We start from the raw sequence: 55533 nt of genomic DNA, 5'->3' as shown, positions 1-55533 counted from the left end.
AAATACCGTGTCGTACACGGCACGTTCGTCGGTCAGGCACAGGAACACGCCGTCGCAGCCATGCGCCGCTTCGGCCGGTGTTGCCGCCAGTTCGGCGCCGTCGGCCACCAGGGCCTGGGCCTTTGCGGGGCTGCGGTTCCATACCCGTACGCGATGTCCCGCCGCAAGCAGGCGGCGCACCATGGGCGCACCCATCAGTCCGATACCGCAAAAAGCCAGGGTGATGCTCATTCTGTCTCCGGAGTTTCATAAGGCCATTGCACATTGCCGGAATGGGTTACCGCGCCTTCGTGCGCCGGCCGTACCAGCAAGGCATACTTCTCGAGCGCGCCGGCTAATTGCGGCCGTACGGGCGGCATGTAGTCGGCACGTCGGGCTGCCAGTTCGGTATCGCTCAGATCCACATTCAGCGTGTTGGCCCGGGCATCGATATGAATCATGTCGCCATCGCGTATCAGTCCTATGGGTCCGCCTGACGCAGCTTCGGGCCCGGCATAGCCGATGCACAGACCGCGCGTGGCGCCCGAAAAACGGCCATCGGTCAGCAGCGCCACTTTTTCGCCCATACCTTGCCCATATAACGCCGCCGTTACGCTAAGCATTTCCCGCATGCCCGGCCCGCCCTTGGGGCCTTCGTTGCGTATGACCAGCACTTCGCCCTGCCGATAGGTGCGCTGCGACACCGCGCGCATGCAGTCTTCTTCATTCTCGAACACCCGCGCCGGGCCGGAAAATTGCAGCGACTTCAGGCCGGCAATTTTCAGCAGCGCCCCTTGGGGGCTGAGATTACCCTTGAGCACCGCAACACCTCCCGAAGGATGAATGGCTTGTGTGCAGGGCCGCACAACCTGGCCGTCCGGTTCCGGGGCATCGGCCAGCGCCTGTTCCAGGCTGCGGCCGTCCAGGGTAAGCACATTGCCATCCAGGTAGCCGCTCGCCAGCAATGCCTTTAGCACGGCCGGCACGCCGCCGACTTCGTGCAGATCGCGGGCCAGAAAGCGCCCGCCGGGCTGCAGGTCGGCAATCAAGGGCGTGCGGCGGAATACGTCGGCCACGTCGTCCAGCGTGTAGCGTATGCCGGCTTCGTGCGCGATAGCGGGAATATGCAGCGCGGCGTTGGTGGACCCGCCCGTTGCGGCGACGGCGGCACAGGCGTTGTCAAGGCTGGCGCGGGTGACGAGGTCACGCGGCAGTGGGCCGCCATCGGCCAGTATGCGCATGACCCGCTGACCCGCCTGCTGAGCAATGGCCAGGCGTTCGCTGTAAACCGCCGGCATCATCGCGGAACCCAGCGGCGACAGGCCTAAAGCTTCGCCCACCATGGCCATCGTGTTGGCGGTGAACTGGCCCGGACACGAACCCGCGGACGGCGTGCACGTGCGTTCCATGGCTTTCAGTTCGACGGCCGTCATCGTGCCGTGCTGGACGCGACCCACGGCTTCAATGGTATCTAGGATGGTGGCCTGGCCGCCCAGGGCATGGCCCGGCAGCGTGGCGCCGCCATACAGAAACACGCCCGGCACATTCAGCCGCACCATGGCCATCATCATGGCCGGCAAGGTTTTGTCGCAGCCGGCGAACGCAACCAACCCGTCATAGGCGTGGCCGCGCACGACCAGTTCGACGCTGTCGGCAATGGTTTCGCGCGACAGCAAGCTCATGCGCATGCCAGCATGATTCATCGAGGTACCGTCCGATACCGAGATGGTCGAGAAACTCACCGGCACGCCGCCGCCGGCGGCTACTCCCAGGCGAGCCCGGTCGGCCTGGGGCGCCAGGCCCATCGAACAGGGGGTGTTCTCGCCCTGGGTGCTGACGATGCCGACTACCGATTTTTTCAGGGCGTCATCGTCGAAACCAGTGGCGCGCAAGAAAGCGCGATGCGGTGCCCGGGTCAAGCCATCGGTGACCATGCGGGAACGATGTTTGTGCAAAGACATGTCAGATCCTGTTAAAGCGTGGGCAGGCGTCAGGCGCCGGCCAGCATGCTGCGGTGTGCCGTCAATTTATCGAAAGCCCAGCAGATATCGCGTTCCATCGCTGCCCTGGCTTTGTTGGCGTCGCGTTGGGCAATCGCTCGCACGATGGCGGCATGGAATTCGGCGCTTGGCCGTTCATCAGAATGCATCAGTTCACGGGTGGCGCGCAGATAGGGGCCCGATTGCAGCCAAAGGCTTTCAATGGTGGCCATCATCGAGTCCGAACGCGCCGCACGGTAAATCGTGAAATGAAAAAGCTGGTTGTTTTCCAGACCGTCGGCCACCGAGCTGCGGTCGGTCAGTGACTGGCCGATATGCGCCGCTAGGTCGCGCAGCGCTTGAAGTTCCTCGCTGGTGATGTGTTCAACCGCCCAGGCCGTGACCGAGCCTTCGATCAGCAAGCGGGCGCGTCGGATGTCTTCCAGTCGGGTGCGCGAAATAACCGGCACGCGCATGGAACGGCTTTTCATGGGTTCCAGGGCGCGCTGCGCGGCCAGCCGGCGCAAGGCCTCGCGTACCGGCATGGCACTGGTGCCAAACGCGTCGGCCAACTCCTGTATGCCCAGCACCTCGCCGGCGGCATAGTCGCCGCGCATCAGGTGGTCGCGCAACCGGCGATACACCGCTTCGTTGACCGACGTGTGAACCAGGGGTGCCAGGTCAGGGTGAGTAGACATTCAGATCTTTGATCAAAAATCAAAGATGCGAATTTGCCCAAAAAATCCCGGCTCGCCTATCCAGGTTTCCCCTTATCGGTGGACCGGGGTAATCGTATCGAAACGGACGTGCCTCGGGGTTAGCACGTGAGCGTGCCAGTGAGCAGCGATAACTGCTGTCGGTGTTGATTTGCACGCAAATCTGACCCACTGGCCGCATGGCAATTTGCCACCAATCGTCGATCTCTTATTGAAACAAAATATTGTTACCACCACTTTCCCGACGGTCCTGCACGCTCCCTCGTTGACAGATGAGGATCAGTTCGCGCGCACCATCCGATTTTGTCCTATCCAGCTCAGCGGTTCGTTTATTTTTTTCTTGTGGTTACATATAGAATTATATATGTCCATTTGAAAACAAATTTAGGGAATGCGCCTGCCGCGGTTCCTTTAGTATGCCAGGTCGCTAACGCTTCATGACTACACAGTTCAGAATGGTGTATCGCTCATCCACGCGGGGTGAGATGCCCTCGATTGCAGACCTATCAAACATGCTGAATACGGACCGAATGATCCGGGTTTCGGTCGGTGCCGAGCCCTCCGGATTTCTGTTCGACACCATGCAAGGCACGGACGGCCTGTCTACCTTGTCCGAATACCGGGTGCGCCTGCTGCACCGTTCGATGCAGGTCGACGTCGGAAGCCTGCTGGGGCAACCCCTTACCCTGACGATAGAAGCCACGGCCACGCCTAGGTATCTCGGCGGCGTGATCGCCAGCTTTGCACTGCTGGGCCAGGCCGACGACACGGATCGCTATTTCGCCTACGAGGCCGTGGCGGTACCCTGGCTGTGGCTAGCCACGCACAAGCGGGAATTCCGCATCTATCAGAACCAGACCGTGCCGGACACTATCAAGCAGGTGCTGGCGCCTTACGGTTACGCGTTCGAATTCGAGCTGGCCGAAAACTACGAGCCGCGCGTCTATTGCGTGCAGTACGACGAAAGCGATTTCCAGTTCGTCAGCCGGCTGCTGGAAGCCGAAGGCATCCATTACTACTTTCGACACGCCCAGGACAAGCACACCCTGGTGATGAGCGACGAGGTGCAGAGCCACAAGACCGTGGCTGGCTATGAACAGGTCCGGTATTTCCCCGAAGACAAGCTGACGCTGCCGCAACAGGACTACATGACCCGGATGGCGGTGTATGAGGGCCTGCGGCCCGGCCGGTACACGACCAACGACTACAACTTCGTCACACCCAATGCCGACCTGAAGGCCCGCCAGCAAATCCAGCTACCCCATGAGCACAGCCAGGCCGAGGTATACGACTGGCCCGGTAACTACGGCGACACGCCACTGGGCGAGCGCTACGCACGCCAGCGCATGGAGGAACAACATCACGTACGCAACACCCGTACATTGCGCAGCACGGCCCGGGGCGTGGCCACCGGATCGCTGTTCAATCTGACCGGCTGCCCGCGCACGGAAGAGAACCGCGAGTATCTAGTGCTGGCCACGCGCTACGACCTGAAGGAAAACAACTACAGCTCCGTGGGCAACGATGCCTCGCAGGGCCACAGGTGCCTGTTCAACCTGACGGTGCAGGATACGAAGCTGCCGTTCCGGCCGCCCCGCATCACCGAAAAGCCGCGTTCCAGGGGCCCGCAAACCGCGGTGGTAGTGGGGCCGCAGGGCAAGGAGATCTGGACCGACGAGTACGGCCGGGTCAAGGTGCATTTCCACTGGGACCGCTACGACAAGCGCGACGAGAACAGCTCCTGCTGGATCCGTGTATCCACCAGTTGGGCCAGCGGCAATTTCGGCGCGATCCAGGTGCCACGTATTGGCGACGAGGTAATCGTGGATTTTCTTAACGGAGATCCGGATTACCCGATCATCACGGGACGGGTGTACAACGCGGCGAAGATGCCGCCCTGGAAGCTGCCTGACAACGAAACTCAGATGGGCATCTATACGCGCTCTAGCCCTGGCGGCAACTATCACACGGCCAATGCCCTGAGATTCGAGGACAAGACCGGCCAGGAAGAAATCTACGTTCTAGCTCAGAAGGACCGCAACGAGAAGACCAAGAACAACCATACCGAGCGGATCGACAATAACTGGGTGCAGTCCGTGGGGAACCACAAGGCCATCGAGGTCGATGGCAATCACAGTGAGTCGGTGCACGGCAACATGATGCTGCACGTGGGTCCCAGCGGCGTGGGACGCGTGTTGTCCGATTCGTTCCGCAAGTTGGTGGCGGGTATTGCTGACGTGGCCAAGGCGTTGCCGATCCCAGGCATCAACCAGCTGGGGCGCGGCGTTTATTCCCTGTTCGCGGACCAGGCCATCAACGAGGCCACCGCCGGCGTCAAGACCCAGTTCGTGGGCCTGACCAAGACCGTGACAGTGGGCGGCACGATCGTCGAAAGCGCCGGTCATTCGATACAGCTGACGTCGGGTTCCCACATCTCGGTGGACGCTGCGAACACGGTTTCCATGACCTCGAATGGCGAGTTCCATGTTCAGGTCGGAAAATCGGAGCTGCGCTTGACTGCCGATGGGTTCATTCGTTTGAGCGGAGACACGCTCTTTCTGAATTTCGAGAACGGCATCGAAATGCAAGCCACGAACGAGATTGCGCTTTCTTCCAAGAAAATCAATCTGAATTGATCGCCCTCATATCAGGATTCACTCAATCGCATCAGGCACATCAATCATCATGATTCACAACAAGCGACAGTTTTTTATCTCGGGCGTGACATTGTTGCTCGTGATCGCCGGTGTATTAATTGCATCGCATTTTTTTGGTGAGAAAGGCCAACCGCCACTGGCCTCGACACAAGGACAACTTTCTTGTGGCAGCGAGCAGTATGCCGAATACAACAAGAACATGGTGCTGGCCGGAGAAATGACTATCGGCAGGCAGCCGCCGTCGGGTACACGCCAGCAGCAGCAAGCCATGGTCGACGCTTTCGGGGCACTCACCCTGCCAACGGACAAGACCATCATTTCCGCTGGTCACCTGAAAACGGGGAAGGTGTATACAAAGGTATGTCAAAACGAAAAATGCACCATGAACGAGATGGCGGAGCCCGAGCAGGCCTGCTTGACCGAGAATTGGAGTGGTTGTCGATATCTGGCAATGCAATTCAGAGAAAAACAGTACTGCTTCCTGACGCCCTCGGATCAGTGACATGAGCGACACAGAATTTCCATTTGGCAATGACCTGATGAAACCCGACGATTGGGTGGGCACCATGGGCGCGAAATCCACGCGTTGGCTCATTTCCTATGAGGGCAGCCTGGCCGTCGTATGCGGCTACCACAGCTTCATTTTTCTTGGCCTGGACAGCATGGCCATCAGCGTGGTGAACATCCTGAACTGCGGCTTCACCCTGAGCGTCCCCGTCGGCAAGTTACTCAAAGCCGGAACCAGCTCCGTCAGGGAGGCCTTGGCTTTCGAGAAAGCCAACGATCTCGTCGGGAACGCCAAGAAAGTCGACGATGCCATCAACATGGAGCGGGAACAAAGCGAAGCCAACAGCGGCATAGCGCTGTACGAGCGCATGCAGAAGGGGATCCCTCAATTGATCTACGCGAGCAAGCCCTTTTCGTTCAACGACCTCGCGGGCATGCTAGGCGGCATCGCCGGCGCCGAGATCGAGGCTGGCGGTGCCGCGGCCATATACCGAATCGAAGGCTACGACGGTATAACGGGAGGTTTGACGAGCGATTTTTTCTTCCGGGCCACGATCGCCAACGCTGGGACCGGATTAGTATCAGGTGGCGTGGGAATATCCGCGGGCATCTGGAGCGTCGAAGGCCCCCGCAATCTCTATTGGGAGCTGGCAGCGCGCGCACGCGCGCGCTGTGTCGTGGAAAACAGCGCACCGAGCTACGACCAGCCCTATCGGCAGATTCGCAACCTTCATCCGTATCTGCAGGGCCTGCCTCCGGCAGGCTGCTCAATCGCAGAAACCAACTTCAATCCTGCCCGGCTCATGCAGCAACGGATCCCGTAACCCAATGAATACGCAAAGCGCAATCGAATCCAGCAAGCCGGCATTGGCTGGCGCCATACTGTCCAAAGGTGGCCAGAGCTTGCCGGATCTGTGGCGCATTCAACACTCGAACGCCAACGTGTTCCTCCGCTTTGTCAAAACGGGGCAGCCTCAACGAGCGGCAAGCATCTCGGCGATGATTGGCGAAGGAGAGCGCGCCATCCGTCGGGAATTGCAATCCATTCCCGCAGCTTCCTGGTTAAGCCTGTGCGCGGCGGCCGGCTGGACGCATGTCGGTGCAGCATCGCTGTCCTGGTGCGACGGTGCCAGCGAGGCACAGGTATGGCAGGCGTGGACCGAGGCCACGCCATCGGTGGCGTCCCCCGGGGATGCCTTCTTTATCGCAGCCGGGTCGATGAACCCCGCGTTCCTGTTCGAAGACCAGACCCTGTCGTCTTTCGTGCCCCATCTGTTGGCGGACAAGATGAAGGTGTGTGTATCGCTGGCAGCACGTTGCGAGCAGGTGTCGTTGGATTGCTCGCCGGCGGCGCTGCATGCCCTGCCCAAGGACTTTCAGCAGTTCCTGTCCCATCGAGAAATCAAGCTCGCCCAGACGGACGCCAGGCGCTGAACGCCGCGCCTATCCGTATGACCCACCCTGTTTCGGGATATAGACACGACCATGCCAGCCGCAGCCAGACTCAACGATCAGGCCTCTGACCATGACGGTGCGCCGCCGACACCGTGTACCGGTGCCTCGGCCGATGTCAGCATCGACGGCCGCGCCGCCGTACGTGAAGGAGACCCCTTCGCGTCGCACGCCCGCCCGGACGAGTCCGACCATACGCGCAGCCTGGCGGCAGGCTCGAGCTCGGTGTTCATCAACGGCAAGCCTGCCGGCAGGATAGGCGATCCGATTTCATGCGGCGGCGAGATCGCGGAAGGCTCAGAGACCGTATTCATCGGCGGCTGAGCACGGCTTGTACCCACATCAAGAAATCGACAGGATCCAGCGCAGGCGTCTCGCGGTCTTGCTGCCGTAACCTCGCATGCGCCCGCCGAATCACACGTTCGCCCCACGAGTCTGGCGCAGTGTCCTCCAGCGCGCGAAAGAAAACCTCCTGAGAAGCTCGAGCAGACAGGCCCTACACCGCAATGGCCTGGGCCAGCTTCTGGATGGACAACGGCGCGCAGCCCTCGGCATCATTACTGACCGTCACGTAGGCCGGCTGGCCCGCGCCCGTGATCCCGCGGATCGTACGCGCCAGCACCATGCGGGTAGGGAGATCCTCGCTAAGAATGGCATTGAACGGATCGTGCTTTTTCTGCGCGTCGGCATAACCATACGCGCCGAAAATGCGGTTCAGGTTCCACCGGCAGACCAGCGGCCCCGGCCATAGCGCGCGCAGCATCGGCAGTTGCTCTTCGATCGGCGGCATCTTGCCATGCAGACCCAGGCAGAAAGTGGCCCCATGCGCCTTGAGCGTATCAACTAGCGCCTGCCCCAGCAGTTCTGGGTCCCGCACTTCCACCGCAACGATCACAGCGCCATGCTCGGACAAAGTCTCCCGGACAGTCGCCAGCATGCAGCCCAGCTTCTCAAACAGCGTTGCGGAGTGACTCAGCCACCCCCAAGGCAGAGGACTCAGCTGAAACACCAGAACGCCGAGCTTGACGCCCAGACCTTCGAGCGCCGGCCGCACGAATTCCTGGATGGCCAGCGACGGATCGAGGAAAACCGGGTTGACCTCGCGCGTCCTGCCTTCTTCGCCACGCACCTGGGCGTCGGTAATGCTGGCCGGACATTTGACGACGAAACGGAAGTCGTCATCGACCTGCCCCGCATAAGCGGCATACTGGCTCGCCGTCAACGGGCGCCAGAACGTGCGGTCCACACAAACCGTGCGCAAAAGCGGATGCTGGTGGTAGGCGCCAAGACCATGCTTGGACAGCGTGCTCGAATCGTATTCGTCATCCCAGACCAGCCCTTCCCAGCCCGGGTATGACCAGGTAGAGACGCCAAAGCGCAACTGCGCCGGAAGCTGCCGCGCGAGCGCGCTCCACTCCTGCGCCGCAGGAGCGGGAAGCACCTTGGCCATGTCCCGGAGGGTGGAAACCTCCGGATTCGCACGAGAGGCCGCAGAGTTCGAGGAGTTGCTCGAAGGCTGGAGAAGCGCATCGCCGAAAAGATCGTCTTGCATACTTGTGACTGGCACGGAGGTAGGCTAAAAGCGGTTGGGCCGAGCTTACCGCATGCTCAGGAAAATGCTGGCTCGAGGCGATCACCGAATAATCAGGCGAACGACTGCTCCGACCCGTTGCCGTCATCGGGTTCGGCTTGAAGGAATTGCCAGGCGCGATGCTACTTGTCATATGGATTGGCTGTGCGAGGTGCATTGGGCAGTTGCTCGTCAAGTGACTGCCGATACCGGATGCAGCCACGCATGAATTGAGGCCACTCGGGCACGACTGGTTGCGGATCGGTTCGCTCCGGCAACAATGCCCAGAGGTCTGGGTGATGCCAACATAATTCGTGGCCACTGCTGTCACGGTGGCTGCGAATGCCTTGACGCAGCTTGATGATTTCAGCCACCAACTGCTCGCGCGACATTCCTTGAAGATCACTGTCCATGGTTTTTCCTCGACGTGGTCGTAACCCGGATCGTATCTAACCTTGTTTTGGACTACCTGCGTAGCATACGGCATGCTGCTGGTGGATGTCCGGCTTGGCGAATTCCTCGGCGCGATCATGGTCGTGTTCCTCGGCACCGCGATGGCCGGCGTACCGACTGTGGCGGAAGCCGGCTTCCCGGGCTATGAGGCCATGACCTGGATTGCGTTGTTTGCACCGAAAGGCATGAATTCCGAGAACCTGAACAAGCTCAGCGAAAGAGTCAATTCGATACTCGCCGAAGATTCGTTCAAGAAGAGCGTGGCCGCAAAGGGTTTGGAGGCGGTGGGATCGCCCCCCAAGGCGTTGCAACATTTCCTGGAGGCGGAGTCCCGGAAGTGGCGGGCCGTCATCCAGCTTGCGAACATCAAGCTCGACTGATCCGTTCGATCGCTGCGTAGACTCACTCAGTACCAGCAGAATTCGCCCGCAGCCAAGGCACCCGGAGCCCCGAGGCTGATGGGGGGGTGCCGCAGCCGCGCGAGCCAGCGCTCGTCAGTACAGTGCCGGCGTGGTGGATCCGCGCATTGTCCGTTGTCGGACTAGGCGAGATGATTAAAGGGGGGTTGGATAGTAATCAAACGCCTCAACGTAAAGCATCATATATGAACATTTATACTTGAATTTCGTTCATATTTGCTATTTCGGGGGACATCGTGGCGACTGACGACACTGAGCAACGTAAAATGTCAGGCCTCCAGCCTCCACATGCTTGCCTTATGAACCTTGAACGACTGCGTCGCGAATTTCCCGACTTCGACATAACAACCCTGCCGACCATACCCGAAGGGTATTTCGACGCGTCGAGCTACATCGATGCAGCGCCTTCATTCGAGAACACGGAGCGCGGTTTGAAAGTGTATGTCGACTACGCCAACTATGCCGACCGCGAATCCGGCAGGAGCCAACGCTTCTGCGTTTCGCGCTACGACGAGGAAGCTGGCGACTTCGAGGACGTCGCCCTGTCGACTAACGATTGGGCCGAAGTCACTCGCTTTCTGAGCGCCTGAACGCCCTCGCCAGGGGCGATCGATTTCCGCTCTGATCGTCGAATGATCGACCCCGCGCGCTCTTGCGCTCCCGTGGTCTTTCTTGATTTCGACGGCATCCTGCACTCCTTCAGAGAGAAGGCGGTTGACGAGTACTTTCGACTGCTGCCGAAGATCCCCGCGAGTCGCATGACGAATTTGATCTGTTGACCAACCGGCTTTCATCGCCGCGAGCCCAAAGACCGCTTTGTTACTTTCGAACTGGTATCGACAGTTCTCCCCTATATGGATCGCGTAGCGCTGGTGCGTCAGGCAAGATCAGGAAAGGCTGCCCCCAATCTGGTCGACAGAAGCCTATAGACTGGACGATAGGCCGCCATCGATTCGCAGATTCACGCCGGTAATGTATCCGGCAAGTGGACTGGCGAGGAAGGCGATAGCGTCCGCAACTTCGTCTACTCGCCCAACCCGGCCAACAGGAACCTGAGCAAACATCGGCAGGACTGCACGCTCTATAACCTGCCATGGCGCGTCCTTATCCGCCACGCCGCGCTCGGCAGCGACTTGACGGAATCGGCTATCAAGGGCGGAACTGTGTATCGTGCCAGGAGAGACAGCGTTGACCGTGACCCCGTTTGCCGCCACCGCCTTTGCCATCGACGCGGTCATGGCGTTTATCGCGGCCTTGCACGCCGAATAGTCGGGTGCAGTCGGCGGTGGCATCGTCGCAGCCAGGCTCGAAATGTTGATCACGCGTCCCCATCCGGCTTGCTGCATGCCGGGCAGCAGCAGCTTCGTGACACGAAGGGCAGCCAGGACATTGCGATCATAGGCGCACGCCCATGAGGCCGGCTGTGTGTTTGCCCAGCTCTCTTTTGAGCCACCCGACCCGCCGGCGTTGTTGATCAGAATATCGATAGGGCCTGCGAGCTTTACCGCATCCTCGCCCAATCGCTGCACATCATCGTCGTGCGTTAGATCGCCAACCACCACATAGGCGTGGCCGCCCTGCGCGGTGATGTCATTGGCTACTTTCTCTGCCTGAGCTTTATCGCGGCCGTGAACGATGACGATTGCCCTCTCCAGCGCAAGTTTCCTGGCAATGGCTTCGCCAATGCCTTTGCTGCTCCCGGTGATCAGCGCCTTCTTCCCATACAATTGCAAGTCCATCGCACGTAACCCATTTTTCAAGTTGCAGAGATCTTTCAGAGTAGGGAGAGATGATGGACGAAACAAGTACGCACCTTTATGTACCCACCCCGTTGGAGGCACGGGAAGTCTGTCTCGGACCCGACGGATCTGTTGCGCACGTGACCAGGGTGATACGGATGATCCACGGTCGGTGGAAGCTGCCAATCCTCTTCAGGCTCTACGCCGACCCCTCGATGCGAACCTTGCAGTTGAAGCGAGACTTGCCAGGCATCTCGCAAAAAATGCTGACCCAACATCTTCGCGAGCTAGCGGACGATGGCCTGGTCGACAGAGTCGACTTCTGTGAGAAACCTCTGCGGGTCCAATATCAATTGTCAGAAATGGGCAGGCAACTACTGCCCGTCCTGATAGCGGCGCGTAGATTCTCGACTCGTCACCCTGCTTAACGAGCGGTTGGGGTATGGGATGGATGCTGTCACGGCGGTCGCGCGCCGGCTTAAGGCTTTGCCGGGCATATACTCTGCCTGTTTCCTGCTGCCAAGAATAAACCGAGCGAATGTGGAACAATAGCCAGCTTAACCAAACTAGAGAGATTTCCATGGGCAACAAAATCGTTACTGAAGCCGACCGCAAGCGCACTCCCCCTCCCGCCGCTCCCAAGGGCGTGACCTTTACGACACAAGGCCGCGGCCAACGTGTGAGCCTGGAGCGTGGCTCGCATACCCACCACAAGAAAAATGCCGGCAAGCGCGCGCACTCGGGTTAAGTTCCGGGGGCAGTTCGCCACCAGCATCCTTCAGCCCGCCTAGTGGCGGCGCTGACCCTGCTCCTGGGTCTTCGCGCGTGTAAGATCGGCGGCGTCCAGCCTCTCCTACGCCCCTCATACCGGGGCCGCCACGCCTTGAAGTCGACTCCTGGAATCTCAGGAATCTCAACAGATATCGTTATTTTTCGCTATTATGGACAAATTAGAATTATATAGTCCATAATAGCGAACATGCCACGCAAACCACCTATCGTCTTCCCACAAGAGCAGCGTCTCCTTTCCTCACTGGGAGAGCGGCTGCGTCTTGCCCGCAAGCGACGCAAGCTAAGCAATGCCGTCGTAGCGCAACGAGCAGGAATTTCAAGGACCACCTTGTACAAGGTTGAGGCGGGTGATCCTGGGGCTACGCTGGGGTCCTATGTTCGAGTTCTGGCCGTGCTTGGCCTTGAGGGCGACCTCAATCAGCTTGGGGCCGACGACAAAGTTGGTCGGAAACTGCAGGACCTGGAGCTTGAACCAACTCCCAAGCGCCGCACGGCCACCCGTGCCAAAGCGATCCAGCCCTCGTCCTCAAACAGCGAGGAATCGACATGAGCACGCAGGACAACACCCTGGAAGTCTGGTTGAATGATGACCTCGGCCCTGCACGCCAAGTCGGCACACTCGCCCATGACCGCGGCCAAATCCGCTTCCATTACGAACGTGATTGGCTACAAGACCCTCGCGCCTTCGCGCTGGACCCCGATCTCTCTCTCGACGAACACCCCTTCTTTCCCAAGCCTGAGCTAGGCAACTTCGGCATCTTCCTGGATTCGTCACCAGACCGCTGGGGACAAACACTGATGAAGCGGCGCGAGGCCCTACAGGCAAAGGACGAGCAACGCTCTCCCCGTACGCTGTACGCCTGGGACTTCCTGATCGGCGTGCAAGACCTCACTCGCCAAGGCGCGCTGCGCTTTCGCTGGCCAGGTACGGAAGCGTTTCTTGGCGACGAGAAAATGGCAGCTCCGCCGGTGACGACGCTACGAGAGTTGGAAGCCGTGGCCTACCAACTCAGCAACCGGCGTATCGACGATCTAGATGCGCTACGAAAATGGCTCGCCGTGCTCGTCGCACCTGGCGCGTCTCTGGGCGGAGCAAGACCAAAGGCCAACTTTACCGAAGCCGATGGTTCACTCTGGATCGGCAAGTTCCCCGCCAGGGATGACGATCGGGACGTCGGAGCTTGGGAGTATGTCGTTCACCAACTCGCGCAAAAAGCGGGGATAGACGTACCGCCTGCGAAGCTCATCAAGCTAAACAACGACTTCCATACCTTCTGCGTCCAAAGGTTCGATCGCGCCAACAGTTCGCGACGCTTCTATGCCTCGGCGATGACATTGCTTCGCAAGACTCAAAGTGAAGGTACGAGCTATCTGGAATTGGCGCAGTTCATTCGAGCTCAGGGGGATGCCGAGCATGCGGATGCAGACTTGGAGCAACTATTCCGGCGCGTGACGTTCAACGTCGCGGTTGGCAACCGCGACGACCACCTTCGCAATCACGGATTCGTGCTTGGCAAGACAGGATGGAGGCTTGCACCCGCATTTGACGTCAATCCGAACATCGACAAGGCAGAACATGTCTTGAATATCGACGACGTCGACAATCGACCTAGCCTAGAGACTGTTCTCAGCACGGCCGCTTTTTACGGCCTGGACGATGTGCAAGCTCGGCAAATAGTGGATGAGGTAGTCATGGTTGTCGATCATTGGCAGGACGCTGCTCGCCGGATGCACATTAGCGGTGCGGATATTGATTTGACTGCAGGGGCGTTCTCGGCCAATAAAGCATAAAGGATAAGGCACACACCTACGGATGCCGCCTCTGGTCGATAACAGACGCTCATATAAGCCTTCCCCGTTACTTGGCATTTCAAATATGTCCGTCAGTCAGCGCGACCGTCACACTCTAAATCCCAAATTAGACGGAATAGCAGCCATGGCCGCCTCGGCGCCAAATTGCGGACAGCAACAATGCATGCCAGCCCACCGCATTGATGGCCCGAAAAAAGTACCTGATTGGGGGTGCTAAAGGCAGATTTTCCCGATCCCAGCGTTATTAGGAAAAAAACATCACTGACATTCAATCACTTGGATTTTGCTCCCAAAGTGACGAGATAAGTGCGAGCCTTGAATTGGAGCGGGTGATGGGAATCGAACCCACGCTTGAGGCTTGGGAAGCCGCCGTTCTACCATTGAACTACACCCGCTTCGGTGTCGTGCCGCGCCTGTAGGCGCGGCAGAGGGTGTGGATTATAGCGCGGGTTTTGCCGCGTGTTTAATTGCCCTTGATTCCGGCGGCTTTGACCACTTTGCCCCAGCGGTCGTATTCCTCTTGGGTGTATTCCGCCAGTTTGGCGGGGCCCATGAATTCCGCTTCGGCGCCCTGCTCTGCCGCTTTTTTACGGAAATCCTCGGTCTTCATGATGCCTTCAATAGTGCCGGCCAATTTATCGATGACAGCCTGGGGCGTACCGGCCGGCGCATACATCGCAAACCACGACGACACCAGCAGATCCGGGTAACCGGCCTCGGCCGCCGTCGGTACGTCAGGCAGTGATTCCAGGCGCTTCGGGCCCGTGACGGCCAGCGCGCGCAACTTGCCTGCCTTGATATGCCCCAGCAACGGCGGCGGCGTCGTGACGGTCATATCCACCGCGCCACCCAGCAGATCATTCAAAGCCGGGCCCGTGCCCTTGTACGGAATATGCGCGATCTTGATATCCGCCATCTGCTTCAACAACTCGGTCGCGACGTGCTGCAGCGCGCCGTTGCCGGACGAGGCATAGTTGAGCTTGTCTGGGTTGGCCTTGGCATACTCGACCAACTCTTTCAAGGTCTTCACCGGCAGGCTGGGACGGACCACGATGACTTGCGGGGCGGACAAGATATTGGCGATAGGCGCAAAATCTTTGATGGGATCCCAGCTCACGGGTTGGACGTGCGGGGAAATGGCGTTGTAGCCGGAATACTGCAACAGCAACGTATAGCCATCGGGTTTCGCGCTGGCGACGGCCTGCGAGGCGATGCTGCCGGACGCGCCGGGCTTGTTTTCTACGACAACGCTTTGGCCCAGGGCTTCGCCCAGGGGTTGCGCGATTAGGCGAGCGGACAGATCTGTCGTGCCGCCAGGCGCCGCCGGCACCAGTAAAGTAATCGGGCGATCGGGATAGTCGGCCAACGCAATAGCGGGACTGGCGACGACGGCGAACGTCGCGGCGGCTAGCGCGGCGCGCAAGGGGCTGGATAGAAAAGAAACCTTCATGGACATAGTCTCCTGGTCATTTGTTATGAGTGGTGCCGTTCGACCGCCTGAGGCGGTTCAAACGCTTGGATGCGACGAGGTGTCGCCTGACAAGTCAGTACGGATTGCTGATTAGGCTGGCGTTTGCGTCGGCCCGAATTTTTCTGCCAACCACGCCGGCGGCTGATGTGTCGCCAGCCTGGGGCCGGCGGCCAGCAACGGCGTGGAAAACTCGCGCTGCACGAGTTGCGGCAAACCTTGCACGATGTCCAACAGCGGTTGCAACGACACCCCCGTCCGCACGCCCATGCACTCGAACATATGCACGAGCTCTTCGGTGTTGACGTTGCCGCTGGCGCCCGGCGCAAAGGGACAGCCGCCCAACCCGCCCGCCGCCGCGTCGAACCGCGTCACGCCCGTTTGCCAGGCGGCAATGGCGTTGGCCAGGGCCATGCCACGCGTGTTGTGCAGATGAATGGTGATGGGCAAGCCGGGCAGCGCGCGGGACACGGCCTCGCAAAGGGCGGCGACTTGAGTGGGATAGGCCATGCCGGTGGTGTCGCACAGCGTGATACCGGTCGCGCCGGCCTCGACCAATTGAGTGGCCAGGCGCAGGACCTCACCCACGGGGACGTCACCATCAAAAGGGCAACCAAAGACGGTCGACAACGAGACGTTGCACGGGACGTGGGATCCCTTGGCGGCTTGCAAGATGGCGGTCAGCTCGGCCTGCGATTGATCGCGGGTCATGCGCAGGTTGGCGCGATTGTGTGTCTCGCTGCTGGACATCACCAGATTCATCTCGTCGGTGCCGACCTCCAAGGCTCGCTCCAGGCCACGGATATTGGGCACGAGCGCGGTGTAGACCACGCCGGGGCGACGACGAATGCGGCGCATGACCTCTTGCGCGTCGGCCAGCGCGGGGATGGCTTTGGGCGAGGTAAAGCTGGTGACTTCGATGCGTGCAAAACCACAATCGGATAGCGCGTCCACGAGAGCGACTTTATCGTCGGTCGCGACAAAGGTTTTTTCGATTTGCAGGCCGTCGCGCGGGCCGACTTCGTTGATTTCGATGCGAGGGGTACCCGTGTTCATGCGATGACTCCGCGAGCGCGCAATGCGGCGCGTTGATCTCCGCTCAGGCCGGCGTCGGCCAGAACGGTGTCGGTGTGTTCACCCAGAGTGGGCGCACGGTCATGAATGGCGCCGGGGTTATCGGACAGCAAGGGAAACACCGCCGGCATTTCGACGCGGATGCCGCTGGCGCCCTCGATCTCGGCGATGGCGTTGCGGGCACGATAATGCGGATCGCGCGCAATGTCGGCGATGGAATAAATCCGGCCGCTGGGCACGCCCGCCTCGAGCATGGCTTGCAAGACCTCATCAATCTCGCGTTGCGCCGTCCAGGTACCAATCGCGCCATCGATCTCATGCACGCGAGCGGCGCGACCGTCGTTGTGCGCCAAATCGGGATCACGCCCCAAATCATCACGGCCGATGCGCGCCATCAGTCGGGTATAAATCGCGTCACCGTTACCCGCAATGAGGACATAGCCGTCTTTGCAGGGATAGGCATTCGACGGCGCGATGCCCGGCAACGAGGCACCGGCCGGCTCGCGCACCGCGCCAAATGCGGCGTACTCGGGCAGCAGGCTTTCGGTCAGGTTGAACAAGCTCTCGTAAAGCGCGGCGTCGATGACTTGACCTTGCCCACCGCGCGCGTCGCGTTGATACAGCGCCAGCAACACGCCTAGCGCGCCATGCAAGCCGGCGATGGTGTCGCCCAGCGACAAGCCGGCACGGACCGGCGCGCGACCGGGCTCGCCGTTCAGATAGCGCAGGCCAGCCATGGCTTCGCCGATCGCCGCGAAGCCCGGCTCACGGGCTTTCGGGCCCGTCTGCCCATAGCCCGACACGCGCAGCATGATCAAGCGCGGGTTCAACTCATGCAGGGCTTCCCACGACAAGCCCCATTTTTCCATGGTGCCGGGGCGGAAATTTTCGATCAGGACATCGGCTTGCGAGGCCAGCATGCGGACGATTTCCTGCCCGTCTTCTTGGCGCAGGTCGACGCAAACGGATTGCTTGTTGCGGGACTGGGCTTCCCACCAGACCGAAGTGCCCTCGTGCAGCAAACGCCATTTACGTAGCGGGTCGCCCAGGCCCGGCGGCTCGATCTTGACGACCTGCGCCCCAAAATCTGCCAAGGTCTTAGCGGCGAATGGCCCTGCGATCAGTTGTCCCAACTCCAACACGCGTATGCCGGCGAGAATCTGCCCTGCCATGCCTGCTCCCCATTGTCTTGATGAATGCAATGGCGGCGAGTGTGCGCGACAACCTCTCGCGCGGGAATCGTTTTTACGAGAAATGGGGTTTCCCAAACGCGGAAGCCTCTATGGGAAAAGGCAAAACCCCAGGACCCGATAAGGGTATGTACTAACCCGACGCGTGGGCATAATGATGGGATATCGACGAACGCGGACACGCCTCTATGGATTTTCCGGCAACCGCCTATTGACTCATCTCACCACACGATGCCCTCGCACCCTTTACCCATTCTGTATTCATTCAGGCGCTGTCCCTATGCGATGCGCGCGCGGCTGGCGCTGGCCGCAAGCGGCCAACCGTGCGAATTGCGCGAGGTGGTATTGCGTGCGAAACCGGCGGAATTACTGTCGGCCTCGCCCAAGGGCACGGTGCCCGTATTAGTGTTGCCAGATCGCGTGATAGACCAGAGCCTGGACATCATGCATTGGGCGCTGGCCCAACACGATCCAGAACACTGGCTGACGCCGGACAAGAACTCGACGGTGGAGATACTCCCCCTGATCCAGCAATGCGACGGCCCGTTTAAAACCAACCTGGATCGCTATAAATACCCCGATCGCTACGAGGATGTCGATGCCATCGCACACCGGACAGCCGGGGCAGAATATTTAATGGATCTGGATCGTCGCCTGCAAAGCAACGAGTATCTATTCGGCACTCGACCTTGCCTGGCCGACATGGCCATCGCACCCTTTGTGCGCCAGTTCGCGCATGTCGATACGATGTGGTTCGAAGGCCAAGCCTGGCATGCCTTGGCATGCTGGCTAAACGCCTTTCTGGCGAGCGAGCGCTTTCAACGGATTATGGAGAAATACCCGGCCTGGCAGTCCGGCACAGAGGGGATCCGCTTCCCCTAGATCTAACTTCTCCAGCTCCAACGTCCCTAGATCCGCTTTCCCTGAATCCACGTGCGTTAGGCCCGCTCCCCGCCACTATCCTTGCGCAAATGCGCTAGCAACAATCGCGCCGCTACCGTCAGCGTATCTGCATCGCGCACCCCCAGCAGCAGCCAGCGACGCGCCCACTCATCGGTCAGCGGAATCAACCGAATCGACATCGATCGCGCATGCGGCTCCGCGGCCATTCGCGGCAGCACGCCCACGCCTCCGGTCGCCACCACCATCCGGCACATCGCATCAAAACTGCGCACCTGAATGCGCAAACGCATGGTCTGGCCCAGGCGCACACTCTCCTCATTCAGGCGCAACGCCAGCGAAGTCATCTGCGGCAAACTGACATATTCATAGTCCAGTGTCTCGGCAAACGCGACACGCGGCAGGCTCGCCAAAGGATGACGCTGTGGCGCGATCAGCACCAGTTCATCCGGCCGATAGGGCACCGTCCACAATCCCGATGCCGGCGTCCGGTCCGCAAAGACCCCGATATCCGCCCGGTTTTCCAGCACCGCCGTCACGATATCGGTGCTGTTCTGCTCCTCGAGATCAATACGCACCGCCGGGTGCTCGTCCATGAAAGACGCCAGATCCTCCGGCAAAAACTGCGTCAGCGACGACGTATTCGCCGCGATCCTCACCTGTCCCTTCACCCCTTGCGCAAAGTCGGACAAACTCCCCGCCATCTGCTCGACCTCTTGCAGGACCCGCAACACATGTGTCAGACAGGCCTGCCCGGCGTCGGTCAGCTCTACCCCCGCCGTATTGCGATACAACAACGGCGTACCCAGCGCGGCCTCTAAATCGGAAATCCGTTTACTCGCCGCCCCCACCGCCAGATGCGACAAACGCGCGCCCGCGGAAATACTGCCGGCGCGCGCAACGGCGGCAAACAAGGCAAGCGTAGTCAAATCAAAACGGGCAACATTCATTCCGCAAATGCTACCCCAATTGGTCCACCGCCCGGGCCTACTACAATTCAGCGTATGAACACGAACACCCCCGCCCCCCAGGACGCGTCCCCCCTGTCGGACGCAGCCCGTGCCGCCCTGGAGCCGGCCACGCAAGCCCCGCCCAGTCCCGGCGTCCCGCACATCCGCAGTTTTGTCCATCGTCGCGGCCATATTACCCAGGGCCAGCGCGACGCCCTGGAGCAACTGCTCGACAAATGGTCTATCCCCTATCGCCCTACGCGCCTGGATCTCGCCGCCGCCTTTGGGCGCACCGCACCCACCGTGCTTGAGATCGGCTTTGGCATGGGCGAAACCACCCAGAAAATCGCCCAGACCCGCTCGGACGACAACTTTCTCGGCGTCGAGGTCTTCAACGCGGGCGTAGGCGCCCTGTTGCGCCGTATCGAAGACGCCCAGTTGCAAAACCTGCGCATCATCCAACATGACGCCGTCGAAGTCGTCCGCGACATGATCGCCCCCGATAGCCTGGCCGGCGTGCATGTGTATTTCCCGGACCCCTGGCCTAAAAAGCGCCACCACAAACGCCGCCTGCTGCAGCCGCCGTTTGTCTCTCTGCTGGCCAGCCGCATTGCCCCGGGTGGCTACCTTCACTGCGCCACCGACTGGCAGGATTACGCCGTGCAAATGCTGGAAGTCCTGAGCGGCGAACCCCTGTTGCGCAACACCGTTGCCGACTACGCGCCGCGGCCTGATTACCGTCCGCAAACCAAATTCGAAACGCGTGGTCTGCGCCTGGGCCACGGCGTTTGGGACTTGATTTTCCAAAGGATCGCTTAACGATGTTGTATCCCGCTATCGAGCCCTACCGCCATGGCATGCTGGACACTGGCGACGGACATCAGATTTATTGGGAGCTCTGCGGCAATCCGCAGGGCAAACCCGCCGTGTTCTTGCATGGCGGCCCAGGTAGCGGATGCGCGCCCGTGCACCGCCAATTATTTGACCCCCAACGCTACAACGTGCTGCTGCTGGACCAACGCGGCTGCGGTCGCTCGGAACCGCACGCCAGCCTGGCCAACAACACCACCTGGCATCTGGTGTCGGATATGGAGCGCCTGCGGACCGACGTCATGGGCGTGGAACGCTGGCTGGTATTCGGTGGCTCGTGGGGCTCCACGCTAGCATTGGCCTATGCACAACAACATCCCGAACACGTCAGCGAAATCATCGTGCGCGGGATATTCGGACTGCGCCGGGCTGAACTGCAGTGGTTCTACCAAGAGGGGGCCTCCTGGCTGTTTCCCGATCACTGGGAAGCCTACATCGCCCCCATCCCCCTCGACGAACGCGACGACATGATCGCTGCCTACCACAAGCGATTGACGAGCTCGGACCCCGTCGAGCAATTGCGGGCCGCCAAAACCTGGAGCCGTTGGGAAGACAGCACCATCACTCTCATGCCCAGCCCCCGCCACCAGCAAAGCCATGCGGCCGACCGCGCGGCGCTGGCGTTTGCCCGCATCGAAAACCATTACTTTGTTAATGGCGGCTTTATGGAAGAAGGCCAACTGATCCGCGATGCGTACAAATTACACGGCATTCCCGGTACGATTGTCCAAGGGCGCTATGACATCTGCACCCCCGCGCGCACGGCCTGGGAACTGCACCGTGCTTGGCCGCAGGCCCAGTTTCATCTGATCCCGGACGCCGGCCATGCTTTCGACGAACCCGGCACGTTGGCCAAGCTCATCGAAGCCACCGATAGCTATGCAGCACAGTAAGGAAGCCATCATGCACATCACACTGAACGGCGACGCGCGCGAATTTCCGCTCGACACCACGGTCATCGAGGTCCTGCAAATTTTGGGCTACGCCGGCAAACGCGTGGCCGTCGAACGCAACGGTGAAATCGTGCCCAAAAGCCAGCATGACTCCACCATCCTGAAAGACGGCGATCAAATCGAAATCGTCGCCGCTGTCGGAGGCGGGTGACGTCAAAAACCGAACCCGGCGAACGTGACCATCTGTGTCAATCCCCGGGTTATTCGCCACATATTGTGAGAATTGTGAACCGTGCGATAGCCGATGACGCATACAGCGCTTATATGGCTTGCGTCAGGTCAGCCACGTAGTACTCTTGCGCCTGTGCTTGACGCTAGCTAGCGCGGGGCCTGTCATGTTGCACCCCAACAAATTCGCTCCGCCCACAGGAGTTCTACATGCTGCTGAAGTTCCTGACCGAGGATCCATCCGGTCTGCCCATCGGCTCGCGGTTGTTTCGTATTGCAGGTGTTGCGGGCCGCGCGACCGGCCATGTCGCGGGTCGCATCGGTCGCCACTCCTGGATCGCCGAGCGCGTGCGCTTTGTACGCGCCTGGCGTGCCAACCCCAAAGGCATTGGCGCCATCTGGCCCTCTAGCGCACGCTTGGCCGCCGCCATGACGCGCGACATTGGCCCGACCTCGGGCCCGTGTCTGGAACTCGGCGCCGGGACAGGCGCCTTTACCCGTGCGCTCGTCGCACGCGGCCTATCCTCCGCCCAATTGACGCTCATCGAAATGGACCCGCAATTCGCGAAGCAATTGCGGCACGATTTCCCCGAAGCGTACGTATACCAAGGCGATGCCGGCAAGCTCGCCGGCCTGCCCTTGTTCGCCGATGGGCTCGCCGGGGCGGCCGTCTGTGGCTTGCCCTTGCTGAATATGCCCGTCAAACAGCAGATCGGCATCCTACGCAGCACCTTTGCACACCTCAAGCCCGGGGGTTCAATGGTCCTATTTACCTATGGCCCCCGTTGCCCGGTGCGCCAACGCGTCCTCGATCGTCTGGGGCTGCGAGCGCGCCGCGTCGAAACCGTCTTGGCCAACATGCCTCCCGCACATGTGTGGAAGCTCACCCGACGGTCGGCTGCCGGATCCCTTCACGCCCCTGTTTGACAATATTTAGTTACACATTTTCAGTCGAGCATCAGCACATCGCTCATCGATTCGGCCCATAATCAATCTCCAGTAGGTGGCGAAATCAAGCCAAATTCTGCCATCTTCTGCCATTAAGCACTTAACGTTTCTTAACAGTCAAAAAGGAAACACTATGGGTCTGCTAAGCTTTATTAAAGATGTCGGTGAAAAACTCTTTGGCGCCAGCGAAGCCCAAGCGGCGACGGTCGACGAACTGAAGAAAGAACTGGACAAGCACGGCCTGAATGCCGAAGGCCTGGACATCCAAGTCAACGGCGACAAAGTCACCGTCTCGGGCGAAGCCGCCTCGACCGAAGACGCCGAGAAAATCGCCCTGGCGCTGGGTAACACCGTAGGTGTGGCCCAGGTCGACAACCAACTGTCCGCCAAGCAAGCCTCGCCGGACGCCAAGATGTACACCGTACAAAAGGGTGACAACCTCTGGAAAATCGCCGAAGCTCAATACGGCGCTGGCCAGGGTGCCAAGCACACTGTCATTTTCGAGGCCAACAAGCCAATGTTGAGCCATCCGGACAAGATCTACCCGGGCCAAGTTCTGCGCATCCCGCCGCTGAACTAAACACCACAGCACAAACTGGCAAGCCCCGTAGCGTTTGCCAGTTTGCACCAGAGCGGACTAATCCCCGTTCGCTTTGGTCAACTCGGCCAGACGCCTGTCTGGCCGTTTTTTTTGCTGCCGGGGACCGCGCGCCTACGGCGCAGCGTGGGGACTTTCTATTTGCTGTCTCGTCTGGCTGGCGTGCCTGGCCGGAGGCATGCCGAATATCCGACCATAGTCGCGGCTGAACTGAGATGGGCTTTCATAGCCGACCTGAAAGCCCGCACTGGCCGCGTCCATCGCATCGCTCACCATCAGCCGACGCGCTTCCTGCATTCGCAACTGCGTACGGAACTCGATGGGGCTCATGGTCGTGACCGCCTTGAAGTGAAGGTGAAACGTCGAGCGGCTCATTCCTGCGACCTCGGCCGCGTCTTCAATGCGGCACGGGCCACGAAACTGCCCCCTGATCCAGACGATCGCGCGGGCGATCTGGTTCAGACGGCTGTCTCTCTGGGCCATGTGCCGGATGACGCCACTACCGGCGCCGGTCAAGAGGCGATAGAGAATTTCGCGCAGCGTGAGCGGCGCGAGCGCATCGATGTCATGCGGAGTATCGAGCAATCCAACCAGGCGAATCGCCGCATCGAGCAAGGGCGGGGTAGTCTTGTTCAGCGTCAATCCAGCGGGGATGGCGACCGCGTCCTTCTCCGATGCCGGGTAGCGGATCGCAATATCCGAGAGCTCCGCCGAATCCAGATCAAGCTGCAGGCATAGGTAGGGATGACTCGCGCTTGCCTTGATCACCGCCCCCATCACCGGTAGCTCAACGGAGGCGACCAGGAAATGCGCCGGGTCGTAGCGATAGGTCGTCGTGCCGAGGGCGGCCCGCTTGGTGCCCTGGGCAACCAAGCAGAGCGTCGGCGCGTAGATCACCGGCATCGGCAGGGTCGGGGAAGAGGCGCGAATCAACTTCACCCCCGGAATCGGGGTCTCGTGCGTGCCATCGACGGGCGCATGCCGGCCGATGAGATCGACGAGCGTATCGAGTGTGTTCATGGCGGCCATGTTACGCGGGCAATAAAAAAACCAAAAGACAAAAACACCCGGCGTAGGACGATCGTGCAAGCAAATCGGACAAGCAGGCTACCCGCATCAGCAGGGGTTGAACGAAGATTCTGTCAATCAACCACACGACGCGATTCTGCAAATCACCACACGACGCAGATGCGCGACAGGATTGCGACCCATGACGACATCAAACTCTCTCGACCAGTACCGTTTGCTCGGACGCTCCGGCCTTCGCGTCTCACCCTTGGCACTCGGCACCATGACCTTCGGCGCCGATTGGGGTTGGGGTACCGACGACGCCGAGGCAAAGCGCATTTTCGATGCGTACGTCGATCGCGGCGGTAATTTCATCGACACCGCCGTCAACTACACCAACGGTAGCGCTGAACGAATCCTGGGTGGCCTCATCAAGGACAAGCGAGAGCGCATCGTGCTTTCCACCAAATTCACGATGGCGCGCGAACAGGGCAATCCGAACTCAGGCGGCAATCACCGCTTGAACCTCGTGCGTTCCGTCGAGACCAGTCTGCGCCAACTGGATACGGATCGGATCGACCTCCTCCATGTCCATGCGTGGGACTTCACCACGACCCCCGAAGAGGTAATGCGGGCGCTCGACGATCTGGTGCGGGCAGGAAAAATCCTGTACGTCGCGATCTGCAATACGCCGGCCTGGCGTGTCGCACAAATGCAGACGATCGCCGACCTGCGCGGCTGGTCGCCGTTCGTCGCACTGCAGATCGAGTACAGCCTGGTCGAGCGGTCCGTCGAACATGAACTGATTCCGATGGCGCAGGCGCTGGGTCTAGGCGTGTTGCCCTGGTCTCCACTCGGCGGCGGCATCCTCACCGGCAAGTACAGCCGTGCCGATCTTTCCGACGAGAATGCCGCCGACGTCTCGCCCACGCGCAAGGGCATCATCGCATCCACTGGGCACCTGAACGAACACGCGCTGACGATCGCCGACGTGGTGGGCGACATTGCCGGGGAACTCGGTGTCTCGCGCTCGCAGGTGGCGCTAGCCTGGACGCTGCGCAATCCGGCCGTCGTCTCGCCGATCGTGGGCGCACGCACGCTCGCGCAGGCCGAGGACAACTTCGGCGCCTTGGCCGTGGCCTTCACTCAAGCGCAACTCGACCGCCTCGACCAAGCCAGCGCACCGGACCCGATCTTTCCCGAACGGTTCATGGGCCGTCCCATGGCACAGCAACTGATGTTTGGCGGCGCAACCGTCATCGACCGCAAGCCATGACGGCAAACCGCGAGCGACGTTTGATGGTCGACATGTCGGTTAGCGAGCCTCTGCACTAAGGGTGCGTCACGAGACTGTTCAAGCACACATCGCCACCCAACGCGCGTCCCAGGAAGCACTCGACGCGATCACCTCCCAGTCCAACCACTGACCAATGAAAGGATCGAATACATGCCATTGCTGACCTCTCTCCGATTCCGCGCAGGCCTCGTCGCCCTCGGCGTCGTTGCCAGCTTCGCCTTGCTACCGCAGTCGACGTACGCCTCTCAAGCCACGAGCGCCGAGTCCCGCAACAAGCAGATCGTCACCGAAGCCTTCGATCGCTGGGAAAGCGGCGGGACCGGCTTCTTCGACGAGCTCCTCGCGCCCGATGTCGTCTGGACAATCAAAGGGTCCGGCCCCAGCGCGGGCACCTTTCAGGGACGCGACGTCTTCGTCGATCAAGCCGTGCGTCCATTCGTGTCTCGCCTTTCGACCCCGATACGCCCAGTAGACAAGCGCGTCTGGGCGGACGGCGACCATGTCATTGTCAACTGGGATGGCGAAGGCATGGCGCGCGATGGCGTCCCCTATCGCAACAGCTACGCATGGATACTGCGCATGCGCGACGGAAACGCAGTGGAAGTCATCGCGTTCCTCGACCTTACGCCCTATGACGATGTGCTGCGGCGCGTCCCCGCGCCCACGACCAACGGAGAACACCCGTGAATATCATTACGTGGATCTCGGTCGGCATAGTTGCCGTTCTGGCAGCGTCCGTAGCGGCTCAGCCAACGGTCGGCAACGAGGCGACACGCCCGCCGGCCAACGCATCCACGGCCACCCATCAAAAGGACAACGAAAAGGACAACGCTATGCAGCAACACACCTATGTCGGCATGTGGGTCACGGCGGATGCATACATTCGCCATGAGCTTTTGCCCAATGGCCGCTACGACGAAGCGCGAGGCAATCGTGAAAGTGATTATCAGGGTCGCTACGAGATCCGTGGCAACCAAATCAATTACTGGGACGATACCGGGTTTACCGCCGATGGCACCTTCGTCAGTCAAGACGAACTGCATCACGGCGGCATGGTGCTCTTTCGACAAAAGTAACGGCATTCACCAAAAACGTCCGTAACGATATGGGTCACCACGGTCTCGACTTACGCCTTTGTCAATGACGTGCAGCCACGGCGACCCACAGATAACGATCGCCTGGTTATCGTTCACCGCTTCGCAGACGAAAACCACATAGGCGGTTATGCCGATGCCTTGAGTACGTCGACCAGGCGCTGGGCGGCAGCGGTCGACGAGCCCGGGTTTTGGCCGGTGATCAACAGGCCGTCCTGCACAACATACGAACCCCAGTCTGGACCGCTCGAGTAAATGCCGCCCTTGGCCTTCAATTCGTCCTCCACCAGGAAAGGGACGATCTCGGTCAGACCGACGGCAGCCTCCTCGGTATTGGCGAAACCCGTCACCTTCCTGCCCTCTACCAGCGGGCGTCCCTCGGCATTCTTCACGTGACGCAGCACGCCCGGCGCGTGGCAAACCAATGCGATGGGCTTGTTGGCGGCGATGAAACGCTCAAGCAGATCGGACGAGTCCTTGCTGTCAGCGAGATCCCAAAGCGGGCCATGGCCGCCCGGATAGAAAACAGTATCGAAGTCATCCGCAGAAACGTCGGCCAGTTGCACGGTGTTCGTCAGTGCCTTGTTCGCCTCGACGTCCGCTTCGAAGCGGCGGGTCGCGTCGGTCTGGAAACCGGGCTCGTTACTTTTGGGATCGAGTGGCGGCTGGCCGCCCTTCGGCGACGCGAGCACGATCTCGTAGCCGGCCTCCTTGAACACGTAATAGGGAGCGGCGAGTTCCTCGAGCCAAAAGCCGGTCTTGCGGCCCGTGCTCCCGAGTTGATCGTGCGAAGTCAGAACCATCAGAACTTTCATGTTGTTGCTCCAGATTGAAAGGAAACAATTAGACCGGTCGTCTTTTATGACAATATAAAAAAAGCACTTCTACAGAAGTGCAGCTACATCTTCCCTTCCGGTCAGCTGGAAAGACGCAACATTTGGCGAGTGGCCGTCATGGCCGTCTCAAAAGGTTGTGGGTTGCGAACGATTTTCACCATCACGCTCGCGCCCAGCCAGAGTTGATAAAGGCTTTGAGCGGCATCCTGTGGCGTACCCTCTACGGACAGCGAACCTTCCTTCACGCCGGCCTGGATTGCGCCCGCCAAACGGTCGATGATGCCGGTGGTCCCGCGCTGAAGCGCGAGGCGCATGGCCTCGGACAGGTCGGCCACCTCCGCGCCCAGCTTCACCGCCAAGCACTTGCCTTGGCATTCATAGAACAGTTGGTTGTCCTGCCAGTACGTCCAGTAGTTCATCAGCCGCTGCGCCATGGTCAGACCCGCTGCCCCCAAGGTGGCGTCGAGTTCGGCAAGATACGCTTCGAAGTAATTTTCGAGAAGGGCTTCGCCGAAGGCGTCCTTCGAGCCGAAGTAGTGATAAAACGAACCCTTCGGAACGCCCGCGGCGGTCAGAATCTCGTTGATGCCCACGGCAGAGAAACCCTTGCCGGCCATGATGCGTTGGCCGTTAGCAAGGATGCTCTGGCGAACGTCGTTCGTTTCAATGGTGCGCAAAGTATCCATGAGGTGAATATACCACCCATTAGACCGGTCGTCTATTAGTATGGCTCGATTATTTCCTTGGTCTTCTCCAGCCGTCCCAGCGTGGCGATGTTCTTGTCGGCCGCTCGCGCCTCGGCGCAACCGCGCACCTCCATCCCCGCGCTACCGTACCGGCACACGCATCACTGGAGGCCGCGCGGGGTTTTTTTGCCGCCGGGCCGCCCCAAGGCAAAAAAGCGCCCCCTTGGGGGGCAGCAAGCCGAAGGCGCCGCGTGGGGGCTTTTTTTGCCTGTAGCCCTTTAACGCATCCCGCCAAAGCGTCCCATGCCCTTCATGCCGCCCATGGAGCGCATCATCTTGGCCATGCCACCTTTTTTCATTTGCTTCATCATGCCCTGCATCTGCTCAAATTGGGCCAGCAGACGATTGACCTCTTGCACAGGCACGCCCGAGCCGGCTGCGATACGGCGCTTGCGCGACGCCTTGATCAATTCGGGTTTCGCGCGCTCGGCCGCCGTCATCGAATTCAAAATGCCTTCGGTACGGCGCAGCTGCTTTTCAGCCTGCCCCCCCTGCAATTGGCCAGCCGCCTGTTGGAACTGCGAGGGCAGCTTTTCCAGCAAGGAACCCATATCGCCCAGCTTTTTCACCTGGCCCAATTGCTCGCGGAAATCGTTCAAATCGAACTTGGTGCCCGATTTGAGCTTGGTCGCCAGCTTTTGCGCCTCGGCGATGTCGATGTTCTTTTGGGCCTGCTCGACCAGCGACACAATGTCGCCCATGCCCAGCACGCGTTGCGCCATCCGGTCTGGATAAAATGGCTCCAGGCCATCGAGCTTTTCTGACACCCCGACGAATTTCAGGGGCTTGCCCGTCACGTGACGCACCGACAGCGCCGCGCCACCGCGCGCGTCCCCGTCCAGCTTGGTCAGGACCACACCGGTCAGTGGCAGCGCATCTGCAAAGGCCTTGGCCGTATTCACGGCATCCTGCCCCTGCATGGCATCCACCACGAACAGCGTCTCGATCGGCTTGACCAGGTCATACAACGCGCGGATCTCGTGCATCATGGCTTCGTCGATACCCAGGCGACCCGCGGTATCCAGAATCAGCACATCGTAATGATGGCGACGCGCGTGGTCGACGGCGTTACGCGCAATGTCTTCGGGTTTTTGGCTGGGATCCGACGGCAGGAAATCAATCCCCGCCTGGGCGGCCACGGCCTTGAGCTGATCGATAGCAGCTGGGCGGTAAACGTCGGCACTGACCGTCAGGACCTTTTTCTTGCCGGTATTGCGGCCATTCTGGACGTGGTTGCCCTCGGCCAACCAACGACCGAGCTTACCGGTGGTGGTCGTCTTACCGGCCCCCTGCAGGCCAGCCATCAGGATAATGGCCGGCGGCTGCACCGCCAGCGACAGGTCGCCCGCACCGGCACCCAGATCACCGCCCATCAGCGACGTCAGCTCTTTGCTGACCACGCCAACGAGGGCTTGGCCCGGGCTGAGGCTGCCCACGACTTCCTCGCCCAGGGCTTTTTCTTTCACGCGCGCGACAAAATCGCGCACGACAGGCAAGGCCACGTCGGCCTCGAGCAAGGCCATGCGTACTTCGCGCAGCATTTCCTGCGTGTTAGCCTCGGTCAGGCGGGCTTCGCCGCGCAGCGTCTTGACGACGCGCGACAAACGTTGTGTCAGGTTATCGAGCATGAGATGCGTTTCCGCTTACACTAGTTGATTGAACGGTGGCCCGGGCAGACAGGTTTTACCCCTGTCGGCGACTAGCGCCTAAGCGGCCCCATCCAGACAACGGTTTTTATGTCATTAGGCATTGTATTTCACGCAGCGGCTGCCCTGGCCTATGCCGTGCTCGCGGGGGGCCTCTGGTGGCGCCTCCAGGGCGCAGGCAGCGTCGAAAAAGCGGGCAAACTCGCCCGGGTGGCCCTCCTGGGCGCCCTGGTATTGCACGGCATCGGTCTCTATCAGGCCATGCTGGGCAACTCACACCTGTTTCTTGGCTGGGCCATCGCCATGTCGGCCGCCGTCTGGCTGGGCATGGTGATCTTCTGGCTCGAAAGCCTGCTTGTACGCATCGACGGCCTGCAATTGCTGCTCGTGCCGGCCGCTACCGCGGTCTGCGTGCTGGCAGCGCTGTTCCCCCAGGGGCAAGTCGTACCCCATACCGATTACGGCTCGCTGCGCGTGCACCTGCTGATCGCGCTGGCGGCCTATGCGCTGATCACCGTAGCCGCCCTGCATGCCCTGCTGATGGCCCTGCTCGACCGCCACCTGCACCGCCCGCTCGAGGCGCCCGCCGAGCGCAGCATCATCGGCCGCGTCCTCGATGCGCAGCCGCCGTTGCTCGTCCAGGAAAACCTCCTGTTCCGGGTCATCTGGATCGGCTTTGCCGTGCTGACGGCGGCGGTCATCAGCGGCTCGATGGCCTCCCTGTCCCTGACAGGCAACATCCTGCCGTTTGATCACAAAACCGTTTTCACGCTGCTGTCGTGGTTGACCTTTGGCGTCTTGCTGCTCGGCCGCCACATCCGCGGCTGGCGCGGTCGCGTCGCATTGCGCTGGACGTTGACCGGATTTGCGTTTCTAATCCTCGCCTACACGGGCAGCCGGTTTGTGCTGGAAGTCATTCTTCATCGGAGTTGATGTGGGCAAGGTCTTAATTTGGGTCGTCGTCATCCTGGCGGTCATGGTCATCATGCGGATTGTGTCCGCGCGCAACAGCGCCAGGCGCCAGGCTTCCCAGACGCCCCCTGCGCCGGCCGCGCCGGCCGCGCGCAAACCCGGCGACAAACAACCCGCCGAATCCATGGTGCGCTGCGCCCACTGCGGGATTCACCTGCCACGCTCCGAGGCCTTGCTCCTGGAGGGCAACACCTGGTGCGGCCACGAGCACGCCAAACTGGGCAAACGCTAGCCCCCCAAGCCGATCCCGGTTGATCGATCAAGCAAGGCAGGCATAATGGGGTTTACGCATCCCGTTAACGAGTCCTGACTATGTTTCTACAGCTTGACCGACACGGGTGGCTGAGGCCCACACCCGCCGTGCGCCTGCTGCCCTCGCCCAACTGCGACACCCGCCCAGCGGGCACCACGGTTTCATTACTGGTCGTCCACAACATCAGCCTGCCGCCGAACCAATTCGGCGGCCCGCACGTGGCCAGGCTTTTCCAAAACCGCCTGGACTACACGGCTCATCCCTGGTTCGAACGACTGCGCGGCCTGCGCGTATCCGCGCATTTTTTCATCCGGCGTGACGGCAGCCTCGTGCAATTCGTCCCGACCTGCAAGCGCGCCTGGCACGCCGGCGCCTCGCGCTTTGGCAAGCGCGAGCGCTGCAATGATTTTTCGCTAGGCGTCGAACTGGAAGGCACCGACACCTTGCCCTACACCGACGCCCAGTACACCACGCTCGCCAAACTCAGCCGCGTACTGCGCGCCCGCTACCCGCTGCGAGCCGTCTGGGGCCACGAACACATTGCGCCGGGCCGTAAAACCGATCCCGGCCCCGCCTTCAACTGGTCCCGCTTTGGCCGCAAAACAGGCTTCATGCGGCGCCACCTCGCTCCGCAATCCTAAGGAATCACCATGATCAAAATCTGGGGCCGCTCAAGCTCGGTCAACGTACAAAAAGTCTTGTGGGCGGTGCGCGAGCTCGCGCTGCCCCACACCACCGAACAAGTCGGCGGCGCATTTGGCGGTCTGGACACGCCCGAGTACGGCGCCATGAACCCCAACCGCAAGGTCCCCGTCATTGACGACGGCGGCCTGATTCTGTGGGAATCCAACGCCATCGTGCGCTACCTGGCCGCTCGCTACAGCGAAGGCGCCCTCTGGCCCACAGACGTCGCCCAACGCGCCCTGGCCGACCAGTGGATGGACTGGACCGCCACCGAATGGCAACTCGCCATCGTGCCCGCGTTTCGGGGGCTGATCCGCACCCCCGAAGACCAGCGCGACCTGGCCGCCATCGAAGCCTCGACACGTCAAGGCAACGCCCTGGCCCTGATCCTCGAAAACGCCCTGCAAAAACACGAATACATCGCAGGTAGCCAATTCTCCATGGCCGACATTGTGCTGGGCTGCGTCGCCCACCGCTGGCTCTCCATGCCCATCGAACGGCCCGCCACGCCGACGATGTCCGCCTGGTATCGACGCCTGATGATGCGCCCCGCCACACAAGGCGTGCTCGTCCTGCCCTTGTCGTAACGCGTTGAACGTCGGGACTGGCCGTTAGGCCAGCCCCGACAGGCAGTCCCGTGCACGCCGTAACCGGGACTTTCTTTGACACGAGGTAGTCGTTATATTGATATCCAGTTTCGTCAGATCTGAGCCTCACCCAATATGGCAGGCGGCTCGCCCTGCTTAATCAAGGAGACCGATGATGATGAAGTACGTAGAAGGTTTCGTGGCCGCGGTACCGGCCGCCAACAAAGAGGCCTACATTAAGCACGCCGCGGCCGCCGCCCCCATCTTCAAAGAATTCGGCGCGACTCGTGTGGTCGAATGCTGGGGCGACGACATCCCCGACGGCAAGGTCACCGACTTCCGCGGCGCGGTCAAGGCCAAGGACGACGAAGTCGTCGTGTTCTCGTGGTTCGAATATCCCTCGAAAGAAGTCCGCGACGCCGCCAACGAAAAAATGATGACGGATCCCCGCATGCAGAACATGGGTGAATCCATGCCATTCGACGGCAAGCGCATGATCTTCGGCGGCTTTGTTCCCGTGCTGGACGCTTGAGCCGAAAACAGTCAATCCCGGCCGCGTATGCCATGGGGCGCCAGCCTGGCGACACGAGCTCATGCAAAGGCGTAGCAGTATCGCGCTTGGCCTGCGCGGTACGGAAATTGACCTATCCCAGCCGTCCCAACAGCCCGATCAACTGTTCGCGCTCCACGTCACTTAGCTGCGCGCTAATACGCTGATCGTGCGCGCGTACCGCGCGCGTGATGCTCGTGTGCGCCCGTCGCCCCGCCGATGTCAGCGTCAACGCATAGGCCCGTTTATCCCCCGCCGCATCGCGACGCGTGACATAGCCCATCGCCTGCAACTGATCGACCAACTGCACCGCCCCCGACCGCGCGATCCCCAAAATACGCGCCACGTCCGTCAGCTTCAGATCGGCATTCGACGCAATTAGCGTCAGCGCCGAAAACCGCTGGGGCGTAATGTCCCACGGCGCCAGTGCCGCCAGAAAATCCTCGTAAATCAGAATTTGTGCTCGGCGAATGGCATAGCCCACCAGCGAATCCAGGGCGCCGTACGACACCCCGGCAACATGAGGCTCGAAATGTTCACCGCGCGCAGCAGGCCGGCGGGGTCGTGACGCAGAAGCTGAAACCATGGCAATCCGTACGATCAAAAGGAACTACACACTACTCCAGACCGACTAGCCACGCTACCCATATGCCACATCGCGCGGCTGGCCCAAGCCTGATCCCGTCCCTAACGCACCCAAACGCATTCGGGGTTAGCCCCAGTGTGGCCGATTCGCCTATTTTGTTATGGTACATAACAATATAAAATCCAGAAAAACCCACCACAATCAGGAGACAAATGGCTATGCATATCGTGATCGCCGGCGGCGGGATCGGCGGACTGACGCTGGCCCTCATGCTGCATCAGCGGGGCATCTCGTGCCGCGTCTACGAAAGCAGTCAGGAACTGCGCCCCCTGGGGGTCGGCATCAACCTGCTGCCTCATGCGGTCAACGAGCTCGAGCCACTGGGCCTGCTGGACACCCTGGCCGAACACGCCATCCCGACGTCAGCCCTGCACTACTACAACAAGCTCGGCCAACCCATCTGGCGCGAGCCGCGTGGCCTGCAGGCAGGTTATGCCTTGCCTCAATTTTCGATTCATCGGGGCGAGTTTCAAATGCTGCTGGCCGCCGCCGTGCGCGCGCGACTCGGTGATGACGCCATCGTGACAGGCATGGTGCTCGAGTCCGCCGATCATGACGCCCAACACGCGCGCGCGCATTTTCGCAGCCGCGCCGACGGGTCGCTTCATACCGTCGAGGGCGACGCCGTCATCGGTGCCGATGGCATTCACTCGGCATTGCGCCGCCAGTTTTATCCCACTGGTGACGAACCCCGTTTCTCGGGCCGTATGCTGTGGCGCGCCGTCACCGAAGCGCCGCCCTATCTCGACGGCCGCACCATGTTCATGGCGGGCCACCAAGACCAGAAATTCGTCTGCTATCCGATCTCGGCTGCCTTGCATCGCGAGGGTCGATCACTGATCAACTGGATCGCTGAACTCGCCATTCCCGCCGCCACCCTGCCCGCCACCGATTGGAATCGCCGCGTCGACAAATCGATCTTTGCCGACCGCTTTGCCGACTGGCGCTGGGACTGGATCGATATCCCGTCCATCATCGACGGCGCCCAGGCCATCTACGAATTTCCGCTCGTCGATCGGGATCCCTTGCCACGCTGGACCAAGGGTCGCCTGACCCTGCTGGGCGACGCCGCACACCCGATGTACCCCATCGGCTCGAACGGCTCGGCACAAGCCATCCTGGACGCGCGCTGCCTGGCAGACAGCCTGGCACAGGCCCGCCAAGGCAAACTGCGCGTCCTGGAAACCGCCCTGCTCGAATACGAAGCCGAACGCCTACCGCGCACCGCCGGGATCGTACTGCGCAACCGCCTCAATGGCCCCGAACAAGTCATGCAAATGGCCGAAGAGCGCGCACCGCAAGGTTTCAACCACATCGCCGACATCATTCCCGAAGACGAATTGCAAACCATCTCACTGCGCTACAAGCAATTGGCCGGCTTCGATCCCGCCGCCCTGCGCCGTCAATCCTGAGAAAAGAAATGACCACGCCCTCGACATCCCCGACGCCCCCGCCACTCGAGCACATCGCCACCCTGCACGTACAGGTCGGCCCGCCCCAAGAGGTCGGCGACACCCCGCAGGGCCGTCGCCGTGTCATTCCGATCACGGGCGGCATCGTCGCGGGCCCCGTGCTCAACGGCATCATCCTGCCCGGCGGCGCCGATTTTCAATCGATACGTACGGCGACATATACAGACATCCACGCGCGCTACGTCATCGAAACCGCCGAAGGCCACCGTGTCTATGTCGAAAACACCGGCATCCGTACCGGCAGTGCCGAGGACATCGCCAAGCTCGCGCGTGGCGAACGCGTCGACCCGTCGCGCATTTACTTTCGCAGCTACCCGCGATTTGAAACCGCCGCCCCCGAGCTCGCCTGGTTGCACGACCAGATTTTCATCGGCACCGGCGCACGTTTTCCGGATCACGTCGAACTCTGCTTTTACCGAGTCTGCTGAACGGTTGTTTGATCACCCAACACACAACCACGTGGACCATACCGACGACACCGACTCGCGCTCACTCACTCGCCGCATTCATTCACGCTTGACCCCACGACACCACGCACGCCCTCACATATCGCTATCGGCAACGCACCCATAGCCCCTATCGCCAAATCAAGGAGACAACCCATGCAATTCCCCCTGCGTCGACTGATCCTCACCGCGCTGCTGTGCCTGCCCGCCGCCGTCTTTGCCCAATATCCTGACGCCCCCATTCGCCTGAACGTCGGCTTCCCGCCGGGCACCGGGCCGGACATCGTCGCTCGCACCCTTTCCCAGCAACTCGGCGAGCGCCTGAAACAAAGCGTCGTTGTGGAAAACCGCGCCGGCGCTGGCGGCCAAATCGCCGCCCAAGCCGTCGCGCGCAGTCCCGCCGACGGCTACACCCTGCTGTTGGGTGAAGTTGGCTCCATCAGCATCTCGCCCGCCACCTATAACAACCTGAACTACAACCCCGCCAAAGACTTCGCCCCGATCTCCGAAGTCGTCCGCGCTGATTTTGTGCTGGTCGTCCCCGCCACCTCCCCCTACAAAGATCTGGCAGACTTTGTCAACGCCGGCAAAGACACCAAAGACCGCGTGAACTTTGGCACTTTTGGCGCGGGCACTCCCGGTCACTTTGGCGCCGAACTCTTTGCCCGCGAAGTCGGCATGCAGATCGAACCCGTCCACTACCGCTCCACCGGCGACGCGGTCTCGGCGCTGATCTCGGGCGGTGTCCAGGCGGCCTTTGTCACCACCGCGCTCGCGGCCCCCCAAGTCAAGGGCGGCAAAATGCGCGCCCTCGCCATCACCGGCGCCCAGCCCTCAGCCACCTTGCCCGGCGTGCCCACCTTTGGCCAAGCCGGCTATGGCAAAGTCGACTTCGGGGCCTGGTTCGCCCTGTTTGCGCCGGCCGGCACCCCCGACGCCATCCTGGATCGCCTGCAGACCGAAAGCGCCGCCGCGCTGCGCACTCCCGAGGCAACACGCACGCTGGGCGATGCGGGGTTCACCATCGTCGGGTCCACGCGCCAGGACCTGCAACGCCTGCTGCAGACCGAGGCCGAACGCTGGACCGCCGTCGTCAAAGCCACCGGCTTCAAGGCGAATTGATAACAGGTCGGACGCAACGCATCACAGCCGCTTTGCGTCCACCGAACCACGACGCCGGCCAGCCAAATACACAGCTGCCGCCATCACCTGAATCACCAGCGCCGTCGCAAACAGCAAACGGGAATCCGGCCCGATCGTCATCGGTCCATCCACCGCCGACGAATGCTGCAGCAAGCCAAACACGGCCGGCCCAAACGCATAAGTCCCCTGGCTCATTGCCACAATCAACGCGACCACGCGTGGCACATCCCGCGTCGCAAAATCCGTCTGCGCAATCAACGGTGGCAACGACGTCGCGTTACCGATCCCTGCCCCCACCAGCGCAACGCCCAACACAATAGGCCAAACTCCATCAGGCGACGCGAACAGCAGTACCGCGGACCCCACGGCCTGCATGCCATAGCTGGCCGCGGCAATCACGCGTCGATCCCCGACATACGTGATCGCTCGCGCGGCCACCGCCCGGCCGACAATCGCGCACGCCGTGCCGCCGCCCATCAACAACCCGGCGTTCTGCGCACCCAGCGTAGGCACCAACAGTTTGAACAAATGCGCCAGCAAACCAATCTGCGCAAACAAGCCGATTGCCATTCCGATGGCCAAGGTCAAAAACGCGCGATCGCGCCATAGCGCCTTACCGGGTAATGCCGCAGGCCTGGCCGCATCTGTCTTGCCCGCCGATGCGGCGGGCGTGACGTTCACCACCGCCCCCGCATAGCCATCGACCGATTGCCCCTGCCGCTCGGGCGTCTGAGAAAAAACCGTCACGCTCAGCCCCGCGACCACGACCACCATGACGACCCCGACCAACGCCGCCGCTCCCGGAAACCCCAGTCCCTGAATCAACGCCACCCACAACGGCGCAAAAACCGCCCCGCCGATACTGGCGCCGTTATAGGCCTTGCCCAGCGCGACAGGCCGACCGGCGGCGTACCATCGCGAAACCAGTGCAGTGACGGCAACAGCACCCATCATCACCCACCCCGCACCGCCCACCAGCGCCACCACAAAGAGCTGCCAAGGTTGCCACACCACCGCCCATCCCAACACCCCTATCGCCGTACACACTGCGCCCAGGGCGATGCTCGGCGCGAGTCCCATCCACGCGTGTAAACGCGGCAAGTTTGCCACCACGATCGCGCCAAACAGAAAATGCACCGTCACCGCCACCGAGACCATCTCCAGCGACCACCCCGTGCGCGTAATCACCTGCGCCAGATAAATCGCGGGCCCGTAGAACCCTACCCCCCAGCCAAACATGGCCAGCACAAAGGCGGCCCTGACCACCCATACGCCGAAAAAACCAGATTGCGGCAACACCGATGCGGTAGACATAGCGGAAAATTCCAGAATTCAGTCCGCACACTTTGCCACGCGCCGACCACGCGATGCTACGGTCCAGGCCGTAGCATCGCTGGCTGAAAAGTTGCTAAGCTTGCCTGAAATCCCACCGCCATTTCACCGAAATGCCCTGGGCCTCACCACAGGAGCGACCATGGTTAGCACCGCAGCACTGGCTGAAACCGCCGCACTCATCGGCGACCTGGCGCGCGCCAACATGCTCGCCGCCCTGATGGATGGACGCGCACTGACCGCCACTGAGCTCGCACACGTCGCGGGGATCTCCCCGCAAACCGCCAGCGGGCACTTGTCAAAGCTGAGCGGGGCCGGTCTATTGACCCGAGAAAAGCAAGGGCGCCATCAGTATCATCGACTCGCCACGCCCGCCGTGGCAAGCATGCTGGAACACCTCATGTCGGTGTCGATCGAACGTGAACAAGGCACGGCAAAGCGCGGCCCCACCGTCGTCACCGGCCCCCGCGACAAGGCCCTGCGTTACGCGCGCACCTGCTATGACCACCTGGCGGGCGAGATCGCCGTCGCCATCACCGACCGCATGATCGATACGGGGCACATCGAGATGACCTCGGAGGCCGGTGCGCTCACACCCAAAGGCGCATCGCTGCTCCATGAACTCGGGATCAACATCGACCTCGCGACGACGCATCCCACACATCGAAAATCCGGCCGCATTTTCTGCCGCCCCTGTCTGGACTGGAGCGAACGACGCCACCATATCGCAGGCACACTCGGCGCCGCCCTGCTGCAACATTACCTACAACAGGGTTGGGTCCGGCGACTCGATAGCACACGCGCTGTCGCGGTCACCCCCTCCGGGCGCAGCGCGTTAAAGCAGCTCTTCGGGGTGTCACTGTAAAGGCCCTGTTAACGTCATTCCCTACTTAAGACAAAGGGGATTTTCACAGGGCCTGCACCTTGCCCCCGCCGATTTATTCCACCCAGGGAGTGTTTGCCCAGATTTCACGCAGGCGCACATCATCACCCTTTAGACGCTCTTGCCATTGAGGTCCATCGAGATAATCCATTTCGGTGAACTGTTGCTTCATTTTGGCCTGAAATTCAGGATTGGCAGCGACCTTGCCCAAGGCCTGGCGCAGTTTCTCCGATACCTCGTCAGGCAAACCTTTGGGCGCCACGATACCGCGCTCGGACGCGAAGACCAGATCGACACCCAATTCCTTGAACGTCGGCACGTCCGGCCCTAACGGCGACCGCTTTTCACTCGCCTGCGCCAGCACACGCATATTCTTTCCGTGATAGGGCATGACTTCACCGAGGTTCAAACCCCCAATCACCGTATGCCCACCCAACACCGCCGTGCGCAGCGGCCCCGCGCCGTTATACGGCACGTGATTCAACTTTGTGCCCGTCAAACTCTGGAATAGCACCAACGCCAAATGGTCGTCCGTGCCCACACCGGTGGAGCCATAGCTGATCGTGCCTGGTTTGGCACGAGCATCGGCAATCAACGCCTCCAACGATTGATACGGGCTGTTGCTCGCCACGCTGAATGCACTCGGATCGCGCACCAGATTCGCCAAATAGGTGAAATCCGTCGTCGCAAATCCCGCATCGCGTTCAATAGGCAATGACACGAGCCCCGGCATATTCGTCATTGCCAACGTATAGCCATCGGGCTTGGCGCGCGCCACATACGACAGCGCAATGGCGCTCGATGCACCCGGCTTATTCTGTACCACGACCGTCGTCCCCAGTTCCTTTTCCAGAAACACGGCCAACGAACGGGCGGTGATATCCGTACCTCCACCCGGTGCAAAACCCACAATCAACTCGATAGGTTGATCGGGCCATGCCCAGGCCGGCATGGTGGCGCACAGTGCCGCCACGGAAAGCGCGGCACGCGCAAAGCGCTTGCGAAAACCAAACATCATTTTGTCTCCTCAGATCAATAAAAATGAAGGTCCGTAGAAGATATACACACCAAATCTACGCACCGAATACAGGCACCAGAACAGACACCGGATACACGCCACTTTCGCATCGCGGCCTACGGACAATCGCCTTTCGATTCCATAGGCAGCACCTTGCCCGGATTCATCACACCCCGCGGATCGAGCGCCGTTTTGATCCGCCGCATCAGCGCCAACTCCACGTCGCTCTTGTAGCGTTCCAGATCCTCGACACGGTGTTGGCCGATGCCCTGTTCCGCGCTGATCGAACCCCCCGCCGCGTGCACGCGGTCATGGACCAGGCGTTGAATATCCGCCTTGGACGCACCACGCGGCGGCAACAGGTTGTAGTGCAGATTGCCATCACCCAAATGCCCAAACACGCGCATACGAACACCGGGAAACGCCGTCGCCAACGCCCGATCCGTCTCTCGTACAAAGTCAGGGATCTTCGACGCCGGCAATGAAATATCGTGTTTGACGCAAACGTCGGCCTGCGCGAGCGCCAACGTAATGCTCTCGCGCAAATGCCAGAACGCCGCACTCTGCGACTCGGACACCGAGACAACTACATCCGACACCTCGCCGGCCTCCAATGCCCCCGACAACACGACCTCGAGCCGATCTTGCGCGTGCTGTTCGCCCTCGTTATCGGAGACTTCCAACAGCACGCACCACATGTCGTCGTCAATCTCGGTAAACGGCAATCGCTGCTGCGCAAAGGCACGCGTCACATCGCGCAAACAGGGCGTGGCCATCACCTCAAACGCCGTGAGCTCCGCGCCAAAACCCGCGCGGGCACGTTGCAATAGCAGCAGGGCTTGCGACAACCCCGGCGTCGCGATCAGCGCGGTACGTTGCGCGCGCGGCAACGGAAAGAGCTTCAAAACGGCGGCGGTAATGACGCCCAGCGTGCCTTCACTGCCGATATACAAATCACGCAGGTCATAGCCGGTATTGTCCTTGCGCAGGCCACGCAGCCCGTCCCAGATTTCGCCCTCGGGCGTGACCACCTCCAGCCCCAACGCCAACTCTCGTGCGTTGCCATAGCGCAGGACCTGCGTCCCCCCGGCATTGGTCGCCAGGTTCCCGCCGATCGTGCAACTGCCCTCTGCCCCCAGCGACAGGGGAAACAACCTGCCGGCCTCTCGTGCCGCCTCTTGCACGGTCTGCAAGACGCAACCCGCCTCGACCGTCACCGTGTCGTTATCCGGATCAATGGCACGGACTCGATTCAACCGCAGCAACGACAGCACCACAGCCGAAGCACTGGCATCCGGCGTGGCCGCGGCCACCTGACCCGTATTGCCTCCCTGCGGCACCACGGGCGCACCGGCCGCCGCGCACAGGCGCACCACCTGAGCCACCTCATCACGATTCGCGGGCCGCACCACCGCCACCGCACGCCCCGTCACGGTCTTTCGCCAGTCGGTCAGATACGGCACAGCATCATCGCCGGTCAGCACATGCTCCGGCCCGACACAGGCCCTCAGATCGGCCAACAATCTCGCCTGCGCCATTACGACGACTCCCGCAATGCGATAGGCGTCAAGAGTTTGCCGGACTGCATGAACGCGATCACGTTATCCAGCACCAGCTCGGACATCGCCTCGCGCGTCTCGCGAGTCGCACTGCCCACATGCGGCATCAACGACACCTGATCCAACGCCGCAAACTCCGTTGCCGGCGCAGGCTCTTGCTCCAGTACATCCAGCCCCGCCCCGCCGAGCTCGCCCGAACGCAACGCACTTAACAGCGCCGCCTGATCGACCACGCTGCCGCGTGCGATGTTAATCAGAATCCCTCGCGGCCCCAGCGCACGAAGCACTGGCGCATTCACCAGATGTCGCGTGGCCGCACCGCCCACGCAAGCCACCACCAGAAAATCCGACCACCCCGCCAGCGCCACCAACGACGCCTCGTAGCCATAGGGGACGCCCTGCCGAGGCGTACGGCTGTGATAGCGAACCGCCATATCGAAACCCGTCCCGCGTCGGGCGATGGCTTCCCCAATACGGCCCAGCCCCAGGATGCCCAGTCGCTTGCCCGACACCTTGGTCGTCAATGGAAATTGCCCCAGCGCCCGCCACTGCCCCGTTTTGACATAGCGATCGCCCTCGGCTGTACGCCGCGCGGTCGACAGCAACAACGCCCAGGCCAAATCGGCCACACAATCATCGAGCACACCCGGGGTCGTGCTCACGGCGACGCCGCGATCCGCCGCGGCCGCCAGATCCAGGGTATCGTGGCCAACACCCCAGCTGCAGACCGCTTGCAACGCGGGCATGGCCTCAAACATCGCTTGCGTAAAACCATGTCGCACCGACGTCACCGCCACCCGCACACTTTTCAGCTCATCACCAAACCCCGCCAGTCCCCGCGGGGACTGCCAGGTTTGCAGGACGCGATAGCGTGCCGCCAGCCGCTCATCGAAGCCCTGGCCTAACGATGCCACCTGCACCACATCGTAAAGCGTCACCCACGGCCTCCGGTGCTGGCAGGAATATAGTTCGCCGCGGCGGCCGCCTCGGCAAAACTCATACCGTCACGGATTCCCTGCTCGACACGGCCATCGACCTCCAGGGCCTGCTGCGCAGCCACCAGGACCTCTTCCAGACGCCCGCGTGGCACCACGATCAGGCCGGTATCATCGCCAACCACCAGATCCCCCTCGGCGACGGCAACACCGCCTATCGTGACGGCCTCGCCCATGGACTGCAATCGCAGCCGCGTCTTGCCCGTCAGCGGCGTCACATGACGGCTGGCCAGCCAGAGTCCCGTCTCCTGGATCTCATCGACATCCCGGCATGCCCCATCGATCACGACGGCGGTCGCGTCCCGTTTCGAGGCCGCCATCGACGCGATACCGCCGAACGTCGAAATGCATGCGCCCCCGGCATCGACCATCAGCACGCGCCCTGGCCCTGTCGCCGCTACCAGCCGACCCACCGCAAAATCCGACTTTTCAAAATCGCCCAACTCGCCCCAGACATGGCGCGCCGTCACCGCAAAGCCGACGACACGTCCCTGCCCCGCCCGACGTGTGATTCCCTGCGTCACGCCGACGATTCCCAGCGTGTCCATGGCATCCGCCCACGTACTGGTTCCGATCTCGGCGCAGCGCGCCAACAATTCCTGATCCGATTGACTCATGATGTCTATTTCCTGTCGAAAATGATCAATGCCGCGCGTTAATCGACTTGCGCGCCCGACAGCTTCACGCCCTCGGCCCAGCGTGCCGCTTCGGCATTGATAAAGTCCTGGAATTCCTTGGGCGAACTATTGTTCACGTCGCCCCCCATGGCTTGCAGCTTCTTGGTCATCTCGGGCGTGCCGACGATCTTGGACACGTCCTGATAGATTTTCTCGCGCTGATCCGCCGGCATCGAGGCAGGCGCAAACAGCCCAAACCACGTCGCCGCCTCAAAGCCCTTCATCCCACTCTCGTCCATGGTCGGCACATCCTTGATCGCATCGACACGACGCGAATGCGCCAGGGCGACCGCGTTAAGCTTGCCCGCCTGAATATGCGGCAACGCAGCCGACAGCGTCACAAAGGCCATCTGCACCTGACCGCCGAGCAGATCGGTCAACATCGGCGCGTCACCCTTGTAGGGCACATGAATCAGATTCAGGCCCGTCTTCGACTTGAAAATCTCGCCCGTCAAATGCTGCGGCGTGCCATTGCCCGTGGATGCCATCGTCATCCCGTCGGGCGCCTTCTTGCCATACGCAATCAGTTCGTCCAGCGTCTTGACCTTCAACGAAGGCGTGGTGACTAACACCAGGGGGATCGTCGCGGTCAGCGTGATCGGCGCAAAATCTTTCAGCGGATCGTAGTTGAGCTTCTTGTACAGGCTGGCGCTGATCGTGTGGGCGGCCGTCGTCATATACAGCGTATAACCATCACCCGGCGCACGCGCCACCGCCTCGGCGGCCACTGTCGTGCCGGCACCCGGACGATTGTTGACCACAACGGGCTGCCCCCATGTGTCCGGCAGTTTCTCCGCAATCATGCGGGCGATCACATCCGTCGCGCCCCCTGCCGGATACGGCACGACCAGCGTGACGGGCTTATCCGGATAGCCGGCCGCCAGCCCCGCACTCGTTCCCAGGGCCATACTCAGGCCCACCATCAATCCGACAAACCGCTTGTGCATCTTCATCATCTGTCTCCTGGCTAAGTTGTTTTCGTGACTACTGAAGGACGTACGCCGCGCCGCAACGACTGCAGATCTCGCGGATGTGGGCATCCAGCGTCTGAGGAATCGGAATGCCCTCGCGTAGACGCTGTTCGTGGGTGACCGCCTCCGGGTCGCCGGCCACCAGCACCGGCTCATCAGGGTTGGCAGCCGTCGTGGCATGCAGCGCGTCGATGGCCGCATCCAGATCGTTTTCAAACGCGTCCTCATCACGAAACGCGTCCGGATCAATCGCCATAAAGAAATGGCCGATGTTGTCGGGATCGCCGGGCTTCTGCGTCCGATTGCGGATCGGCGAAAACGAGCCGCCCATCAACGTACCCGCCAGGATGTGCACCATCATGGCCAGGCCATAGCCCTTGTGGCTACCCAACTCCAACGCCCCGCCCAGCGGCGTCAATCCGCCATCGGGTCGCTTAAAGACATAGTCCATGCCGACATGCGGATCACGCACCGACTGCCCCTCGGCATCCACCACCCATCCCGACGGCATTGTCTTGTCGTTCAGGTGATAGACCTTGACCTTATTGGCCGCCACCGTCGTCGTCGACATATCCAGCACAAAAGGCCGATTACGCCCCGCCGGCGCCGCAAACGCCAACGGGTTCGTCCCCAATACGGGTTCCGCGGCGCGCGGCGGCACCAGCGATATCCCGCGCGTCGCCGTGGTCACCAACCCCACGACACCCCGCGAACTCGCCATCCGCGCATACAGACCCGCCGCGCCGAAATGATGCGAATTGCGCACGCCCACCACGCCGACACCATGCTCCAACGCCTTGTCGATCGCCAACTGCATCGCCATCGACGACACCGGGTGCCCCAAGCTCGCTCCCCCATCCAGTAACGCCGTACACCCGCGATCACGCACGACCGTCGGCCGCGCCTGCAGCGACAACATGCCCGCATTGCGCATGTCCTCATACATCATCAGCATCGACACGCCATGCGAATCCACGCCAAGCAAATCAGTCTCGACCATGATGTCTGCTGCCACCTCGGCCAGATCCTGCGCCATCCCCCAAGCATCCAGAATGCCCAGGATCTGACGCCGTACGCGTTGCGCATCCACATTGATTATGTTCATTCGCTCCATCCTCATGTTGTGGTTAGCAGGTCTGTTTATTTCTTTGTCTGACCCGCCGCAGTCAACAACTCACCCCACAAGTCCGTCTGTGCAACGACGTAATCCGTAAATGCCTGTGGTGTGCGTGGTGCCGCCTGCTGTCCCTGTCTGGCAAAGAACGCCGCCGCCTCATCGCTCTTTAAGGCCTGCACAAAGGCCTGATTCAATCGCTCGATCACGGGCGCAGGCGTGCCGGCCGGGGCAAACAATCCGCCCCAGGCCACAAACTCATAATCGGGCAGACCCGCCTCGGCAAACGTCGGCACATCAGGAAAGGACGCGACGCGTTCTTTGGGCGTCACGGCCAGGGCACGCAACTTTCCGGCCTCGACATACGGCCGCGTCACCGAGATATCCGTGATCATGAAATCCAGCCGTCCCGCCAATACATCCGTGATCGCCTGAGGCGTGCCCGCATACGGGACGTCCATAGCCTGAATGCCCGCCATACTCTTGAGCATCTGCGCGGCCGCCAAACTACCGGTATTGCCCGTGCCGTAATTCAATTTGCCGGGATTCGCCTTCGCGTACGCAAGAAACTCCTCGACATTCTTCGCCGGCAGATCTGGTCGAACCACCAGTACCAACGGATTCATCGTGAACTGCGTGATCGCCGCAAAATCGCGCGCCGGATCATAAGGCAGCTTTTTAAACAGATGAACGTTCGCGGATTGCGTCGAATTCGTGCCCACCAGCAACGTATAGCCATCGGCTTTCGCGCGGCTCACTTCCGAGGCCGCAATGCTGCCCTGCGCGCCGGCCTTGTTCTCTACGACGACACTTTGCCCCAACGTCTTGGCTACCCGCTCGCCCAAAAATCGGGCCATGGCATCCGTCGTGCTGCCCGCCGGGAACGGCACCACCAAATGCACGGGCCTGGCCGGATAGTCATCCGCGGCATTCACCGACGCCGCGATACCCAATGACAAACCACCCAACACCAACCACTGCGCGATTCTCATCCCTCTGTCTCCTCGTGTACGCCTCGGATCGCTTTGTTGCGACCTTGCTTTATTTCGCACGACCACTCTTGGATCGGCCTTTCCAGCGCAGCGTAGCGGACCTCATCGACGTAAGGCCCGCCACGCCTCATGACTTAATTTTTCTCTTGTGCTTCACGCCAGGCTAACAGCCGCGCCACGCCTTCGGCCATTTTGACCTTGGGCTGCCATCCAATATGCTGGCCCGCCAGATCATGCGGAATATGGAACGCGCCGCCCGAGGTTAGGCGCACGGTGCCGGGAGGATCGGGCTTGATCTCCGGTTGCAGATCGCTCTTGCAATAATCCAGCACCAGCCGCACCAACTCGCCCGTCGTGATTGGCTCGGGGCCTGACACATTCACCGCGACATCCGTCGCCGTACTCTGAAACGCCGCGACGTTGGCGCGTGCCACATCGGACACGTGAACAAAATGCTTGGTATCCGTGCCATCGCCCGGCAATACCGGACGCTCGCCCTTGCGCACGCGATCATAGGTTTCCATGATGTAGAGCGAATTCGCCGCGCGATAGTGCTGTCGTTCGCCATAGACCGTGGAATAGCGCAGCACCACATAGTTCTGTCCGAACTTCTGATAATACTGACGGCACAGTTGCTCGCCCATGATCTTGGACGCGCCGTACAAAATCGCCGCCGGAGGCGCCCCCACAGAATGGAACGGGCCCGTTTCTTCCAGCGCCCCCACGATGCCCGTTCCATAACCATAGACGGCGTTCGACGACGCGAAGACCACCTTTTTGACTTTATTCGCGCGGCAGGCCTCCAGCATATTCTGCGCGCCGCGCACGTTCACATCGACCGCCTGCCAAGGCGTTTGCGAAAAACCCAGCGTCATATAGGCCGCCAAATGCAGCACGCCATCCACGCCCTCGGTCGCCGCCAACAAATCCGGCAAGCGCATCAAATCCCCGCGCACCAACTTCACACGTGGATTGTCCTGAAGATGCGCAATCGCCTCCGGCGTCCCGAACGCAAAATTGTCGAGCAAGATCACTTCCTTGACGCCTGCCTCCAGCAGCGCGTCGGCCGTGTGCGACCCCACCAGGCTCGCCGCGCCCGCAATCAAAATACGAGAATCCGCCAGCGACAACGCGGCGCCTTTCTTTTCTGTCGTCATAGTTATCCCAGTCCCATCGGTTTTTCGTGCATGCCCCAATACAAGCTCTTGACCTGGCTATACAAGCGCAGACCATGCAGGCCCTTCTCGCGCCCGATGCCGCTGTCCTTGAATCCGCCAAACGGCGTCGCGATATGTGATTGCTTGTACGTATTGATCCAGACCGATCCGGCCTCAATCTCGCGCGCCACGCGCCATGCGCGTGCATAGTCGCCGGTCCACATTCCCGCCCCCAACCCAAAGGGCGTATCGTTGGCCTGCTGGATCACATCGGCCTCGTCCTCAAACGGCAACGCCACCAGCACGGGACCAAAGATTTCCTCCTGGCACACCCGCGCCTGATTGCCCAGACCATCGATCACGGTCGGCAAATAAAACCAGCCATTGGCCAGCTCGGCACGATCCGGCACCGCACCGCCCACCAACACGCGCCCACCCTCGGCGCGCCCGATATCGACATAGCCCGCCACCTTGTCGCGATGCGCGCGCGACACCAGCGGCCCCATCTGCGTCTGCGGATCATCCGGCAGGCCGACACGTACTTGCGCCGTGCGCGCCACCAACGTTTCCATAAATTGCTTGTAGACGGACTTCTGCACAAACAAGCGCGACCCCGCCACACAACTCTGCCCCGCGGACCCAAAAATGCCCGAGATCACGCCGGCCACGGCGCGATCCAGATCCGCATCCTCAAACACAATATGCGGCGACTTGCCACCCAGCTCCAACCCGACTGGGATCAGACGCCGGCCCGCAATCGCGCCGATCGCGCGGCCCGTCTCCGTCCCCCCCGTAAACGACACCATGCGCACACCGGGATGCTTGACCAACGCGGCCCCCACATCCTCGCCGTACCCGGGCAACGCCGTCACCAGACCCTCGGGCAAGCCCGCTTCACCACAAATCCGGACCAACTCCAACGCCAATTGCGGCGTTTCCTCAGAGGGCTTTATCAACACCGCATTGCCCGCCGCGAGCGCCGGCGCGACCTTCTGCGCCTCGTTCATGATCGGCGAATTCCAGGGCGTAATCGCCGCCACCACCCCAAAGGGCTCGGCCAGCGCCATCGAAAAATACTCGCCGCGCGGCGAGGTCATCTCGTTCTGCCACGTCTCGCACACCGCGGCGTAATAACGAAAATGCCCCGCCGCGCTATCCACCATGTTCAAGCACTCTTTCCAGGGCTTGCCACTGTCCAACATCTGCAAACGCGCCAACGGCTCGCGCTCGGCCGCCAAGCGCCGACCGATCTCATACAGCGTGATCGCACGCTGATCCGGCCGCAGCTTGCGCCAGGGCTTATGCAAAAAAGCGTCCCGCGCAATATCCACCGCAGCGTCGACATCCTGCGGCAAAGCGCGCGTCACGATGCCGGCAACACTGCCATCAGCGGGATTAATCGAGGTAATGACGGCGTCGCCGTCCTGACTGCGGCGCCATTGCGCGCCCAGCCGAAAAGGCTTGTGGCTTGATACATCCATAACGTCTTTGAATCCGAGAGTTCTTCGGTAACGTCATCATCGGATGATTGATTAATAGACACAAATAGATATTTTTACAATATTATTAGTCCATGGCTATTAATATCAAATACCGCCCGCTCAAGGCCTTTCTGCTCGCGATCCACACCGGCTCATTCACCCATGCGGCCAGCCAGCTTGGGGTCACGCAGCCCTCGTTCACCGCCCTCATCCAGGACCTGGAAGACGTCCTGGGACTGCGCCTGTTCGAGCGCACCACGCGCAGCATCAGCCTGACCTCTGCCGGCCAGGACTTCTACGCCCGCGTACAGCGCCCCATCGCCGACCTGGAGGAAGCCTATCGCAGCCTCGCCGACCTCGCCGCCGTCCGGCGCGGCACCGTGGCCCTGGGCGCCCTGCCCTCGACCGCATTGACCTTGCTGCCCATGGCCGCCGGCTCGCTGCGCCGCGTCCACCCCGCCCTGAAAGTCCGCGTCGTCGAAGCCCACAACGACGAACTGCTCGCCATGCTGCGCACCAACCAGATCGAATTCGCCGTCGCCGCGCAAGCAGAGCCCGCCCCCGACCTCACCTTTGTCCCGCTGGCCGAAGACTGCTTTTGCGCCGTCTACCCCGCCGGCCACCCCCTGGGGGACGAACCCGACACCCTGCATTGGCGTGACGTCCTGCGCTACGACCTGATCCTGCTATCCCAGGGATCCAACGCGCGCCAACAATTCGACCGCGCCGTGCGTGACGAAGTCGGCGCCCCCATCACCGCCCTGCGCTACGACGTCACCAACATGGGCACCGCCGCCGGCATGGTGCGCCAGGGACTCGGCGTCAGCGTCCTGCCCCGCATGGCGCTGCCCGAGCTCAACCTCACCGGACTCTGCTGCACCCCCTTGGGGGATGCGTCCGCACGCCGCTATATCGGCGTGCTGCATCGGCGCGACCGCTCCCTCTCACCCGCGGCGCAGGCCTTCATTGCGCAGCTCGAAACTTCATTGATCGACATCTCACAGCACCTGCTGCCCATGCCGCCGCTGCCTATCGGTTGATCTCGTGGACAAGTCCCTGCCCAGGCCCAAAACGCAAAACACCCCGAGCCGCTGGACCAAAATCCAACCACTCGGGGTGTTACCGTGACGTGGCCCCTGCCTCTACACAGGGGTCACTCACCTACTGCCTTTGAAACCGCCCCTGCCTCGACGCAAGGGGCCTGCGCAATCAGATCACGCCTTTAGCAACAACGCATTGAAACGTAATCAAATCACACCTTGAACCAACACGCGTCAAGGCGCAGTCAGATCACGCCTTCAACAGCAACGCGTTCAGACGCTTCACAAACGCCGCCGGATCCGCGATCTGCGCCCCCTCGGCCAACAACGCCTGATCCAGCAACAAGCGCGCCCACTGCTCGAACTCACCCTCGTCAGCGTCACGCACCCGCGCAATCAACGCGTGCTCGGGGTTGATCTCCAGCACAGGTTTGACGTCCGGCGCCTCTTGGCCCGCCGCCTTGAGCATGCGCAGCAAATGCGGGCTGAGCTCGTTCTGCCCCACCACCACGCACGCCGGCGAATCCACCAGACGCAGCGTCACGCGCACCTCTTTCACCTGGTCTTCCAGCGTCTTTTGCAGACGCTCGACCAGCGGCTTGAAATTTTCCTCGACCTCGGTCTGGCGCTGCTTTTCTTCCTCGTCCGCCAACTCGGCCAGATCCAGGCCGCCCTTGGCCACCGACACCAGCGACTTGCCATCAAACTCGCGCAAGTACGACAACATCCACTCGTCCACGCGATCCGACAACAACAGGACCTCGATCCCCTTCTTGCGGAAAATCTCCAGGTGCGGGCTGGTGTTCGCCGCCGCAAACGTATCCGCCGTGACGTAGTAAATCTTGTCCTGGCCTTCCTTCATGCGCGACACATAATCCGTAAACGACACGTTCTGCACCGCATCGCCCGACTGCGTCGACGCAAAGCGCAGCAGCTTGGCAATACGCTCGATATTGCCCGCGTCCTCGCCCGCGCCTTCCTTCAGCACCTGACCGAACTCCGTCCAGAACGTCGCGTAATCCTCGGCCTTGTTCTCGGCCATGTCCTCCAGCAACGACAACACCCGTTTTGCCGACCCCTCGCGGATCGCCCGCACATCGCGGCTTTCTTGCAAAATCTCGCGCGACACGTTCAGCGGCAGATCCGCCGAATCAATCACCCCGCGCACGAAGCGCAGATACGACGGCAGCAGTTGCTCCGCATCGTCCATGATGAACACACGCTTGACGTACAGCTTGACCCCACGGCGACCATCGCGATCCCACAGATCAAACGGCGCATGCTTGGGCACATACAACAGCTGCGTGTACTCGCTACGACCCTCGACACGATTGTGCGTCCACGCCAACGGATCATCATAATCATGCGACACCGTCTTGTAGAACTCGCGATACTGCTCCTCGGTCACGTCGCCCTTGCTACGCGTCCACAGCGCATTCGCCTGGTTCACCGTTTCCAGCTCGTCCGTCTTGACCTGCTCGCTCTTCTCCGCGTCCCAGTCTTCTTTTGCCATGCGGATCGGCAACGAAATATGATCCGAATAGCGACGCAGGATCTCACGCAGCTTCCAGCCATTCAGCAGTTCGTCTTCGTCCTCACGCAAATGCAGCGTCACATCCGTGCCGCGCGAGGCCTTTTCCGCCGCGGCGATATTGAACTCGCCCTGGCCGTCCGACTCCCAGCGAATCGCCTCGCCCTCGGCAGCGCCCGCGCGGCGGCTCACCACCGTGACCTTGTCCGCCACAATGAACGACGAATAAAAACCTACCCCAAACTGACCGATCAACTGCGCATCTTTCTGCTTGTCGCCCGTCAGCTGCGAGAAAAACTCGCGCGTGCCCGAGCGCGCAATCGTGCCCAGATTGGCAATCGCCTCATCGCGCGACAGCCCGATACCGTTATCCGAAATCGTAATCGTGCGCGCCGCCTTGTCATAATCCACCCGGATCGCCAGCTCGCTATCGCCGTCCAGCAGCGTCGGCTGATCAATCGCCTCGAAACGCAGCTTGTCGCAAGCGTCCGACGCGTTCGACACCAGCTCGCGCAGGAAAATCTCCTTGTTGCTGTACAGCGAATGAATCATCAGGTGCAGCAGTTGCTTCACCTCGGCCTGAAAGCCCAGAGTTTCAGATGTGGAAGACGTGGCGGTTTGGCTCATAGGTCTACGTAAAAGTCAGAAAACAAAATGGAAATCGGCGAATCCCGCAAAACCGTGCATTTACCCGGGCGGAATCCCAGAAACCTCAAATATATGGGGCTCATCCCGCCCGTTTCAAGTCGGGCCAGGGATCGAGCCAGACAGATTGGTCCCAGCCTAGCTACAATCTTGCGCTTCCCCTATCCCATGCCGGCCGGCTTTCGCTCATGCAACCCGCCTCCCTCACCCAGTCCGCCCCCTCCCTCTCCCCCGCCGACGACGCCCCCGTCCCCGACCTGGTCTACGGCCCCGACGATCGTCCGGCGCCCTTCGTCGCCTTCATCGCCGCCCTGCAGCACCTGCTGGCCATCCTGGTGCCCATCGTCACCCCTGGCCTGTTGATCTGCCAGGCCCTGGGCGTCAGCGTGCGCGACACCACCCTGATCGTCTCCATGTCCCTGGTCGTCTCCGGCATCGCCACCTTTATCCAGTGCCGCCGCTTTGGCCCCCTGGGCGCCGGCCTGCTCATCGTCCAGGGCACCAGCTTTAACTTTGTCGTGCCGCTCATCGCCGGCGGCTCCGCCATGGTCAAAACCGGTACCCCCGTCGAAACCGTCCTCGCCACCATGTTCGGCGTCGTCATCGCCGGGTCCTTTGTCGAGATCGCCATCAGCCGCATCCTGCCCTTCGTCAAACGCCTGATCACCCCGCTCGTCACCGGCATCGTCGTCCTGCTGATCGGCCTGACCCTCATCAAAGTCGGCCTCATCAGCATGGGCGGCGGCTATCAAGCCATGGGCGACGGCACCTTCGCCAGCGCGGACAACCTGATCCTGTCCGGCCTCGTCCTGGGCACCATCGTCATCCTCAACCGCCTGCCCATCGTCTGGATCCGCAGCACCGCGCTCGTCATTGCGCTAGCCGTCGGCTACATCGCCGCCGCCTATATGGGCCGCCTGGACTTCACCGGCGCCCGCGAAGCCGCCCTCTTTGAAATCCCCGTCCCCCTGCACTTTGGCCTGGGCTTTTCATGGTCGCTGTTCGTGCCCATGCTCATCATCTACCTGGTGACCTCGCTAGAGGCCATCGGCGACGTCACCGCCACCAGCAAGGTCTCTAAACAACCCGTCGAAGGCCCCCTGTGGATGCAGCGCATCAAGGGCGGCGTCCTGGTCAATGGCGTTAACTCCTTGATCGCGGGGATATTCAATACCTTTCCCAGCTCGGTGTTCGCACAGAACAACGGCGTGATTCAACTCACGGGCATCGCCAGCCGCCATGTAGGCATCTGGATCGCCGGCATGCTCGTCATCCTGGGCCTGTTCCCCAGCGTCGCGGGCGCCCTGCAGGCCGTTCCCGAGCCTGTCCTGGGCGGCGCAGCCATGGTGATGTTCGGGGCCGTCGCGGCCGCCGGGATCAACATCCTGGCCAGCATTCAGCTAGATCGCCGCGCGTTGCTAGTGATCTCGGTGTCGCTGGCGCTGGGGTTGGGCGTGTCGCAAGTGCCCGAGATCCTGTCGCATCTTCCGCATGCCTTGAGTAGCGTATTGGAATCAGGTGTCGCGACCGGCGGGATCTGCGCGCTGGTGATGAACTGGTTCCTGCCTGAAAGAAAGCGGGCCTGAGGATGTTTAACCCCGTCCTGGCCTCGCGCGTTGGCCCAGGTCAGGACGAGGGATGCGCGAACGCGTCACGACGGCTGATCGGACAGCTCACCACTCTTGCTTGGTCACGGCTCGCGCCTTTACATCGCGCAGGCGATATTCCAGGACAGTCTGCTGCTGACCTTTGATCGCACCACGGCGCACGCTGACCACGCCGGTCTCACTGATCAACCAGTATTCACCGTCGTTGTTCCAGTCCCCCTCGCACAGCACGACCTGCAGCTCGCGCTTTGTGCCACCGCCCAAGGCTGTGCCGCTGTATATCTGCTCGCATTGCGCGACGGGCTTGATCGTATGGCGGCCTTCGATTACGTGTAGTTCCAGCACCGACTTGGGTCTGCCGGGGGTGCCCAGGTTGCCGCCGGCGGTGTTCGCTTTGAGGTAGGCGACGGGGCCTGTGCCTGCGGATGCGTCGGGTGTCGGCGTCGAGCAAGCCGCCAGCATCGCCATTGAAAGCACCGTCAGAAACAAACGTGCCGACGTTTTCGATGGCGGATTGCTGCACTTCAGATGCATAGACTTCCTTTGAGCGACACGGTGGGCTGCGGGGGGTGCTGGGGGGCTTGCAGTCCAATAGACGTTATAACGCGCCGAGTGGTGGTCCGTTGCCATGGTTTTGGATATTTGACGGTGTTGGGGGTGAATATTTTTGCTTGGTGTGGGCTGGGTGTTCTCGCCCTGCAACGGCAAGCGGTGGCATTGAACTGACAACTTTCAAAAAACTGCATATAATCGCTGTCTTCGCATCTCCCGCAGCAAGTCATCAGACTGCTCGCGACCTCCTAGCCCGGGTGGTGAAATTGGTAGACGCAGGGGACTCAAAATCCCCCGCCGCAAGGCGTGCCGGTTCGATTCCGGCCCCGGGCACCAGTCTAAATTTCCTCGTATTTACAGGCATTTGGCTGGATTCAAAGCCTAACCCCGTCTCTGGGGGATTTTCAAGAATTGCGAGCCAGGTACAGTTTCGGTACAGTGGTGAAGCGCCGGGTGTACTTTCGGAGCTCTAACTCGCATGGCTACTATCGTTAAGACACCCTCTGGAACCTGGAAAGCGGTCATCCGAAAGACGGGTTGGCCCACTTCGTCCAAAACATTTCGGACCAAACGAGACGCCGAAGACTGGGCCAGACGTACTGAAGACGAAATGGTACGAGGGGTTTACATCCAGCGCACACTCAGCGAAAGGATGACGGTCGAGGCGGCGCTGAAACGCTACCTACAAGAAGTGACGCCGACCAAGCGGGAATCCACTCGCATCTCTGAACACAAGAAAGCGCGGCCATTGCTGCAGCATCTTGGCAAATATTCATTGGCCGCCCTGAGCGCGGATGTCGTCGCACAATACCGAGACATGCGCTTGGCGGGCGACCCCGATGAAAATGGCAAGCTGGTACCCCGCAGCAACAATACAGTTCGACTGGAATTGGCACTATTGAGCCATCTATTTACAGTAGCCATCAAAGAATGGGGACTGGGACTGCCGTTTAATCCTGTAGCTCAGATCCGCCGTCCCGCCCCGGGAGCAGGACGAAATCGTCGGCTCACCCCTGCTGAAACCAAGCGACTACTGGCCGAAGTAGATGCCTATTCCAATCCCATGTTCAGCTGGATTGTGCGGATTGCCTTGGAAACCGGAATGCGGCTGTCAGAGATCAGCGGTTTGCGTCTTGAGCAGGTTGATATACAGAGACGGGTGGTACGACTGGATATCACCAAGAACTCATCGCCGCGCACAGTGCCTCTGACGAAGGCCGCCACAGTTGCATTTCAGGCAGCTATAGATAATCCACTCCGACCACGCGAGACAGATCTCGTGTTCTTTGGTGAGCCTGGTCGCGATGGTGTGCGACGGCCATATCTGTTCGATAAGGCCTGGAATGACGCCAAGAAAGCCGCCAATCTGACAGATTTCCGATTCCATGACCTGCGCCATGAAGCC

59 protein-coding genes and 2 tRNA genes (2 of these 61 running past the window's edge) are annotated in these 55533 nt (G+C 61.1%); 33 read left to right on the top strand and 28 right to left on the bottom strand.

The features are described 5' to 3' along the window. The 3 genes in view from ACYVDM_RS22155 to ACYVDM_RS22145 are tightly spaced (at most 29 nt apart) and all read right to left on the bottom strand, a layout consistent with a single transcriptional unit that may run on beyond the window. A protein-coding gene (locus ACYVDM_RS22155; RefSeq protein ID WP_415793346.1) for an NAD(P)-dependent oxidoreductase crosses the window boundary here: on the bottom strand, positions 1–231 show its 5' portion. Its footprint begins 663 nt before the window's first position; the window shows 231 of its 894 coding nt (coding positions 1–231); the start codon lies at positions 229–231; the stop codon falls past the left edge of the window. Then, positions 228–1940, bottom strand: a complete 1713-nt coding sequence (ilvD, locus tag ACYVDM_RS22150; protein WP_415793347.1) for a dihydroxy-acid dehydratase — start codon at positions 1938–1940, stop codon at positions 228–230. The genes ACYVDM_RS22155 and ilvD overlap by 4 nt, the downstream gene beginning before the upstream one ends. Positions 1941–1969: 29 nt before the next feature. After that, positions 1970–2656 carry a GntR family transcriptional regulator gene (locus tag ACYVDM_RS22145; protein WP_415793348.1) on the bottom strand — a complete coding sequence of 229 codons (687 nt, stop codon included), beginning with the start codon at positions 2654–2656 and terminating at the stop codon, positions 1970–1972. Positions 2657–3111: 455 nt separating this feature from the next. On the opposite strand from ACYVDM_RS22145, the gene ACYVDM_RS22140 reads away from it, so the two are divergent. Genes ACYVDM_RS22140 through ACYVDM_RS22120 form a run of 5 tightly spaced genes read left to right on the top strand, consistent with a single transcriptional unit; the run spans position 3112 to position 7614 of the window. Beyond that, on the top strand, positions 3112–5310 hold the full coding sequence (locus ACYVDM_RS22140) for a type VI secretion system Vgr family protein (RefSeq protein WP_415793349.1): 2199 nt from the start codon (positions 3112–3114) through the stop codon (positions 5308–5310). Positions 5311–5359: 49 nt separating this feature from the next. Further along, positions 5360–5833: a hypothetical protein gene (locus ACYVDM_RS22135; protein ID WP_415793350.1), complete on the top strand. Its 474-nt coding sequence runs from the start codon at positions 5360–5362 to the stop codon at positions 5831–5833. A gap of 1 nt (position 5834) precedes the next feature. Then, positions 5835–6662, top strand: coding sequence for a hypothetical protein (locus ACYVDM_RS22130; RefSeq protein WP_415793351.1), 828 nt, complete (start codon positions 5835–5837; stop codon positions 6660–6662). A gap of 4 nt (positions 6663–6666) precedes the next feature. Further along, positions 6667–7272, top strand: a complete 606-nt coding sequence (locus ACYVDM_RS22125) for a hypothetical protein (protein ID WP_415793352.1) — start codon at positions 6667–6669, stop codon at positions 7270–7272. 51 nt (positions 7273–7323) lie between these two features. Further along, a complete protein-coding gene (locus ACYVDM_RS22120) occupies positions 7324–7614 on the top strand; it encodes a PAAR domain-containing protein (protein ID WP_415793353.1) in 291 nt (96 codons plus the stop codon). A 172-nt stretch (positions 7615–7786) separates the two neighbouring features. Here the strand turns inward: ACYVDM_RS22120 and ACYVDM_RS22115 are convergent, their stop codons facing one another. Together ACYVDM_RS22115 and ACYVDM_RS22110 are read right to left on the bottom strand one after the other, a co-directional pair. Next, positions 7787–8842 (bottom strand): DUF72 domain-containing protein, encoded by a 1056-nt coding sequence (locus ACYVDM_RS22115; protein WP_460475472.1) that lies wholly within the window; start codon positions 8840–8842, stop codon positions 7787–7789. 161 nt (positions 8843–9003) lie between these two features. Further along, positions 9004–9273 carry a hypothetical protein gene (locus ACYVDM_RS22110; protein WP_415793354.1) on the bottom strand — a complete coding sequence of 90 codons (270 nt, stop codon included), beginning with the start codon at positions 9271–9273 and terminating at the stop codon, positions 9004–9006. A 72-nt stretch (positions 9274–9345) separates the two neighbouring features. On the opposite strand from ACYVDM_RS22110, the gene ACYVDM_RS22105 reads away from it, so the two are divergent. Together ACYVDM_RS22105 and ACYVDM_RS22100 are read left to right on the top strand one after the other, a co-directional pair. Continuing rightward, a complete protein-coding gene (locus ACYVDM_RS22105) occupies positions 9346–9693 on the top strand; it encodes a tripartite tricarboxylate transporter substrate-binding protein (RefSeq protein ID WP_415793355.1) in 348 nt (115 codons plus the stop codon). A gap of 338 nt (positions 9694–10031) precedes the next feature. After that, complete coding sequence (locus ACYVDM_RS22100) at positions 10032–10322, top strand: hypothetical protein (RefSeq protein WP_415793356.1); 291 nt, start codon at positions 10032–10034, stop codon at positions 10320–10322. 333 nt (positions 10323–10655) lie between these two features. On the opposite strand, the gene ACYVDM_RS22095 is transcribed toward ACYVDM_RS22100, so the two are convergent. Continuing rightward, positions 10656–11471 (bottom strand): SDR family NAD(P)-dependent oxidoreductase, encoded by an 816-nt coding sequence (locus ACYVDM_RS22095; RefSeq protein ID WP_415793357.1) that lies wholly within the window; start codon positions 11469–11471, stop codon positions 10656–10658. Between the two features lie 50 nt (positions 11472–11521). On the opposite strand from ACYVDM_RS22095, the gene ACYVDM_RS22090 reads away from it, so the two are divergent. The 4 genes from ACYVDM_RS22090 to ACYVDM_RS22075 all read left to right on the top strand — a co-directional run bounded on the left by ACYVDM_RS22090 (position 11522) and on the right by ACYVDM_RS22075 (position 14054). Continuing rightward, entirely contained in the window at positions 11522–11899 is a 378-nt protein-coding gene (locus tag ACYVDM_RS22090; RefSeq protein ID WP_460475470.1) for a winged helix-turn-helix transcriptional regulator, read from the top strand. Positions 11900–12051: 152 nt separating this feature from the next. After that, a complete protein-coding gene (locus ACYVDM_RS22085; RefSeq protein ID WP_415793358.1) occupies positions 12052–12219 on the top strand; it encodes a hypothetical protein in 168 nt (55 codons plus the stop codon). Between the two features lie 231 nt (positions 12220–12450). Continuing rightward, positions 12451–12813: a helix-turn-helix domain-containing protein gene (locus ACYVDM_RS22080; RefSeq protein ID WP_415793359.1), complete on the top strand. Its 363-nt coding sequence runs from the start codon at positions 12451–12453 to the stop codon at positions 12811–12813. Next, positions 12810–14054 (top strand): type II toxin-antitoxin system HipA family toxin, encoded by a 1245-nt coding sequence (locus ACYVDM_RS22075; RefSeq protein ID WP_415793360.1) that lies wholly within the window; start codon positions 12810–12812, stop codon positions 14052–14054. The genes ACYVDM_RS22080 and ACYVDM_RS22075 overlap by 4 nt, the downstream gene beginning before the upstream one ends. A 342-nt stretch (positions 14055–14396) precedes the next feature. Here the strand turns inward: ACYVDM_RS22075 and ACYVDM_RS22070 are convergent. The 4 genes from ACYVDM_RS22070 to ACYVDM_RS22055 form a co-directional block, all read right to left on the bottom strand. Beyond that, a tRNA-Gly gene (locus ACYVDM_RS22070) sits at positions 14397–14470 on the bottom strand. A gap of 68 nt (positions 14471–14538) precedes the next feature. Next, entirely contained in the window at positions 14539–15525 is a 987-nt protein-coding gene (locus ACYVDM_RS22065; protein WP_415793362.1) for a Bug family tripartite tricarboxylate transporter substrate binding protein, read from the bottom strand. 111 nt (positions 15526–15636) lie between these two features. Then, positions 15637–16599, bottom strand: coding sequence for a hydroxymethylglutaryl-CoA lyase (locus ACYVDM_RS22060; RefSeq protein WP_415793363.1), 963 nt, complete (start codon positions 16597–16599; stop codon positions 15637–15639). Next, the gene (locus tag ACYVDM_RS22055; RefSeq protein WP_415793364.1) at positions 16596–17789 is read right to left on the bottom strand and encodes a CaiB/BaiF CoA transferase family protein; all 1194 of its coding nucleotides are present in this window, start codon (positions 17787–17789) and stop codon (positions 16596–16598) included. Before ACYVDM_RS22055 ends, ACYVDM_RS22060 begins: the two co-directional genes overlap by 4 nt. A 249-nt stretch (positions 17790–18038) precedes the next feature. Here ACYVDM_RS22055 and ACYVDM_RS22050 point away from each other — a divergent pair, with 249 nt between their 5' ends. Further along, positions 18039–18689 carry a glutathione S-transferase gene (locus tag ACYVDM_RS22050; RefSeq protein WP_415793365.1) on the top strand — a complete coding sequence of 217 codons (651 nt, stop codon included), beginning with the start codon at positions 18039–18041 and terminating at the stop codon, positions 18687–18689. A gap of 56 nt (positions 18690–18745) precedes the next feature. Here ACYVDM_RS22050 and ACYVDM_RS22045 read toward each other — a convergent pair whose 3' ends face one another. Continuing rightward, positions 18746–19657 (bottom strand): LysR substrate-binding domain-containing protein, encoded by a 912-nt coding sequence (locus tag ACYVDM_RS22045; protein ID WP_415793366.1) that lies wholly within the window; start codon positions 19655–19657, stop codon positions 18746–18748. A 54-nt stretch (positions 19658–19711) separates the two neighbouring features. Here ACYVDM_RS22045 and trmB point away from each other — a divergent pair, with 54 nt between their 5' ends. The 5 genes from trmB (at position 19712) to lysM (ending at position 23176) form a co-directional block, all read left to right on the top strand. Then, a complete protein-coding gene (trmB, locus tag ACYVDM_RS22040; RefSeq protein ID WP_415793367.1) occupies positions 19712–20476 on the top strand; it encodes a tRNA (guanosine(46)-N7)-methyltransferase TrmB in 765 nt (254 codons plus the stop codon). Positions 20477–20478: 2 nt separating this feature from the next. After that, complete coding sequence (gene pip, locus ACYVDM_RS22035) at positions 20479–21420, top strand: prolyl aminopeptidase (RefSeq protein ID WP_415793368.1); 942 nt, start codon at positions 20479–20481, stop codon at positions 21418–21420. 10 nt (positions 21421–21430) lie between these two features. Continuing rightward, a complete protein-coding gene (gene thiS / locus ACYVDM_RS22030) occupies positions 21431–21631 on the top strand; it encodes a sulfur carrier protein ThiS (protein WP_415793369.1) in 201 nt (66 codons plus the stop codon). A 227-nt stretch (positions 21632–21858) separates the two neighbouring features. Then, positions 21859–22575 carry a class I SAM-dependent methyltransferase gene (locus tag ACYVDM_RS22025; RefSeq protein ID WP_415793370.1) on the top strand — a complete coding sequence of 239 codons (717 nt, stop codon included), beginning with the start codon at positions 21859–21861 and terminating at the stop codon, positions 22573–22575. Positions 22576–22729: 154 nt separating this feature from the next. Continuing rightward, on the top strand, positions 22730–23176 hold the full coding sequence (lysM, locus tag ACYVDM_RS22020) for a peptidoglycan-binding protein LysM (protein WP_415793371.1): 447 nt from the start codon (positions 22730–22732) through the stop codon (positions 23174–23176). Positions 23177–23308: 132 nt separating this feature from the next. Here the strand turns inward: lysM and ACYVDM_RS22015 are convergent, their stop codons facing one another. Further along, positions 23309–24214 carry an AraC family transcriptional regulator gene (locus tag ACYVDM_RS22015; protein ID WP_415793373.1) on the bottom strand — a complete coding sequence of 302 codons (906 nt, stop codon included), beginning with the start codon at positions 24212–24214 and terminating at the stop codon, positions 23309–23311. 190 nt (positions 24215–24404) lie between these two features. On the opposite strand from ACYVDM_RS22015, the gene ACYVDM_RS22010 reads away from it, so the two are divergent. From ACYVDM_RS22010 to ACYVDM_RS22000, 3 genes are all read left to right on the top strand, one after another. Beyond that, entirely contained in the window at positions 24405–25478 is a 1074-nt protein-coding gene (locus tag ACYVDM_RS22010; RefSeq protein WP_415793374.1) for an aldo/keto reductase, read from the top strand. A 177-nt stretch (positions 25479–25655) separates the two neighbouring features. Beyond that, positions 25656–26186, top strand: a complete 531-nt coding sequence (locus ACYVDM_RS22005; protein WP_415793375.1) for a nuclear transport factor 2 family protein — start codon at positions 25656–25658, stop codon at positions 26184–26186. Next, entirely contained in the window at positions 26183–26575 is a 393-nt protein-coding gene (locus tag ACYVDM_RS22000) for an Atu4866 domain-containing protein (protein WP_415793376.1), read from the top strand. Before ACYVDM_RS22005 ends, ACYVDM_RS22000 begins: the two co-directional genes overlap by 4 nt. Positions 26576–26721: 146 nt before the next feature. Here the strand turns inward: ACYVDM_RS22000 and ACYVDM_RS21995 are convergent, their stop codons facing one another. The 3 genes from ACYVDM_RS21995 to ffh form a co-directional block, all read right to left on the bottom strand. Then, positions 26722–27408: a type 1 glutamine amidotransferase domain-containing protein gene (locus ACYVDM_RS21995; RefSeq protein ID WP_415793377.1), complete on the bottom strand. Its 687-nt coding sequence runs from the start codon at positions 27406–27408 to the stop codon at positions 26722–26724. Positions 27409–27509: 101 nt separating this feature from the next. Then, positions 27510–28115 carry a TetR/AcrR family transcriptional regulator gene (locus tag ACYVDM_RS21990; protein ID WP_415793378.1) on the bottom strand — a complete coding sequence of 202 codons (606 nt, stop codon included), beginning with the start codon at positions 28113–28115 and terminating at the stop codon, positions 27510–27512. Between the two features lie 278 nt (positions 28116–28393). Then, the gene (gene ffh, locus ACYVDM_RS21985) at positions 28394–29803 is read right to left on the bottom strand and encodes a signal recognition particle protein (protein WP_415793379.1); all 1410 of its coding nucleotides are present in this window, start codon (positions 29801–29803) and stop codon (positions 28394–28396) included. Positions 29804–29911: 108 nt separating this feature from the next. Here ffh and ACYVDM_RS21980 point away from each other — a divergent pair, with 108 nt between their 5' ends. From ACYVDM_RS21980 to ACYVDM_RS21960, 5 genes are all read left to right on the top strand, one after another. Next, positions 29912–30754: a cytochrome C assembly family protein gene (locus ACYVDM_RS21980; RefSeq protein ID WP_415793380.1), complete on the top strand. Its 843-nt coding sequence runs from the start codon at positions 29912–29914 to the stop codon at positions 30752–30754. Position 30755: 1 nt separating this feature from the next. Beyond that, complete coding sequence (locus tag ACYVDM_RS21975; protein WP_415793381.1) at positions 30756–31025, top strand: PP0621 family protein; 270 nt, start codon at positions 30756–30758, stop codon at positions 31023–31025. Between the two features lie 80 nt (positions 31026–31105). After that, on the top strand, positions 31106–31687 hold the full coding sequence (gene ampD, locus ACYVDM_RS21970) for a 1,6-anhydro-N-acetylmuramyl-L-alanine amidase AmpD (protein ID WP_415793382.1): 582 nt from the start codon (positions 31106–31108) through the stop codon (positions 31685–31687). 9 nt (positions 31688–31696) lie between these two features. After that, on the top strand, positions 31697–32317 hold the full coding sequence (locus ACYVDM_RS21965; protein ID WP_415793383.1) for a glutathione S-transferase family protein: 621 nt from the start codon (positions 31697–31699) through the stop codon (positions 32315–32317). Between the two features lie 178 nt (positions 32318–32495). Then, positions 32496–32849, top strand: a complete 354-nt coding sequence (locus tag ACYVDM_RS21960; protein WP_415793402.1) for a DUF1428 domain-containing protein — start codon at positions 32496–32498, stop codon at positions 32847–32849. A 112-nt stretch (positions 32850–32961) separates the two neighbouring features. Here ACYVDM_RS21960 and ACYVDM_RS21955 read toward each other — a convergent pair whose 3' ends face one another. After that, the gene (locus ACYVDM_RS21955; protein WP_460475469.1) at positions 32962–33453 is read right to left on the bottom strand and encodes a MarR family winged helix-turn-helix transcriptional regulator; all 492 of its coding nucleotides are present in this window, start codon (positions 33451–33453) and stop codon (positions 32962–32964) included. A gap of 218 nt (positions 33454–33671) precedes the next feature. Between ACYVDM_RS21955 and ACYVDM_RS21950 the strand changes: the two genes are divergently transcribed. From ACYVDM_RS21950 to ACYVDM_RS21940, 3 genes are all read left to right on the top strand, one after another. Then, positions 33672–34925 carry a flavin-dependent oxidoreductase gene (locus ACYVDM_RS21950; RefSeq protein ID WP_415793403.1) on the top strand — a complete coding sequence of 418 codons (1254 nt, stop codon included), beginning with the start codon at positions 33672–33674 and terminating at the stop codon, positions 34923–34925. An 8-nt stretch (positions 34926–34933) separates the two neighbouring features. Continuing rightward, positions 34934–35413 (top strand): DUF3237 domain-containing protein, encoded by a 480-nt coding sequence (locus tag ACYVDM_RS21945; protein ID WP_415793385.1) that lies wholly within the window; start codon positions 34934–34936, stop codon positions 35411–35413. Positions 35414–35587: 174 nt separating this feature from the next. After that, the gene (locus tag ACYVDM_RS21940) at positions 35588–36553 is read left to right on the top strand and encodes a Bug family tripartite tricarboxylate transporter substrate binding protein (RefSeq protein ID WP_415793386.1); all 966 of its coding nucleotides are present in this window, start codon (positions 35588–35590) and stop codon (positions 36551–36553) included. A 21-nt stretch (positions 36554–36574) separates the two neighbouring features. On the opposite strand, the gene ACYVDM_RS21935 is transcribed toward ACYVDM_RS21940, so the two are convergent. Beyond that, positions 36575–37888 carry an MFS transporter gene (locus ACYVDM_RS21935; protein ID WP_415793387.1) on the bottom strand — a complete coding sequence of 438 codons (1314 nt, stop codon included), beginning with the start codon at positions 37886–37888 and terminating at the stop codon, positions 36575–36577. Positions 37889–38048: 160 nt separating this feature from the next. On the opposite strand from ACYVDM_RS21935, the gene ACYVDM_RS21930 reads away from it, so the two are divergent. Then, the gene (locus tag ACYVDM_RS21930) at positions 38049–38771 is read left to right on the top strand and encodes an ArsR/SmtB family transcription factor (RefSeq protein WP_415793388.1); all 723 of its coding nucleotides are present in this window, start codon (positions 38049–38051) and stop codon (positions 38769–38771) included. A 73-nt stretch (positions 38772–38844) separates the two neighbouring features. Here ACYVDM_RS21930 and ACYVDM_RS21925 read toward each other — a convergent pair whose 3' ends face one another. The 9 genes from ACYVDM_RS21925 to ACYVDM_RS21885 all read right to left on the bottom strand — a co-directional run bounded on the left by ACYVDM_RS21925 (position 38845) and on the right by ACYVDM_RS21885 (position 48753). Next, entirely contained in the window at positions 38845–39807 is a 963-nt protein-coding gene (locus ACYVDM_RS21925; protein WP_415793389.1) for a tripartite tricarboxylate transporter substrate binding protein, read from the bottom strand. A 116-nt stretch (positions 39808–39923) separates the two neighbouring features. Beyond that, positions 39924–41345, bottom strand: coding sequence for an FAD-binding oxidoreductase (locus tag ACYVDM_RS21920; RefSeq protein WP_415793390.1), 1422 nt, complete (start codon positions 41343–41345; stop codon positions 39924–39926). After that, positions 41345–42304, bottom strand: a complete 960-nt coding sequence (locus tag ACYVDM_RS21915; protein WP_415793391.1) for a 2-hydroxyacid dehydrogenase — start codon at positions 42302–42304, stop codon at positions 41345–41347. Before ACYVDM_RS21915 ends, ACYVDM_RS21920 begins: the two co-directional genes overlap by 1 nt. Continuing rightward, positions 42301–42978: an RraA family protein gene (locus ACYVDM_RS21910; protein ID WP_415793392.1), complete on the bottom strand. Its 678-nt coding sequence runs from the start codon at positions 42976–42978 to the stop codon at positions 42301–42303. Before ACYVDM_RS21910 ends, ACYVDM_RS21915 begins: the two co-directional genes overlap by 4 nt. Positions 42979–43016: 38 nt before the next feature. Continuing rightward, the gene (locus tag ACYVDM_RS21905; RefSeq protein WP_415793393.1) at positions 43017–43994 is read right to left on the bottom strand and encodes a Bug family tripartite tricarboxylate transporter substrate binding protein; all 978 of its coding nucleotides are present in this window, start codon (positions 43992–43994) and stop codon (positions 43017–43019) included. A gap of 28 nt (positions 43995–44022) precedes the next feature. After that, positions 44023–45114 (bottom strand): Ldh family oxidoreductase, encoded by a 1092-nt coding sequence (locus ACYVDM_RS21900; protein WP_415793394.1) that lies wholly within the window; start codon positions 45112–45114, stop codon positions 44023–44025. Positions 45115–45149: 35 nt separating this feature from the next. Beyond that, positions 45150–46115: a Bug family tripartite tricarboxylate transporter substrate binding protein gene (locus tag ACYVDM_RS21895; RefSeq protein WP_415793395.1), complete on the bottom strand. Its 966-nt coding sequence runs from the start codon at positions 46113–46115 to the stop codon at positions 45150–45152. Positions 46116–46249: 134 nt separating this feature from the next. After that, positions 46250–47272 carry an NAD-dependent epimerase/dehydratase family protein gene (locus ACYVDM_RS21890; protein WP_415793396.1) on the bottom strand — a complete coding sequence of 341 codons (1023 nt, stop codon included), beginning with the start codon at positions 47270–47272 and terminating at the stop codon, positions 46250–46252. Positions 47273–47274: 2 nt separating this feature from the next. Next, positions 47275–48753: an aldehyde dehydrogenase gene (locus tag ACYVDM_RS21885; protein ID WP_415793397.1), complete on the bottom strand. Its 1479-nt coding sequence runs from the start codon at positions 48751–48753 to the stop codon at positions 47275–47277. 92 nt (positions 48754–48845) lie between these two features. Here ACYVDM_RS21885 and ACYVDM_RS21880 point away from each other — a divergent pair, with 92 nt between their 5' ends. Then, positions 48846–49793 carry a LysR family transcriptional regulator gene (locus ACYVDM_RS21880; RefSeq protein WP_415793398.1) on the top strand — a complete coding sequence of 316 codons (948 nt, stop codon included), beginning with the start codon at positions 48846–48848 and terminating at the stop codon, positions 49791–49793. A gap of 250 nt (positions 49794–50043) precedes the next feature. On the opposite strand, the gene htpG is transcribed toward ACYVDM_RS21880, so the two are convergent. Beyond that, positions 50044–51951, bottom strand: coding sequence for a molecular chaperone HtpG (gene htpG, locus ACYVDM_RS21875; protein ID WP_415793399.1), 1908 nt, complete (start codon positions 51949–51951; stop codon positions 50044–50046). Positions 51952–52157: 206 nt separating this feature from the next. Between htpG and ACYVDM_RS21870 the strand changes: the two genes are divergently transcribed. Beyond that, positions 52158–53555: a uracil-xanthine permease family protein gene (locus ACYVDM_RS21870; protein ID WP_460475467.1), complete on the top strand. Its 1398-nt coding sequence runs from the start codon at positions 52158–52160 to the stop codon at positions 53553–53555. 87 nt (positions 53556–53642) lie between these two features. Here ACYVDM_RS21870 and ACYVDM_RS21865 read toward each other — a convergent pair whose 3' ends face one another. Next, positions 53643–54110: a hypothetical protein gene (locus tag ACYVDM_RS21865; protein ID WP_415788817.1), complete on the bottom strand. Its 468-nt coding sequence runs from the start codon at positions 54108–54110 to the stop codon at positions 53643–53645. A 269-nt stretch (positions 54111–54379) separates the two neighbouring features. Between ACYVDM_RS21865 and ACYVDM_RS21860 the strand changes: the two genes are divergently transcribed. Together ACYVDM_RS21860 and ACYVDM_RS21855 are read left to right on the top strand one after the other, a co-directional pair. Next, positions 54380–54464 (top strand) — tRNA-Leu (locus ACYVDM_RS21860). A 142-nt stretch (positions 54465–54606) separates the two neighbouring features. Beyond that, positions 54607–55533, top strand: the 5' portion of a protein-coding gene (locus ACYVDM_RS21855) for a site-specific integrase (RefSeq protein WP_415788815.1). It continues 141 nt past the right edge of the window; only the first 927 of its 1068 coding nucleotides appear in the window; its start codon is at positions 54607–54609; its stop codon lies off the right edge, out of view.

The sequence above is a fragment of the Bordetella tumulicola genome (genome assembly GCF_054779135.1).
Note: the sequence above shows the minus strand (reverse complement) of the source record. Positions and strands in the feature narration are given on the sequence as shown.

Coding starts and splice junctions, on each gene's coding strand:
- ilvD (WP_415793347.1), bottom strand. CDS start 1,940: ATGTCTTTGCACAAACATCGTTCCCGCATGGTCACCGATGGCTTGACC.
- ACYVDM_RS22145 (WP_415793348.1), bottom strand. CDS start 2,656: ATGTCTACTCACCCTGACCTGGCACCCCTGGTTCACACGTCGGTCAAC.
- ACYVDM_RS22140 (WP_415793349.1), top strand. CDS start 3,112: ATGACTACACAGTTCAGAATGGTGTATCGCTCATCCACGCGGGGTGAG.
- ACYVDM_RS22135 (WP_415793350.1), top strand. CDS start 5,360: ATGATTCACAACAAGCGACAGTTTTTTATCTCGGGCGTGACATTGTTG.
- ACYVDM_RS22130 (WP_415793351.1), top strand. CDS start 5,835: ATGAGCGACACAGAATTTCCATTTGGCAATGACCTGATGAAACCCGAC.
- ACYVDM_RS22125 (WP_415793352.1), top strand. CDS start 6,667: ATGAATACGCAAAGCGCAATCGAATCCAGCAAGCCGGCATTGGCTGGC.
- ACYVDM_RS22120 (WP_415793353.1), top strand. CDS start 7,324: ATGCCAGCCGCAGCCAGACTCAACGATCAGGCCTCTGACCATGACGGT.
- ACYVDM_RS22115 (WP_460475472.1), bottom strand. CDS start 8,842: ATGCAAGACGATCTTTTCGGCGATGCGCTTCTCCAGCCTTCGAGCAAC.
- ACYVDM_RS22110 (WP_415793354.1), bottom strand. CDS start 9,273: ATGGACAGTGATCTTCAAGGAATGTCGCGCGAGCAGTTGGTGGCTGAA.
- ACYVDM_RS22105 (WP_415793355.1), top strand. CDS start 9,346: ATGCTGCTGGTGGATGTCCGGCTTGGCGAATTCCTCGGCGCGATCATG.
- ACYVDM_RS22100 (WP_415793356.1), top strand. CDS start 10,032: ATGAACCTTGAACGACTGCGTCGCGAATTTCCCGACTTCGACATAACA.
- ACYVDM_RS22095 (WP_415793357.1), bottom strand. CDS start 11,471: ATGGACTTGCAATTGTATGGGAAGAAGGCGCTGATCACCGGGAGCAGC.
- ACYVDM_RS22090 (WP_460475470.1), top strand. CDS start 11,522: ATGATGGACGAAACAAGTACGCACCTTTATGTACCCACCCCGTTGGAG.
- ACYVDM_RS22085 (WP_415793358.1), top strand. CDS start 12,052: ATGGGCAACAAAATCGTTACTGAAGCCGACCGCAAGCGCACTCCCCCT.
- ACYVDM_RS22080 (WP_415793359.1), top strand. CDS start 12,451: ATGCCACGCAAACCACCTATCGTCTTCCCACAAGAGCAGCGTCTCCTT.
- ACYVDM_RS22075 (WP_415793360.1), top strand. CDS start 12,810: ATGAGCACGCAGGACAACACCCTGGAAGTCTGGTTGAATGATGACCTC.
- ACYVDM_RS22065 (WP_415793362.1), bottom strand. CDS start 15,525: ATGAAGGTTTCTTTTCTATCCAGCCCCTTGCGCGCCGCGCTAGCCGCC.
- ACYVDM_RS22060 (WP_415793363.1), bottom strand. CDS start 16,599: ATGAACACGGGTACCCCTCGCATCGAAATCAACGAAGTCGGCCCGCGC.
- ACYVDM_RS22055 (WP_415793364.1), bottom strand. CDS start 17,789: ATGGCAGGGCAGATTCTCGCCGGCATACGCGTGTTGGAGTTGGGACAA.
- ACYVDM_RS22050 (WP_415793365.1), top strand. CDS start 18,039: ATGCCCTCGCACCCTTTACCCATTCTGTATTCATTCAGGCGCTGTCCC.
- ACYVDM_RS22045 (WP_415793366.1), bottom strand. CDS start 19,657: ATGAATGTTGCCCGTTTTGATTTGACTACGCTTGCCTTGTTTGCCGCC.
- trmB (WP_415793367.1), top strand. CDS start 19,712: ATGAACACGAACACCCCCGCCCCCCAGGACGCGTCCCCCCTGTCGGAC.
- pip (WP_415793368.1), top strand. CDS start 20,479: ATGTTGTATCCCGCTATCGAGCCCTACCGCCATGGCATGCTGGACACT.
- thiS (WP_415793369.1), top strand. CDS start 21,431: ATGCACATCACACTGAACGGCGACGCGCGCGAATTTCCGCTCGACACC.
- ACYVDM_RS22025 (WP_415793370.1), top strand. CDS start 21,859: ATGCTGCTGAAGTTCCTGACCGAGGATCCATCCGGTCTGCCCATCGGC.
- lysM (WP_415793371.1), top strand. CDS start 22,730: ATGGGTCTGCTAAGCTTTATTAAAGATGTCGGTGAAAAACTCTTTGGC.
- ACYVDM_RS22015 (WP_415793373.1), bottom strand. CDS start 24,214: ATGAACACACTCGATACGCTCGTCGATCTCATCGGCCGGCATGCGCCC.
- ACYVDM_RS22010 (WP_415793374.1), top strand. CDS start 24,405: ATGACGACATCAAACTCTCTCGACCAGTACCGTTTGCTCGGACGCTCC.
- ACYVDM_RS21995 (WP_415793377.1), bottom strand. CDS start 27,408: ATGAAAGTTCTGATGGTTCTGACTTCGCACGATCAACTCGGGAGCACG.
- ACYVDM_RS21990 (WP_415793378.1), bottom strand. CDS start 28,115: ATGGATACTTTGCGCACCATTGAAACGAACGACGTTCGCCAGAGCATC.
- ffh (WP_415793379.1), bottom strand. CDS start 29,803: ATGCTCGATAACCTGACACAACGTTTGTCGCGCGTCGTCAAGACGCTG.
- ACYVDM_RS21980 (WP_415793380.1), top strand. CDS start 29,912: ATGTCATTAGGCATTGTATTTCACGCAGCGGCTGCCCTGGCCTATGCC.
- ampD (WP_415793382.1), top strand. CDS start 31,106: ATGTTTCTACAGCTTGACCGACACGGGTGGCTGAGGCCCACACCCGCC.
- ACYVDM_RS21965 (WP_415793383.1), top strand. CDS start 31,697: ATGATCAAAATCTGGGGCCGCTCAAGCTCGGTCAACGTACAAAAAGTC.
- ACYVDM_RS21960 (WP_415793402.1), top strand. CDS start 32,496: ATGAAGTACGTAGAAGGTTTCGTGGCCGCGGTACCGGCCGCCAACAAA.
- ACYVDM_RS21955 (WP_460475469.1), bottom strand. CDS start 33,453: ATGGTTTCAGCTTCTGCGTCACGACCCCGCCGGCCTGCTGCGCGCGGT.
- ACYVDM_RS21950 (WP_415793403.1), top strand. CDS start 33,672: ATGCATATCGTGATCGCCGGCGGCGGGATCGGCGGACTGACGCTGGCC.
- ACYVDM_RS21945 (WP_415793385.1), top strand. CDS start 34,934: ATGACCACGCCCTCGACATCCCCGACGCCCCCGCCACTCGAGCACATC.
- ACYVDM_RS21940 (WP_415793386.1), top strand. CDS start 35,588: ATGCAATTCCCCCTGCGTCGACTGATCCTCACCGCGCTGCTGTGCCTG.
- ACYVDM_RS21935 (WP_415793387.1), bottom strand. CDS start 37,888: ATGTCTACCGCATCGGTGTTGCCGCAATCTGGTTTTTTCGGCGTATGG.
- ACYVDM_RS21930 (WP_415793388.1), top strand. CDS start 38,049: ATGGTTAGCACCGCAGCACTGGCTGAAACCGCCGCACTCATCGGCGAC.
- ACYVDM_RS21925 (WP_415793389.1), bottom strand. CDS start 39,807: ATGATGTTTGGTTTTCGCAAGCGCTTTGCGCGTGCCGCGCTTTCCGTG.
- ACYVDM_RS21920 (WP_415793390.1), bottom strand. CDS start 41,345: ATGGCGCAGGCGAGATTGTTGGCCGATCTGAGGGCCTGTGTCGGGCCG.
- ACYVDM_RS21910 (WP_415793392.1), bottom strand. CDS start 42,978: ATGAGTCAATCGGATCAGGAATTGTTGGCGCGCTGCGCCGAGATCGGA.
- ACYVDM_RS21905 (WP_415793393.1), bottom strand. CDS start 43,994: ATGATGAAGATGCACAAGCGGTTTGTCGGATTGATGGTGGGCCTGAGT.
- ACYVDM_RS21900 (WP_415793394.1), bottom strand. CDS start 45,114: ATGAACATAATCAATGTGGATGCGCAACGCGTACGGCGTCAGATCCTG.
- ACYVDM_RS21895 (WP_415793395.1), bottom strand. CDS start 46,115: ATGAGAATCGCGCAGTGGTTGGTGTTGGGTGGTTTGTCATTGGGTATC.
- ACYVDM_RS21890 (WP_415793396.1), bottom strand. CDS start 47,272: ATGACGACAGAAAAGAAAGGCGCCGCGTTGTCGCTGGCGGATTCTCGT.
- ACYVDM_RS21885 (WP_415793397.1), bottom strand. CDS start 48,753: ATGGATGTATCAAGCCACAAGCCTTTTCGGCTGGGCGCGCAATGGCGC.
- ACYVDM_RS21880 (WP_415793398.1), top strand. CDS start 48,846: ATGGCTATTAATATCAAATACCGCCCGCTCAAGGCCTTTCTGCTCGCG.
- htpG (WP_415793399.1), bottom strand. CDS start 51,951: ATGAGCCAAACCGCCACGTCTTCCACATCTGAAACTCTGGGCTTTCAG.
- ACYVDM_RS21870 (WP_460475467.1), top strand. CDS start 52,158: ATGCAACCCGCCTCCCTCACCCAGTCCGCCCCCTCCCTCTCCCCCGCC.
- ACYVDM_RS21865 (WP_415788817.1), bottom strand. CDS start 54,110: ATGCATCTGAAGTGCAGCAATCCGCCATCGAAAACGTCGGCACGTTTG.